Raw genomic sequence first — 57,671 nt, 5'->3', positions numbered from 1 at the left:
TGCCACGAGCAAAGAAATTCTATGAGGCAGTATTCGACACGCAGTTAGAAAAACTGGAAACCGAGGGCATGGAATACCTGATGTTCCCTTACCAGGAAGGGGGGGAAGGGTCTGGCGGCGCACTGGTTAAAATGGCTGGCGTGCCAGTTGGAACGGGCGGCACCATGGTTTATCTGTCATGTGAGGATTGCGCCGTAGAAGAAAGCCGCATTGTGCCAAACGGCGGTGAAATCCTGAAAGAAAAATTTGCCATCGGCGAACATGGTTTTATTTCCATCGCCAAAGACAGTGAAGGCAACGTGATTGGCCTGCATTCCATGAAATAATACCCCTCACCCTAACCCTCTCCCAAAGGGAGAGGGGATCAGATCGAGTTCGTTGATTGCTCTGTGTAATACCCTATCTTTCTCCTGATAGGGTTATGGAAATTCGGCGACATACTATGGATGAGGGACGATCGAGTTTTCTGAGATTATCTATTTACTTCTAAAAGAGCTGGGGCTATCAGCTCCCTCGCCCTGTGGGAGAGGGGATCAGATCGAGTTCATTGATTGCTCTGCGTAATACCCTATCTTTCTTCTTCTTACTCCCTGGTGTGGTTCTTAAAATTAGCAGACACACCATGGATGAGAGAGTATTGGAATATTCTGAGATTATCTATTTACTTCCAAAAGAGCTGGGGCTATCAGCTCCCTCTCCCTGTGGGAGAGGGTTGGGGTGAGGGGACAACCAAATAGCTACATTTATTACCCGCATCGTCCCCCCCCCTGTAGCTTATTAATAAATTTGACAAAAAGTCAGTTTTGTCATTTATTGAATGCCGCTGATCGCTCAGCCACACCCGCCGTCAAATCAGATAAAAAAACTGACTGAGGCCGATAAAAACTCTTTTTTATTTCACCAGGAAAGGAATATGCCGCTGCATTTACGCCATTTAGTCTTAATACCGCTATTAACGTTGGTGGCTTGCCATCAACCTGCTGCCACCAATCCCACTCATTCTCTTACCGCTACGGTTAAAAGTTCACCGGCGGCGGTGGTAAGCAATGCCCGGTTGGAAATCTCACAAAGCGCGCTGGAATATAACACCCACAAAATTCAGCAACTGTTGGGCGATAAAACTACCCTTTGCGCCATTCTGAAAGGCGATGCCTACGGGCACGACCTTTCGTTGGTGGCACCCGTGATGATCAAGAATCACGTGCAGTGCATTGGCGTGGCCAGTAACCAAGAGCTGCAAACCGTGCGCGAACTCGGCTTTAAAGGCCGCCTGATGCGCGTGCGCAATGCCACCGAAGCAGAGATGCGCCAGGCTACCGACTATGACACCGAAGAGCTGATCGGTAATCTGGAGATGGCGAAACGCCTGGATGCCATTGCCGCCCAACAGGGCAAAACCCTGCGCTTCCATTTGGCACTGAACTCTGGCGGTATGTCACGTAACGGCCTGGAAGTCAGCGAAGCTGCCGGATTGACTGAAGCCAAGGCTATCTCTGCATTACCCTATCTGAAAATGGTCGGCATCATGTCCCACTATCCTGAGGAAGATGCAGCGGCGGTGCGCAAGGATCTTGCCCGCTTTAAGGTGCAATCCCAGCAGGTGCTAGACATTACCGGGATCAAACGCAGCGACGTGACCTTACACGTTGCCAATACCTTTGCGACCCTCACCGTGCCGGAGTCCTGGCTTGATATGGTGCGCGTTGGCGGGGTGTTTTATGGCGATACCATTGCCAGTAACGACTATAAACGTGTGATGACCTTCAAGTCATCCATCGCGGCACTCAACCATTACCCTAAAGGCAATACCGTCGGTTACGATCGTACCTACACACTAAAGCGCGACTCGGTATTGGCGAACATCCCAGTGGGTTATGCAGACGGCTATCGCCGTGTGTTCAGCAATGCCGGTCATGTATTGATCCAGGGGCAGCGGGTGCCGGTGGTGGGTAAAACCTCGATGAATACCGTAATGGTGGATGTGACCGACGTGAAAGGCGTCACTCCTGGTGATGAGGTGGTGTTCTTCGGCAAGCAGGGTAATGCAGAGATCACCGCCACTGAAGTTGAAGACATCAGCGGTGCGCTGTTTACCGAGATGTCGATCCTTTGGGGCGCGACCAATAAGCGTGTTCTGGTGGATTAATTAACTCCCCCAGGCAAAGGCTTGCGCCGAGACCTGGGGGAAATCTATACCGTTTACTCGTCGAAGAACCAATACCCCTGATTAACCAGACCCGTTAACTCGGCAACGAACACCGGGTTTTGCAGCGCCTCACCTAACTCTTGCTTACCGACGATAGTGTAACGGCATAGGGCATCGGCGGCTTTAGGCTCGACGGTATCCAGACGCTCGCTGTTGATAAAGAAGCTGCCGCCAACCTCCAGCACCCTTAAGCCACTCAGGCGAGTCAGGACGGCACCGTCCATCAACGCTTCGATAACCTCATCTTGCTCGTAAGGCGGTTGCGCTGGGGCAATGTCCAACTCGTGGCGCGGCGTGGTCACGAAGCGGCCAAACCACTGTTTGAAATCTTCCGGCTGATTAATCATCTCGGTCATCATGCTGCGCAGGCGATCGAGCTCATACTCTTCAACCCGGCCCGGATGTTCCCGGCAGGTTAAATCAGGATCGCTGTAATGCTCGCCCCCGAGATCGTTTTCCAGCGCATAGTCCGCAAAGCTGCTGATTAAATCCCTGCCGTTAGGGCCACGGAAGCCAACGGAGTAGTTAAGCGCGGTTTGGTGGGTAAAGCCGTCGTGCGGGAAGCCCGGTGGAATATACAAGATATCGCCCGGTTCCAGATCTTCATCGATAATCGGCTCGAAAGGTTCCACGTGCAGCAGTGCCGGATGCGGACAAAACTGCTTCAGCGGCAGTTTGTCACCCACGCGCCAGCGGCGGCTCCCCATGCCCTGGATGATAAAGACGTCGTACTGATCGATATGTGGCCCTACGCCGCCGCCAGGGACCGAGAAGGAGATCATCAGATCGTCCAACCGCCAGTCCGGTAATACACGGAACGGGGTAACCAACTCCGCTGACGGAGCATGCCAGTGGTTAACCGCCTGGGCCAACAGTGACCAGCCGGTTTCCCCCAGATTATCAAAATGCTCGAACGGCCCGTGGCTCGCCTGCCATTGACCATGGGTTTGGCTGACCAGACGGCTGTCTACCTCAACCTCCATCGCCAGACCGGCCAACTCGTCCGGAGTAATCGGATCGACAAAGTTCGGGAAGGCATTTTTTAATACCACAGGTTGTTTTTGCCAGTATTTCTCTAAAAATTCGGGCCAGTTAAGATTCAGTTGATAAGCCATGGGTCCACACCAGTGAGAAGACAAACGGGCCTGATTATAAAGAGGCTGCCACTCACGCCGCCTTGTCATTGGTCAATGACTGGGCGTTAAACTGGGCAAAAAGAAGGTATTGGGGGATATTGGTGAATGGGCAGGGATGAACAGGTTCGCCCATGTCTAACATATTGAATATATTAACGGGCGCTGCATGCAGCGCCCGTTATTGCAAGTTCAGTGCACAGTGAAGAAACGATTAATGCACTTGCTTGTCATCGACAAAAATATGGTGCGCGGAGCGTGCACGCGGGTGGATAAAGAAGTGCCCTTCTGGCGCAGAATCCGTGCTTACAGGCACCAGCTTGAGGTTGGTCGCCTTCAAGCGTTTATCATGCAGCGCATAGATAATGAACGGGATAGCCACAACCACCAGGAAACACACCACCAGCATAGTCACATACATATGGTCGGCTTCAAGCCCGGCCAAACCTGAGGGCGGGAAGAATGAGACCACAAAGGCAACCGCAGAGGTGAGTAAACCAATCGTAGCCACGGTAAGCTTGACCACATTACCCCCCGGAATATTGAAGACACGTTCGTTTTCCGGCTGTTTGCGTACCAGTTTGATGTAGCCCAGGAACAGCAGGAAATAGCTGCACAGGTAGATCACCACGGTCAACGCCAGCGCAATCAGGAAGGACATGTTATTGCCGCCCCCGGTGTTGGTCAGGACAATCAGCGCAATCGACGTAATCACCAGTTGAGAAATCACCAGTGCAACCGGCACACCATTCTTGTTCATTTTGGCAAAGCGAGCAGGCAAGATCCCTTGTTGTGCGGTAACCAACATGCCGCGAGACGGCCCAACAATCCAGGCGGCGATTTCTGCCAATACCCCTAACAACAGCAGTGCAGCAATGACGCGAACAGCCCATTCAAACTGCGGACCAAAGTGCGAGATCAACACGCTGAAGGTTTGCATTACCCCCGCAGAAAGATTGATTTCACCATGAGGGATCACCGCTGCGATAGACAGACCGCCGACAGAGCTTAAACAAATGGCCGCCGCCATCAGTAACAGCATGGCAAGCGGGTAATCCCGGCCTGGGTTTTTCATCTCGTTGACGTGAGTCGCCGAGGCTTCAACGCCCATATAGCTCAGGATAAACGCTACGAACACCACCAGCGTGCCCATTTGGGTAAAGTCTGGGAAGAAGGTAGAGGCGTTCATTTCGATGGCCAGTGGCGCACCAGAATGCAGATAGCTGACGGCCAGGGCCACCAGAACAGCCGCAGGTAACAAGATACCGGCAAAGAAGCCAATCTTGGCAATGCGCGCTGTGTTTTTGGTGCCACCGAACTGGGTGAACGCCAGCCCCCACAAGATGACCAATGCCGCGACGGTTTTAACGACCGGGTCTTCGTTCAGTTCAGGCCACTTGAGGATATAAGACAGCGCCCCCAGCACAAAATAGAGCATAGGGATAAAACCTATGGCAATTTGCAGATAGCCAAAAGAGATGGCGGCAAAGCCCCATTTCTCACCCAGCGTTTTAGACACCCAGGTGAATACCCCACCTTCCTGCCATCCTTTTACCGTCGCCATCTCGGCGGCGCATAGGCCAACGGGAATAAACCATAGGAACCCGCCTAACAGCAGGAAGAAGATGAGAGAAAAACCCGAGGTTGCAAAGGTCGGATATTCATAAACCGCCATTACCATAGATGCGGTAATAGCAAAAAACCCTAACAACGTTAATTGCTTTGGAGCGGCGCTTTTTTCTGTGCTCGCCATAACGATTCTCCTGCAGGAAGAGGTTACTCTTCCCAACGAATATTGGTGGGGGAAAAAGCGGGGCTGGCATCGACGCCGCCCCGATATAATAAAGCTCTGGCCTTAGCCGTGATGGAATCCGCTACCTTGTTGCGCAGACACTGGGTTGGTGACAGGGTGATTCTCGAATTCAATCAGTGCCCTTTTGATATCGTCGATCAGCAGGCAACCGAGGTCGTAGCTCACGCCGTGACGCACCAGGATGCGTTGAATAACCAGATCTTCACGGTGTGTCGGCATCGAATAGGCCGGAACCTGCCAACCGCGAGCGCGCAGTTTTTCCGCCAGATCGTAAAGGGTATAACCACCGATCGCCGCGCCGTCTTTCAATTTCCACGCCAGCGCCGGGATGCCTTTATCGCTGTCACCATCAAACAGGATTTCAAACGGTCCTAACTTGCCAATCTCGGCCGCTAAATGCTGAGCCGTGGCGTAGCAAGCGTTGTGAATTTTGGCGTACCCTTCGCGGCCAAGGCGCAGGAAGTTGTAATACTGCGCAACGATCTGGCCACCGGGGCGTGAGAAGTTCAGTGCGAAGGTTGGCATGTTGCCACCGAGATAGTTGACGTTGAAAATCAGCTCTTCGGGCAAATCCGCCGCTTCACGCCATACCACCCAGCCAGCACCCAACGGCGCCAAACCAAATTTATGACCGGATGAATTAATGGATTTCACCCGTGGCAGGCGGAAGTCCCACTCCAGTTCTGGCGAGCAGAATGGAGCCAGGAAAGCGCCGCTGGCACCATCGATGTGCATCGGAATATCCAGGCCAGTTTCCTGTTGCAGGCGATCCAGCGCATCACTGACCTCTTTCACCGGCTCGTACTGGCAGGTGAAGGTCACGCCCAGGGTTGGCACGACACCAATGGTGTTTTCGTCAACGCGCTTGAGCACTTCTTCCGCATTCATGATCAGACGATCGCCTTCCAGCGGGATTTCACGCAGCTCTACGTCAAAGTAACGAGCAAACTTGTGCCAGCAGATCTGTACCGGGCCACAAATCAGGTTGGGTTTATCGCTAGGCAGCCCCTGCTCGGCACGCTTTTTGCGCCACTGCCATTTCAGCGCCAGCCCTCCCAACATGGCGGCTTCTGAGGAACCGATGGTTGAACAGCCAAGGGTGGTTTCCGGCGTTGGCGAATTCCACAGGTCGGCCAGCATTCTGACGCAGCGGGCTTCAATTTCGGCCGTTTGCGGATATTCATCTTTATCGATCATGTTCTTGTCGATAGACAGATCCATCAGTTCACGAATTTCGTCATCCACCCAGGTCTGGCAGAACGTCGCCAGGTTTTGGCGGGAATTACCGTCCAGCATCAGTTCATCGCGGATGGCATTAAAGACGTTACGTGGATTGCGCTCGGTAATTGGGAAGGTTGACTTAGGTAATTCACCCGCCAAATCTTGTGACGCGTAAACATCATCATTTTCATTATAAGCTGGGGTGTTATTTGCCTTGTTCATAATAATAACCTTTTAAGATAGACCTATTAATCAAGAATTAAATTCGCGATATCAGGTAGCATAAATAGCGTTATTATTTGAACGCTACGTTCGCCACAAAACTTGATAAGGATATTAAAACAGGACTCATAACGAAGATATCAGAGCGATTTGTAAATACTGTAGGCGCGGGACTACACCCGTAGGCTTGTATCAAGGGGCGCAGCATGTAGCGCCCCTTGTGAATATATCTATGGGTGGGAAAATGCCTCAATAGCTGCATTCAGCCCCTGCAGCAACTTTTCCAGCTCGCGCATGCCTTCTTCGATCACCGCCTCATGCTGTTGTGTCGCCAGCGCATTTTCCAGTTCTTCGCTAAGCAGATGTAACGACGTGGCCCCCAGCAGCTGAGCCGTACCATTAATGCGGTGTAAATGGGATTGCAGAGTCGGCCAGTCCTGAGAGTGGAGTGCCTTTCTCGCTGCCGCCAAATCTTGGTCATTTTCCAGGCGGGATTGTTCAAGCATCTGGCGCATCAGGGCGCTGTCACCCAGGCTGAGTGCCTGCAGCGTTGCCATATCGATAAACTCGCTGAGTGGATCGGCCTGCGAAGGGCCTGTCACACCTTGTAGCGCAGCTTCCAACTTCGGTAAATCTACCGGTTTAAACAGGCACAGGTTCATGCCCATCGCCAGGCAGCGCTCTTTCTCTTCGGCCTGTGCGTTGGCAGTTAACCCCCAGATAATAATGTCCCGATTGAATTCACGTACCCGGCGGGTCAGCGTTATGCCATCCATATTAGGCATATTGAGATCGGTGATGAGCAGATCGTACGGATTGGCCTCGATCAAGGCCAGAGCTGCCACACCATCAATGGCCTCATCGACCCGATAGCCAAGCGTAGCCAACTGACGACGCAACAGAAGCCGGTTGGTGGGGTGATCGTCCGCAATCACAATCCTCAGCGCTTTAGGGCCACTGACGGGCGATTTTGGTGTAAATGAAATGGCGGCAACCTTTTCCAGGTCCGTAACCGCGGTGGTGAGCGTCACCGTCATGGTGGTGCCCCTGCCCGGCTGGCTGGCCATGTCTATGGTACCATCCATGCGTTCAACCAACTCACGGCAGATCGTCAAACCCAATCCCGATCCGGTCTGTTGTTTACCCCACTTGGTCTGACTAAAGGGCTTGAACAGATGTTGCTGTTCCTGCGGGCTAATGCCCGCCCCGCTATCTTTCACGCTCAGCGTCAGGCAAGTGTGATCGGTGCCCTGCGCATGCGTTTGCGCTATCACTTCGATCCCGCCCTCAACGGTAAATTTGATGGCGTTACTGAGGAGATTGGCCAGCACCTGTTTCACCGCCTGCGGATCGAGCCACAGCGCCTGCGTTTTTTCCAGGCGGTAATCGACCGACAGCCGCAGGTTTTTCAGCGTGGCCACCCCTTCAAAACTACTGACCGTCGTAGCTAACAACGAGGCCAGATCTACCCATTCCGGCGCCAGCTCAAAGTTACCAGACTCAATTTTTTCCATATCCAGCACATCGCCAATCAGGCCCAGTAGTGACTGAGCGGTGGAATAAGCCAGCTGAATAGATTCCTTCTCTGCTGCCGGACTTTGGCTATGGGTGGTCAGTAGCTCCAGGAACCCCATGATCGCACTCACCGGCGTACGGATCTCATGGCTCATGCTAGCAAGGAAAGTGCTTTTGGCTCGATTGGCATCAATGGCCTTGTCTTTCTCCACCTGCAACGCCTCCATCAACTGCCTGGATTCGGTAATATCCTGCCAGCCGCAAATCAGCGTGGGCGGCGTGTTGGCCGGTAGTTGGCACAGCGTTAACCAGTGTAAAATCAGGCGTTCTTCCGTTCCATTACTCAGCACCAACTGATGAGGGATAACCTGGTTGACTTGCAGCCCTTGCTGGATATTGGGTTGAAGCGCTGCGAAAATGTCTGCCAGAGGATGACGGCGATCGAACAATGAATGATGCATCGCGGCATGTAACTCGGGGGTGAAGAAGGCCCCGAAGGCGCTGTTGTAGCTTTCGAGCTCACCTTCCACCGAAATAACGTACACCGGCACGGGGATCGAGTTGAATAAGGTCTGGCGGAAACCGAGCTGATACTCAAGCGCAGCCTGTGCCTCTTTGCTTTTACGGATGGCCCGCAGCAGATAGGCTCCCCACAGCAAGCTGCTGACAACCAGCAGCGTAGCCAGAACGATCACCAGGTAAAAAGGCCGGTTATAAAGGTTCCAGGTGTCAATTTTCACTTCGGGGGTTTTTACCCACTTCCCGGCCAAATTCATCAGCTCTTTGGGGGGAATATCGTCGATGGCCTTATTTAGAATGCTTTGTAATTCTTGCGAGCCACGTGGGATGACAAAGGCGATCTGGGCGGTGCGCTCGTCGGGGATACGGAAATAGCTCAGCCGATTGGGATAATAGTGATCGATGATGTAGCGCGAGGCGAGCTGTGTGGACACCACTGCGTCAATTTCCCTCCGATCCAGCATGCTCAGCGCCGCACCGGTGTTCTCTACCTCAACCCATTGCACACCCGGATATTTGGCTTTTAGTTTTTCCGATAACGTATGGTAGGCCGGAATAGCGACTTTCATGCCAGGCTTCATCGTTTCGGTCTGCTTGACCGCCGCGCGGGTGACGATCACAAAAGGAGTAGCCAAAAACGGATGAGTAAAGGCCGCCTGTTCTTCCCGCTCTGGGCTGTACGTGGCCGAGGACAGGATATCCCAATTGCCACTACGTATTATGCTGGCCATCTCTTCATTGGAATTGGCAATCACCGGTTCAAAGGTCAAACCGGTTTGCAGCTGGATCAGGTTAAGGATATCGCCAACTATCCCGCGTATTTCCTGGTTTTCATCCACCATGCTAAACGGGGCGTAATAGGGATTAATCACTATGCGCAATTTGCGGTTTTTTTCCAGCCAGCGCGTTTCCTGTGGGGTAAAAGCCAGGTCCCTGGTTAAAAAGGTGAGGTTACCCATATCAATCCAGGACTGAGCAATCTGGCTATGCTGAGGTTCGGTCAGTGAACTGATAAATCTGTCGACAATGTTGACCAATTGCCGCTGACTATCGAGCGCAATAAGCACGTCGCCGCTTTGCGGTGCTCGCCAGAACTTCACCATTCCCAGCGTCTGGTAGAAATCGCGCGCGATAATAAAACTGGCGGTGAGGTTATTGCCGAGAAAGTAGTCACTCTGATGACTGGCAACCGAGGCCAACGCCTGATATTCATCGGCAAAAGAAATGACGCTGGCGTTAGGAAATGCCTGTTTAATAAATGATTCTGGGGGATAATCCCGGGTGATCGCTATCTTGAGCTTATCGCTATTATCGTGAAACGGCTTCATCACCTCGGCAAGCCGCGTCACCAGGGTTGGATAGCCTTGCACCAGCGGCAAGCTGGCAATAAAGGGAGCCTTTTGCGGGCTAATCCTACCGGGCGTAGTGAGAACAAGATCGACGCGGCCCGCAAGCAGTGCCGCCAATGCCTGTTGCTCATCGGCGTAGAGTTTGACGTTTACATTGATATTCAGAGCCTTTCCAAACAGCGCAAGGTAATCCGCATTCATTCCCCAATAGCGTCCGGTGACGCTATTCATCGTCAACGGTTGGGATTCAACTCCATACACCGCAACGGTAAGACTGTGCTTTTGCGCCAGCCAGATAAAGTCGTCGTGGCCCAGGTAGATGGCAGGAGGCGTGACCAGGTGGTTACTCGCCAGCGCTAACGTGATCGGCCCGTTGATCACAGCCTGTGCAGGCAGCATCAGACACAGTAAAACCAGCCAAAACCCCAGTACCCGTTTTAGCATGCACTCACCCAATTTTATTACGGTTGGCGAAAGCAAACAGATCGGCCAACGAGCTACAGCCGAGCTTCTCCATTAAACGGCTTTTATAGGTGCTAACCGTTTTATTACTGATAAACATCGCCGCCGCAATCTGCATATTATCTGCACCGCCGAGGAGGGAACGCATCACTTTGATCTCCTGGCTGGAGAGCGACAGCAGCATTTCCTGTTCCGAAGAAAGACTGCCGACAAAGCCGTTCAGTGAAAAAGGAAAATAGCTGTAGCCATTCTGGGCAGCATGCACCGCGGCGATGATATTGGTCATGCCCTCTTTTTTACTGATAAAAGCATTAGCCCCGGCATCCGCGCTACGCTTGCCGTAGAACAGATCGTTTTTGGCGGAAACCACGATAATGATTTGGCTGAACTGCTGCTTTCTGAGTTTTTCAACCACCTCAATGCCGCTCATGATGGGAATATCGACGTCGACAATCACCACGTCTGGCTGCTGCTGCGCCACCTGCAGCAACGCCTCTGCCCCGTCCGCTGCCTCGCCAATGACGCTAATACCTTCACTTTCCAGCAGGTTCTTGATCGCCATACGAGCCAGAGGGTGGTCGTCAACAATTACGGCGCGCAAAGACTTGGTTTCACTCATTGTCGTTTCCTGGTGATATAAAAAACACGGGCAGCGTTGGTCAGCGATGTTTCTTCGCTCACGCTATATTTTAAGGATTTCAAGCTATCTACGAGCTTATAGCATAACCCTGTTTATAGTTCTAATTCGCTGTTGCCCCAGCTCCTGTAGTCACGGGGTGGACTTCACGTGTAGGACGCTGCCTGCAACGATTTCCGATGTCTCTGCTGGGTTACGGCAACGCCCGCTTTTATAATCACTACGAACTTTCAGCGTTTCCTCCCATAGGCCTATGCCGCTTTAAGCTGAAGGTGATTAACCAAGCCATTCAATGATTAAATTACGCGCTGTGCTTATTGCCCACAGCAGCGTAATGGTTTGCTATTGCTCATAAAACAGACAAGCAAGGGTTTTGCCATGCCACAATTACCGCAGCCAGACAGTAACCAGGTGAAAACACCATTAGAAAAAAGAAAGCAGTGGCTGCTCATTTTTCTAATGGTGATTATTATTGCGGCCATGGCCAGTGCAACCTGGTGGTATTTCAATTCGCGCAATGTGCAAAGCACCGATGATGCCTATGTGATGGGCAATCAGGTCACTATTTCATCACAGGTTAACGGCAGCGTGGTCAGCGTAAATTACACCAATACCGATTTAGTCCAGCAAGGGGATGTCTTGGTCAATTTAGATGATACCGATGCCAACCTCAACTTTAAAAAAGTCAAAAATAAGCTGGCGGAAACGGTGAGAAAAACCAAACAGATCTATATCAACGACGCCCAATATAACGCCAATATCGCCCAGGCTAAAATCGCTTACCAGCAAGCGCAGGCCGATTATCTACGCCGCACCAAGCTGATGGGAGCGGGGGCCTTTTCAAAAGAAGACCTGCAACATGCGCGTGATGCCGTTAACAGCAGCAAAGCGGCGCTGGACGTCGCTATCGAACAATATCGCGGCAATCGTATCCTGATCCAGAACTCCACGCTTGAACAGCAGCCGGCCATCCTGTTGGCGGCAGAACAAATGCGCGAAGCCTGGCTCGCGCTACAGCGCACCAAAATTCGCAGCCCGGTGACCGGCTATGTCGCTCAACGCAATGTGCAGGTGGGTGAAACACTCAGCGCTGGCCAGGCCTTATTATCCATCGTCCCGGCCGATCAGCTGTGGATTGACGCCAACTTCAAGGAAACCCAGCTCAGCGGCGTGCGCATTGGGCAAAAGGTGAGCGTGGTGAGCGATCTGTATGGCAGCAATGTGGTATTCGACGGCGTGGTTGAAGGGATCAATATGGGAACCGGCGGTGCGTTCTCGGTGCTGCCCGCGCAGAATGCCACCGGTAACTGGATCAAAGTGGTTCAACGCCTGCCGGTGCGTATTACCCTGGATGCGGAACAGCTCAAGGCATACCCATTGCGAATTGGCTTATCCACCACGGTGACCTTGCGCGAAAACAACACCAACGGCCCTGCGCTATCTACCACCCAACGCCTGAAACCGGCTTACCAAAGCCAGGCGCTGGTGCTCGATACCTCCAGTATCGACGCGGAAATCCAAGACATCATCAAAGCCAATGCGATGTGATTTATGAGCAATAACAACACACTGCTGCCGTTAAAAGGCTGGTCGTTGATCCTGGTGACGCTGTCGCTTTCGATGGCGACCTTTATGCAGATGTTGGACTCCACCATCTCCAATGTCGCCATTCCCACCATTTCCGGGTTTCTGGGGGCCTCTACGGACGAAGGAACCTGGGTGATCACCTCGTTTGGTGTCGCCAACGCGATCTCCATCCCGATAACCGGGCGTCTGGCGCAGCGGTTCGGCGAGCGTAAGCTGTTTTTAGCTTCGGTGACGTTGTTTGCACTGGCGTCGCTGTGCTGCGGGTTCTCCACCAATCTCGATATGCTGATCTTTTTCCGCGTCATTCAGGGATTGGTCGCAGGCCCGTTGATCCCACTATCGCAAAGCCTGCTGCTGCGTAACTACCCGCCAGAGAAGCGTAATATCGCGTTGGCGCTGTGGTCGATGACGGTGATTATCGCCCCGATCTTTGGCCCGATTATTGGCGGCTATATTTGCGATAACTACGACTGGGGCTGGATATTTTTAATCAACGTTCCGTTCGGCATCATCGTCGTTGCCATTACCGCATGGAAGCTGAGAGGAAGAGAAACGCCCACCGAGCCGGTAAAAATCAACCTGTTCGCCCTGAGCCTGCTGGTGCTCGGTGTGGGTAGCCTGCAAATCATGTTGGATAAAGGCAAAGACCTCGACTGGTTTAACTCTACCACCGTGATCGTGCTGGCCGTGATCGCCGTGGTCGCGCTGATTTTGCTGATTATCTGGGAAGCCACCAACGATAACCCGATCATCGATCTGAGCCTGTTCCGCTCACGTAACTTCAGCATCGGCATCCTGTGTATCAGTTGTGCGTATCTGATTTATGCCGGGGCGATTGTGCTGATGCCGCAACTGCTACAGACGGTGTTTGATTACACCTCGGTATGGGCAGGGCTGGCCTATGCCCCCATCGGGCTGATGCCGCTGCTGATCGCGCCATTGATTGGCCGCTACGGCGATCGTATAGATATGCGGGTATTGGTGACCTTTAGCTTTATCGTGTATGCCGGTTGCTATTACTGGCGTGCGATGACGTTTAATCCGGCGATTGATTTTACTGCCGTGGTGCTGCCGCAGCTGATGCAAGGCTTTGCCGTGGCTTGCTTCTTCCTACCGCTGACCACCATTTCATTGTCAGGGCTTGCACCAGAAAAATTCGCAGCGGCCACCAGCCTGAGCAACTTTTTCCGGACGTTATCTGGCTCGATCGGCACGTCACTCACCATGACCCTGTGGAGCCACCGGGAGTCATTTCATCATGCGCAGCTGACGCAGTCAGTGACGCAATTCAATCCGGCTGCGATCAGCCTGGATCACCAACTGCAACATCTGGGGTTCAATCAGCAGCAAGCCGCGACCTATATCAACGATCAAATTACCCAGCAGAGCCTGCTGATGTCGGCCAACGATATTTTCTATCTCTCTGCCGGGGTATTCCTGATGCTGACCTTGCTGGTGTGGTTCGCCAAGCCGCCGTTTAATACGGCCAAGGCCGGGTGATAAACGGGGAGTTAGAGAGGCGCTGCGCGCCTCCCGATTTACTTAATCCGTTTGCCGGCGCTATCAACAATCTTTTCGCCGTCCTCTTTGGCCAATGCACCAATTTGCGGATCGGGCAGGATATCAAGCACCGTTTCGGAGGGGCGGCATAGGCGGGTCCCCAGCGGCGTCACCACAATCGGCCGGTTAATCAGGATCGGGTGTTGCAACATAAAGTCGATCAGTTGCTCGTCAGTGAAGACGTCTGCTGCCAGCCCTAACTGCTCGTAGGGTTCCACGTTGTTGCGCAGTAAGGCCCGCACGCTGATCCCCATGTCTGCAATGAGCTTTACCAGTTCAGCGCGGCTGGGTGGTGTCTCCAGATAATGGACGATCGTTGGCTCTGTACCGCTGTTGCGAATCAGCGCCAGCGTATTACGCGAGGTGCCGCAGGCCGGGTTGTGGTAAATCGTAATCATGGGTGTTCCTCGCTACAAAGTGATGGATAGACGTAACGCCAAGGCCGTCAGCGTGACCAACAACACGGGTACGGTCATGATAATTCCGGTACGGAAGTAATATCCCCAGGTGATCGTCATGTTTTTCTGTGACAAGACATGCAGCCAGAGCAGCGTTGCCAAGCTGCCAATCGGCGTGATTTTGGGCCCCAGATCGCAGCCAATAACGTTGGCGTAAATCATGGCTTCCTTAATCACTCCTGACGCAGCACTTCCCTCAATGGACAGCGCGCCTATCAACACCGTTGGCATATTGTTCATAATGGATGACAGGAACGCAGTCAGGAAGCCGGTGCCAAGCGTGGCGGCCCATAAACCGTTCTCCGCCAGCAGGTTCAGCACGCTGGAGAGGTACTCCGTTAGCCCGGCATTGCGTAGGCCATAAACCACCAGATACATCCCCAACGAGAAAATGACGATCTGCCAAGGCGCACCGCGCAGCACCTTCCCGGTGTTGATGGCATGACCCCTTTTGGCCACCGCAAACAGGATCAGCGCCCCCACGGCAGCAATAGCGCTGACCGGAATGCCGAGCGGCTCCAGCACGAAGAAACCCACCAACAGCAGGACTAAGACCACCCAGCCAGTTTTGAACGTGGCCGGATCTTTAATGGCTTTCGCCGGCTGTTTCAGTCGTTCAAGATCATAGGTCGGCGGAATGTCCTTGCGAAAGAACAGGTGCAACATCACCAGCGTCGCAATAATCGCAGCGATATCGACAGGCACCATCACCGAAGCATATTGCGTGAACCCCAGATCGAAGAAGTCTGCCGAGACGATATTGACCAGATTGGACACAATCAGCGGCAGACTGGCGGTATCAGCAATAAACCCGGCAGCCATGACAAACGCCAACGTGGTGCCTTTACTGAACCCAAGCGCCAGCAGCATGGCGATCACTATGGGGGTAAGGATTAGTGCCGCTCCATCGTTGGCAAACAAAGCAGCCACGGCAGCACCTAGTAAGACAATGTAGGTAAACAGCAGGCGCCCCCGCCCGTTTCCCCAACGGGAGACATGCAGCGCAGCCCATTCGAAAAAGCCAGACTCATCGAGCAACAGGCTGATGATGATCACGGCGATAAAGGTCGCCGTAGCATTCCAGACAATATTCCATACCACCGGGATATCGACAATCTGCACCACTCCGGTAAGCAAGGCCAGCCCCGCGCCAAGTGTGGCACTCCACCCAATCCCTAACCCTTTCGGCTGCCAGATCACCAGCACGATGGTCAGGATAAATATCGCCCCAGCCAATAACATACTTACCACCTCAATTTTATATATGTATTTTCATATATGTTTGCGGAAAAATTTAGCTACACAGGGTTTTACCCTCGCGGGAGCCATTCGCCGCTGCCAGCTTACGTGCCATAGTGTGGAGCTCGTCCTGTTGACTCAACCAGGCTTGTTCAACAACCAGGGCTGCCCAGGCAGGAATATGCGGGGAAAGACGATAATGCACCCACTTGCCCTGCTTACGATCCAGCAGCAAACCGCACTCTCTAAGCATTGCCAAGTGGCGTGAGATCTTGGGTTGCGACTCTTCCAACCCGGTGCAAAGATCGCAAACGCACAGTTCACCCAGCTGTTTGAGCAGCAACACGATACCCAGGCGGGTTTCATCCGACAGGATTTTGAACAGCTGCAAGGAAGTCAGGGTCATGGGTCTCTCCACTACAATCGGTAGATAAATCATACCCACAGGCACTTTCAAGTCAATAACACATTTGAATTTTCATATATGTTTTCTCATCCCTTGTCCCAGAAAGCGGTCAACATGGTGTCGATACGTCCTTTCGGCAATATGGCTTTACATTTAAGCCCATTAAAAAGCCATAATACGGTAATATATTCACACCCCGGCAACAAATAATATTGCACCCAATAGTGTGAGCCTGTTCAAGACGAAAAACGCCCAATAATGCTATTTATTCTGCATGGTTTTCTCTAACGTGGATCTGCGTCATCATGAATCATTTAGAACTGCAGGCACTGCGTCAGCTTTTTTTTATGACGGTCGAAGAATGTGCGACCTATATTTCACCTGACAACAATTTAGCTACATGGCAGCAATGGGAGCGTGGTGAAAGTGAAATACCGGCCGCTATTATTGATACATTCACAAAAATGATTAAAAAAAAAAACCACATCAATGCCATCATCGACAAGATCAACAATCGCATTGGTAATAACACCATGCGCTTCTTCCCTGATTATGCGTCCTTTCTGGCTGTCTACGCCCAAGGTGATTATCTGGAATGGAAAATTTATCAGTCGGTCGCCGCACAACTTTATGCTTATGATCTCGAGCGGCTATGTTAACCCTGACTAATAGGACACATCGCGCTCATTAATCTGGATGGGATTTAATAAGGACGGCTTATCAACACCGCCTGCCCATAGTTTTGACTGACTATCACTCCTGACCGCAGTTTAACGCCTGTAACAATCTCGTGCCCAACCGTTTTTCCCGGCACGAATTATTTATTATGAACGAGTTTCAGAGCAACAACCTATGGAAAACAAGTATGTACCAACGGCCTTGGGGCTGTATCTGAATTATCTGGTGCACGGTATGGGGGTGATATTAATCAGCTTGAATATGCCTTATCTGGCAGAACAATGGCATACCGATGCCGCAGGCATTTCGATCGTCATCTCTTCTTTGGGCATTGGCAGGCTCAGTGTGTTATTAATCACCGGCATGTTATCCGATCGATTTGGCCGCAGACCCTTTATTTTTCTGGGGATAGTGTGCTATTTGGGCTTCTTTTTTGGCATTCTGCTTAGCCCCTCCATTATTGTCGCTTATGTATTTGGTTTTTTAGCTGGCGTTGCCAACAGTTTTCTCGACTCGGGCACCTACCCTACGCTGATGGAGGCGTTCCCCAAGTCGCCAGGTACCGCCAATATCTTGATCAAAGCCTTTGTCTCCGGCGGCCAGTTTATGTTGCCGATGGTCATCAGCCTGCTGGTCTGGGCTGAGGTCTGGTTTGGTTGGTCGTTCCTGATCGCTGCTGGCATTATGCTGCTCAATGGCCTGTTCCTGCTGCGCTGCCCATTCCCCGCTCATCCGGGGCGACGAGTGGCCACCGAACCCGATTTGAATGCGGATGACAACCCTCGCTGTTCCATCGTTGATCTCATCAGCTATACCCTATATGGCTATATCGCCATGGCCACCTTTTACCTGATCAGCCAGTGGCTGGCACAGTATGGCCAGTTTGTGGCGGGTATGAGCTATACGATGTCGATCAAGCTGCTGAGCATCTACACCATCGGCTCACTGATGTGCGTGTTCATCACCGCTGGGCTGGTAAAGAAAAGGTTTAAATCAACTACCTTTCTGATGCTGTATACCTTTATCTCCTTCATTACCTTACTCACCGTTTGCCTGTATCCCAACATGTACGTCGTGATGGTTTTCGCCTTTGTTATCGGCTTCTCTGCCGCAGGCGGGGTCATGCAGCTAGGGCTGACGCTGATGGCGACCCGCCTTCCCCACGCGAAAGGCAAAGCCACCGGCATCTATTACAGCGCCGGCAGCCTGGCAACGTTCACCATTCCTTTGATTACCGCCAAGATTTCCGAAACCAGTATCGCCAACATTATGTGGTTCGATACCGCTATCGCAGCCTGCGGCTTTCTGCTGGCGCTGTTTATTGGTTACCGTAGCCATAAAGAGGCCAATCGTCCCTTCAAGATGGCCCAAGTTATCAACTGATCCCACACTTTTACCTCCTCCTGAACACGCAGATAAACGGGCGCAGCATGCAGCGCCCCTACGTTATGAGCCAGTTGGAAAATGTGGCTTTATTCCTCCGTCCGGCACCACATACAATATTATTATGAACGCATGCAATATCAGACAGTATTCCGTCAGCAGCTGATCTCCAGACAAAGTAAATAGCTTGTTAATAACCATTCGCCTTCACCACGCCCAAACAGTAAACACCGTGCAGCAGCCTTCCATACCTGATTTAACCAGCGAAATATCGGCACAATTCGGCAACACCATCAAGCGCCACCTCAGCATCTTTCCCTGCAATAAAGTTGAAAACTAAAACGGCATATTACGTATTTATCACCTACTGCATTACCTATACTCAGCACACGTCAGGTTGCCGGTGTATTGGCGGTTATCCATGACCCAAGTTATTTACCACAGTGTGACTTATCGGGATGTTTTCACCCATTACTTTCCCGCAATGATTAATTAAAAAGAAAGGCCACCAGAACAACAGGTCCCTGGATCCAAAAACGTAAAAAATTAGCGACAAGCGGAGAACAGCATGAGCCAGAGCAAGGCCTTCAAAGCGCCATTTTTATTAGCGGTCATCAGTATCTATTTGAGTTATTTTCTCCATGGTGCCAGCGTCATTACGCTGGCACAAAACATGACGCCACTGGCCGAGAAGTTCGGCACCGACAACGCGGGCATTGCCTACCTGATATCTGGCATTGGGTTAGGTCGGCTAGTCAGCATTCTGTTCTTCGGCGTGATATCGGATAAGTTTGGCCGCCGCGCCGCCATTTTGATCGGCGTCGCCCTGTATATTCTGTTCTTCTTTGGCATCCCGGCCAGCCCTAATCTGATCGTCGCCTTTGGCCTGGCGGTGTGCGTTGGCGTTGCCAATGCGGCGCTTGACACCGGCGGCTATCCGGCCCTGATGGAGAGCTATCCCAAGACGTCCGGCTCGGCGGTGATCCTGGTGAAAGCCATGGTCTCTTTCGGCCAGATGTTCTATCCGATGCTGGTCAGCTACCTGCTGGTCAGCCACATCTGGTACGGCTACGCGATGGTCATCCCGGGGATCCTGTTCGTCCTGATCACCTTGCTGCTGCTTAAAAGCAAGTTCCCCAGCCAGCTGGTTGATGCCTCCGTGGCTAAAGAGTTGCCGCAGATGAACAGTAAGCCGCTAGCCTGGTTGGAGGGCGTCTCCTCCGTTATCTTCGGCGTAGCCGCATTCTCTACCTTCTACGTGATCGTGGTCTGGATGCCGAAATACGCAATGGCATTTGCCGGTATGGCGGAGGCCGACGCGCTGAAAACCATCTCCTGGTATAGCCTTGGCTCGCTGATGTGCGTGTTTATCTTCGCCCTGCTGTTAAAGAGCACCGTGCGCCCGGTATGGGCCAACGTGTTTAACGCCGGTGTCTCGGTGATCGCGGCAACCATTATCTATCTGTATCCCTCACCGCTGGTTTGTAACCTTGGTGCCTTTGCGATTGGTTTCTCCGCCGCCGGGGGGATATTGCAGCTTGGCGTCTCTGTCATGTCCGAGTTCTTTCCGAAAAGCAAAGCCAAGGTCACCAGCGTTTATATGATGATGGGCGGGTTAGCCAACTTCTTGATCCCATTGATCACCGGTTACCTCTCCAACATTGGTTTGCAATACATCATCCTGCTGGATATTGCCTTTGCCCTGCTGGCCTTTGTTACCGCCATCATCGTCTTCCTTCGCTATTACAGAGTATTCAAAGTCCCGCAAAGTGACCTGCGATTGGGCGAGCGCTTTTTCCAATAACGCAAAACAGCAATTACGCAGGTTTGCGTCCCACACGAACATGGTTAGACAAGGAGTTTAGAATGGATGTAACCGCAAAATATGAGCTTATCGGGCTGATGGCCTATCCGATCAGACACAGCTTATCGCCAGAGATGCAAAATAAAGCGTTGGATAAAGTCGGGCTACCTTTTACCTATATGGCTTTCGAAGTCGATACCACCACCTTCGCCAGCGCGATTGAAGGGCTGAAGGCGTTAAAAATGCGCGGCACCGGCGTCTCGATGCCTAACAAGCAGTTTGCCTGCCAGTATGTCGATGAGTTGACGCCAGCGGCCAAACTGGTTGGCGCTATCAACACCATCGTCAACGACGACGGCTATCTGCGCGGCTATAACACCGACGGTACCGGGCATATTCGGGCCATCAAGGAAACCGGTTTTGATATCAAGGGCAAAACCATGGTGCTGGTCGGTGCGGGTGGCGCTTCTACCGCTATCGGCGCACAGGCCGCCGTTGAAGGCATCAAAGAGATCAAGCTGTTTAATCGTAAGGACGAGTTCTTTGAACAGGCGCTCGACTTTGCCAAACGGGTCAACGACAACACCGACTGCAAGGTAACCGTGACCGATCTGGCAGACCAGCAAGCGTTTGCCAGCGCCATCGCCAGCGCGGATATCCTGACTAACGGCACCAAAGTCGGGATGAAGCCGCTGGAAAACGAGAGCATCGTTAGCGACATCGCCCTGCTGCGCCCGCAACTGCTGGTGACGGAGTGCGTGTATAATCCGCACATGACCAAGTTGCTGCAAATGGCCCAACAGGCAGGTTGCAAAACGGTGGACGGTTACGGCATGTTGTTATGGCAAGGCGCCGAACAGTTCAAACTGTGGACCGGCAAAGATTTCCCACTGGAATACGTTAAGCAAGTGATGGGATTCGAGGCGTAGCATTCCCGTAGCGCGTGGTGATGGGCTTAAATCACCACCTTATTGATTGCGGCAAAAGAGCATGCAAAAGGTAAAAATGAAAACCATAACCGTAAAAAACATTGTGTTCGGCGAAGGCGCGCCAAAAATCATTGTCTCGCTGATGGGCAAAGATATCCCTGCCGTGGTGGCTGAGGCGCAGGATTATCGTCACGCTGATTTCGATATTCTGGAGTGGCGCGTCGATCATTTTGCGGATGTCGCCACGCTCAGCAACGTGCTAGCCGCCGCCCGTCAGATCAAAGAGATCATTGCCGACAAGCCGCTGCTGTTTACCTTCCGCAGCGCGCAGGAAGGCGGTGAGCAGGCGTTGCCCCCACAGGCCTATATCGCGCTCAATCTGGCGGCGGTGGACAGCGGCCTGGTCGATATGATCGATCTGGAGCTGTTTACCGGCGACGAACTGCTCAAAGAGGCCGTGGCCCATGCCCACGCCAAGAACGTCTTGGTCATCATGTCGAATCATGATTTCCATAAAACGCCGCCGCAGGAGGAAATCGTCAAGCGCCTGTGCAAAATGCAGGAATTGGGAGCCGATATTCCGAAAATCGCCCTGATGCCGCAAAACAAAAGTGACGTATTGACGCTGCTGGCCGCGACGCTGGAAATGCACGAAAAGCATGCCAACGGGCCGATAATCACCATGTCGATGGCCAAAACCGGCATTGTATCCCGGTTAGCGGGCGAAACCTTTGGCTCTGCGGCCACCTTTGGCGCGGTCAAGAAAGCCTCCGCGCCGGGGCAAATCTCCGTCACGGATTTACGCACCATATTAACGATACTGCATTAATTCAGTGGCGTACTGATATTACTGTCGGCGGGAATAATCGTCTTTCCGCCGAATAAAACAAGTCACTAAAAAGAGCAATCAATTTTTCATGCAGCTTAATTGCGGCATCCGCGCGCCTGCGTGCGAGTTTGGTTGCCCCGCAAAATAAAATAAATGCATCGGTCATTAACAGGAGTAATTATGGAACTGGTAAAACCGAAAAGAATCAATGGCAGAGTCCCGGTATTATCGGCACAAGAGGCGGTAAATTATATTCCTGACGAAGCCACCTTATGCGTATTAGGGGCCGGTGGCGGTATTCTGGAGGCCACCACCTTAATTACCGCGCTGGCAGAGAAATATCAAACCTCGCAAACCCCGCGTGACCTGTCATTAATCAGCCCGACAGGGTTAGGCGACCGCGCCGATCGCGGTATCAGCCCACTGGCACAGGTTGGGCTGGTGAAATGGGCACTGTGCGGGCATTGGGGACAATCCCCACGCATCTCCGATCTGGCCGAGCAGAACAAGATTGCGGCCTACAACTATCCCCAAGGCGTGTTGACCCAGACCCTACGGGCCGCAGCGGCGCACCAACCGGGGATTTTAAGCGAGATCGGGATTGGTACCTTCGTCGACCCGCGCCAGCAAGGCGGCAAACTCAATGAGGTGACCAAAGAAGATCTCATCAAGCTGGTCGAGATCGATAACCAGGAATATCTCTACTACAAGGCTATTGCGCCCAACGTCGCCTTTATTCGCGCCACCACCTGCGACAGCGAAGGCTATGCCTCGTTCGAAGATGAGGTGATGTATCTGGACGCGCTGGTGATTGCCCAGGCGGTGCATAACAACGGCGGCATCGTGATGATGCAGGTGCAAAAAATGGTCAAGAAGGCGACGCTGCACCCTAAATCGGTGCGCATCCCTGGCTATCTGGTTGATATCGTAGTGGTCGATCCACAGCAGACGCAGCTGTATGGCGGCGCCCCGGTAAACCGCTTTATTTCCGGCGATTTCGTGCTCGATGACAGCACCCAAATCGCCCTGCCCCTTAACCAGCGCAAACTGGTGGCGCGACGTGCACTCTTTGAGATGCGTAAAGGAGCTGTGGGCAACGTTGGGGTGGGCATTGCCGATGGCATTGGGCTAGTCGCCCGCGAAGAGGGATGTGCCGATGATTTCGTGCTGACGGTCGAGACCGGCCCCATTGGCGGTATTACCTCGCAGGGCGTGGCCTTCGGCGCGAACGTCAACACCCGTGCCGTCCTGGATATGACCTCCCAGTTCGATTTCTACCACGGCGGTGGGCTAGATGTCTGTTACCTGAGCTTTGCCGAGGTGGATCAACAGGGCAACGTTGGCGTGCATAAATTCAACGGCAAAATCATGGGCACCGGTGGCTTTATCGATATCAGCGCGACGTCGAAAAAGATTGTGTTCTGCGGCACCCTCACCGCCGGCAGTTTAAAAACCGACATCACCGACGGCAAGCTGAATATTGTGCAGGAAGGGCGCGTCAACAAATTCATCAAACAATTACCAGAGATCACCTTTAGCGGCAAAATCGCGCTCGAACGGGGATTAGACGTGCGCTACATCACCGAACGCGCCGTCTTTACGCTCAAAGCCGATGGTCTGCACCTGGTTGAAATTGCCCCCGGCGTCGATTTGGAAAAAGACATTCTGGCAAAAATGGATTTCGCCCCGGTTATTTCCCCGCAGTTAAAACTGATGGACGAAAGACTGTTTATCGACGGCGTCATGGGTTTCACTTTACCTGAAGCGGTATATTAAAAGGAGTAAGGCTATGGACTTTTCTTTAACTGAAGAGCAGGAACTGCTGCTTGCCAGTATTCGGGAGCTGATCGGCAATAACTTTTCGGAAGAGTATTTCCGCACCTGCGATCAGACCTCAACCTACCCTACCGAGTTTATGCGCGCGCTCGCCGATAGCGGTATTTCTCTATTAGGAGTGCCGGAAGAGTTCGGCGGTATTCCGGCGGACTATGTCACCCAGATGCTGGCGCTGATGGAAGTCTCCAAATGTGGCGCACCGGCGTTCCTGATCACCAACGGCCAGTGTATTCACAGCATGCGCCGTTTTGGCTCAGCCGAACAGCTACGCAAGACAGCAGAAAGCACGCTGGCCACTGGCGATCCGGCCTATGCGCTGGCCCTGACCGAACCGGGCGCAGGTTCGGACAATAGCGCCGCGACCACCACCTACACCCGTAAAAACGGCAAGGTGTATCTGAACGGGCAAAAAACCTTTATCACCGGTGCCAAAGAATACCCGTATATGCTGGTTCTGGCGCGCGACCCCGAGCCCAAAGATCCGAAAAAGGCCTTCACCCTGTGGTGGATGGAATCCAACAAGCCGGGCATTAAGGTCAATCCGCTGCACAAGATCGGCTGGCATATGCTGAGCACCTGCGAAGTTTACCTTGATAACGTTGAGGTGGATGAGAGCGATAGGGTGGGTGAAGAAGGCATGGGCTTCCTCAATGTGATGTACAACTTTGAAATGGAGCGCCTGATCAACGCCGCACGCAGCGCCGGTTTCGCCGAGTGCGCGTTTGAAGATGCCGCCCGTTATGCCAACCAGCGTATCGCCTTCGGCAAGCCGATCGGCCATAACCAGATGATCCAGGAAAAGCTGGCGCTGATGGCGATCAAGGTCGACAACATGCGCAATATGGTGATGAAAGTGGCCTGGCAGGCGGATCAGAAACAGTCACTGCGCACCAGCGCCGCGCTGTGTAAGCTCCACTGCGCCCGTACGGCGATGGAAGTAATTGATGACGCCATCCAGATCATGGGCGGGCTGGGCTATACGGATGAGGCTCGGGTTTCCCGCTTCTGGCGTGACGTACGCTGCGAAAGGATTGGCGGTGGCACCGATGAAATCATGATTTATATTGCTGGCCGCCAGATCCTCAAAGACTACCAGAGCAAATAAGGCACTAAAACGCCAGGAGGTAGCCAATAAGCCAACCTCCTGGCGCATTATCAATAAGCCACCAGCAGATTCAACCCGGTAAACATGCCTGTTCCACCAAGTTATTATTGAACTGCTTACGATAATCACTTGGGGAACAACCGACATGACGCATAAATAATTTGGCAAAATGGTCGACGTTTTCGTACCCAACCCGCCAGGCGATCTCATTGAGGCTATTATCGGTATTGGTCAGCGTAAACTTGGCCTCGGTGATCCGGCGCTGAATAACGTAATTAATCGGTGATATATGATATTCACGAGCAAACTCATGGCAAATATAGCTGACACTGGCGCGGAATTTTTTAGCTAGCTGTTCGAGCGTGATCTTCTCACGATAGTTATTATTCAAATAAACCAGTACATCCTTCACCAGCACATCTTTTTTAATGTACCCCAACTCTGAACGGTAAGCGTTTTTAAAGTTTTCATAAAACAGCGCGGTGAGGGCATAACCATAAGCATCATAAATCGATGAGGTTAACTCGTTTTTCTGCTGGGGCAATCTCACGCCGAGTTCATTAAGGATCGCTTTTATCACCTCCCCCCCTTGCCCAACGGAAACTACCGGGCAGGAGTGAGGTTGTAAAATCTGATTCTCTTCCCAGTCCTGAAACTTGAAGCCATGGACGGCACAGGTATAGGTGGTAGCCGGAGAGGTGCAGTCTGATGCTACCGCATGGAGCCGACCAGGCTCAATAACCACGATATCACCAGCGTGTGCCACGTAGTAAGAGGAATCGATGACCAGCCTGGCCACCCCCTGCTTAACGTAAATCAGCTCGCTCTCATCATTATGCACATGATGCCCAGACTCCCAGTTGGGATCGTCACTGATGACGAACCGCGAGAGCTTTGGCGTCATCCCCTGCGCAAAAAGGGCTTCTTTTTTATTATCGAAACAGCGCTGAAACATGGCAACCTCCACACAAAAACGTTGGCTTTGGCAAAATGATCAGTGGCTAAAATAGAGCGACAGAAAACAATATACAATATGAGCCCAGACGACTAAAACAAGATAGTTTGCCCCACGTGCAAGATGGCACGAAAATAAAATCACCACGATCGCGCCGCCGGCTTACCTTACTCATTGGCAAACCATTTTCCCGCACAACAATCCATCCGTTATTAGCCGTTTTTTTGCAAGATTGTTAGCAACAAAAACAGATTATCCAGTCGTAAATCCCCCTGCGCACTCGCAATATATTGTCATGCTTTTTGTCCTTTCCGCTGATAGAACGCTCTCTGCCGCCAGCGAGCGACCCACAGGAGATACCATGAAAATAATAACCTGCTTTAAGCTGGTCCCCGAAGAGCAAGATATTGTGGTTACCGCACAACGTACGCTCGATTTCGATCACGCCGAAGCCAAAATCAGCCAGTTCGATTTAAATGCGATCGAGGCCGCCACCCAACTGGCAACAGAGAACGATCACATTACCGCACTCTGCGTGGGCGGCTCGATGCTGCAAAACTCCAAGGTGCGTAAGGACGTTCTGTCGCGCGGCCCTCATGAGCTTTATCTGGTGCAGGATGCGCAACTGGAAAATGCGCTGCCGATGGATACCGCACACGCGCTGGCTGCCGCCGCAGACAAAATCGGCTTTGATCTGATGCTGTTTGGTGAAGGTTCCGGGGATTTATATGCCCAGCAGGTGGGCCTGTTGGTTGGGGAAATCTTGCAGCTCCCTACCGTTAATGCCGTCAGCCAGATCCAATTTGCCGGTGATCGTGTACTGGTTGAGCGCACGCTCGAAGAAGAGGTCGAGGTGCTTGAACTACCACTTCCAGCAGTTATCTGCGTGACCTCAGATATTAACGTTCCCCGCATTCCGACGATGAAGGCGATCCTCGGCGCCGGCAAAAAGCCGATCAATCAGTGGCAAGCCAATGACATTGCCTGGAGCCAGACGCCGCCTTTGGCCGAGCTGGTCGAGATCACCGTACCGCCGCAGAAACAGCGCCAACGCATCATTCTGGAAAACGACTCGCCGGAAGCCATTGCCGAGCTGGCGGACCATCTGAAAAAAGCGCTGAACTAACCCACGACTGGAGAAAATCATCATGAGTAAACTGACAAACGTATGGGTGTTCAGCGACAACGTTGAGCGCTACGGCGAACTGATAGCAGGCGCACGCCAGTGGGGCGAGCATGTTTATGGCATCGTGCAGGACAGCGAACAGGTTGCCAGGCTCAAGTCTCTGGGTGCAGACGGCATCTACGTGCTGGAGAAAACCTCCGCACTGCAGCGCATTGAAAATTATGCTGAAACCCTGGCGGACATCTTGAAAGAGGTCAACGGCGAACAGACTCCGGCCCTGGTGCTGATGGCAGCCACCAAACGCGGTAAAGCACTCACCGCCCGCCTGGGTGTGTTACTGAACGCAGCGGTAGTGAACGATGTGACCGCCGTGCACGTCGACGGGGCTGATTTCATCGCCGAACACCGTATGTACGGCGGATTGGCCTTCGGTAAGGAAAAAATCAATACCACCACTGCCATCATCACCCTGGCTCCCGGCGTGATGGAGCCTGCCGCCGCCGACCCGGCTCATGACTGCCTGGTCACTCAACTCAGCTATGTTACCCCGCGCCAGGAAATCCTCTGCAAGGAGCGCCGTGCCAAAGCGCTGAGCAGCGTCGATCTCAGCAAGGCCAAACGCGTGGTTGGTGTCGGACGTGGGCTGGCTGCACAGGACGACCTGAAAATGGTCCATGAGTTGGCAGCCCTGTTAGGAGCAGAAGTTGGCTGCTCTCGCCCTATCGCCGAGGGCGAAAACTGGATGGAACGCGAGCGCTATATCGGGGTATCTGGCGTGCAGTTGAAATCCGATCTCTACCTGATGTTGGGCATTTCCGGGCAGATCCAGCATATGGTCGGCGGCAACGGCGCCAAGATCATTGTCGCGGTGAACAAGGACAAAAACGCCCCGATCTTCAACTATGCCGACTACGGCCTGGTGGGCGACATTTACAAAGTGGTCCCAGCCCTGATCGACCAGTTAGGTCGTTAACCCTTTGATTCACTGCACGCATCTCGCCGCACACCCGCGGCGAGATAGGGAGCATAAGCATGTCGGACGATAAATTTGATGCCATCGTGGTCGGTGCTGGCGTCGCTGGTGCCGTAGCCAGCTACGTGATGGCGCAGGCCGGGTTGGATGTGCTGGTCATCGAGCGTGGCAACAGCGCTGGCAGTAAGAATATGACCGGAGGCCGCCTGTATGCCCATAGCCTGGAACGCATCATGCCTGGGTTCGCACAGGAGGCGCCAGTAGAGCGCAAGGTCACCCGCGAGAAGATCTCATTCATGACGGAGGAAAGCGCCGTCACGCTCGATTTTCACAGCGAGAAACCGGATATTGCCGCCCAGGCGTCTTACACCGTGCTGCGCAACCGCTTCGATCCCTGGTTGATGGAAAAAGCCGAACAGGCGGGAGCACAGTTTATCTCGGGCGTCCGCGTCGACGCGCTGATACGGGAAGGTAATCAGGTCACCGGCGTGCAGGCGGGCGACGATATCCTGAAGGCTGACATAGTGATCCTGGCTGACGGCGTGAATTCCATGCTCGGCCGCTCGATTAACCTGTTGCCCCCTTCTTCGCCACATCACTATGCCGTAGGCGTCAAAGAGCTTATCGGTTTATCCCCCTCGGTGATCGAAGATCGCTTTAACCTCTCTGGCAATGACGGGGCCGCCTGGCTGTTTGCCGGTTCCCCGTCCAACGGCCTGATGGGGGGAGGATTTCTCTATACCAATCGGGACTCCCTCTCTCTAGGGCTGGTATGCGGCCTGGGAGAGATTGGCCACGCGGGGAAAAGCGTGCCCCAGATGCTGGAGGACTTTAAGCAGCACCCATCCATTCGCCCGCTGATCCAGGGGGGAAAGCTGCTGGAGTACGGTGCTCACCTGGTTCCGGAAGGTGGCAAGGCGATGATACCCACGCTGGCTGACGGCGGCGTAATGATCGTCGGCGATGCGGCAGGATTCTGCCTGAACCTGGGCTTTACCATACGCGGCATGGATCTGGCCATTGCATCGGCACAGGCGGCTGCCAATACGGCCATCGCGGCCAAGCAGCGGCAGAACTTTTCCGCCAGCAGCCTAGGGGAATATAAGCACGCCTTGGAGCAAAACTGTGTGATGCATGAGGTGCACTACTTCCGCAAAATCCCTGCGCTGATGGAAAACCCGCGCCTGTTTACGCAGTACCCGCGCATGGTCGCGGACATCATGGGGGATATGTTCACTATCGATGGCAGCCCTACCCAGCCCGTGCGTAAGGCTCTGATGAAAAGAGTGAAACAGATTGGGCTGATGAATTTATTGAAAGACGGCATCAAGGGGGCGACAGCGCTATGAGCAGCGAAAATCCGGTCAACGTAGACGTCAAACTGGGCATCAACAAGTTCCATGTTAATGAAGGCCATCCACACATCATTCTGGTGGATAACCCCAACATGGAGGAGTTCCGTAAGCTGATGCTGGCTTGCCCTGCCGGGCTGTATAAGCAAGACAGCACAGGCAATATCCATTTCGATTCTGCCGGTTGTCTGGAATGCGGAACCTGCCGCGTGCTGTGCGGCGACACCATTCTTGAGCAGTGGGAATATCCTTTGGGGACGTTTGGCGTCGAGTTTCGCTACGGCTGAGCCCCTCACCCTAACCCTCTCCCACAGGGAGAGGGAGCTGATAGCCCTTGCACTTTTGGCAGTAAAGAGACCATCTCAGCAAACCGCTCGTCACTCATCAAAGGTGAGTCACTACAATTTCAAACACGCTCGATCGGTCCCCTCTCTCTACGGGAGAGGGTTAGGGTGAGGGGCAATGTTTACCGGACCAGAACAGTTCACCCCCCCAGAAATAATGAATAGAGATAAACCAATGAGTGTCACGATAAAACTCAATCCTGAGCGCCGGGCCAAATACCGGCAACAAGGTTTTTGGGGCGATGCCTCGCTTGCCGATTACTGGCATCAAACCCAGCAGGCCATGCCGGAAAAGATTGCCGTGATCGACAATCGAGGAACTTCCTATACCTATGCCGCCCTCGACCGCGCGGCAAGTAGCTTGGCAGCATGGCTGATCTCCTGCGGTATTCAACCGGGTGACCGCATCGCCTTTCAGCTTCCCGGCTGGTGTGAGTTTACCGTGATCTACCTGGCCTGCCTGAAAACGGGGGCGGTTTCCGTTCCCCTGCTTCCCTCCTGGCGAGAGGCAGAGCTGGTCTGGGTGCTGAACAAATGCCAGGCCAAGGTGCTGTTCGCGCCAACCTCGTTCAGAAATACCCGGCCAATTGAGCTCATCTTGCCGCTATGCGATCAAATACCTGGCCTGCTTGAGGTGGTGGCCGTTGATAAGCTTTCCCCCGCAACAACCGTCCCCGCACTTAGCCAGTTGCTACGGGATGTTCCACCACTGATTACACCGGTCAGCGTGCATGGCGATGAGCTGGCCGCCGTGCTGTTCACCTCCGGTACCGAAGGCAAACCCAAAGGCGTGATGCTGACGCACAATAATATTCTGGCCAGCGAGCGTGCCTACTGCGCGCGGCTTAATCTCACCTGGCTGGATACCTTCCTGATGCCCGCACCGCTGGGGCATGCGACCGGTTTCTTGCACGGCGTGACGGCCCCCTTTCTGATTGGCGCACGCAGCGTTCTGCTGGATATCTTTAATCCGCTCGATTGCCTTGCCCTGCTGCAACAAGAGCGCTGTACTTGCGTGCTCGGAGCAACGCCTTTTGTCTATGACCTGTTATGCACCCTGCAACAACAGCCGCACGACATCTCATCGTTACGCTTCTTCCTGTGCGGCGGCACCACCATCCCGAAAAAAATTGCCCAGGATTGCCTGCAAATGGGCATTAAACTACTCAGCGTCTACGGCTCGACGGAAAGTTCGCCACACGCGGTGGTCAACCTGGACGATCCCCTTTCCCGCGTGATCAACACCGACGGTTTTGCCGCACCTGGGATAGAAATCAAAGTGGTGGATAAAGAGCGTAACCCACTCCCCAACGGTGAAGAAGGCGAAGAAGCCTCACGTGGCCCCAACGTATTTATGGGATATCTGGATGAGCCCGAGCTGACTGCCCGATCGCTGGATGAGGATGGCTGGTACTACAGCGGTGACCTGTGCCGCATGGATGCCGACGGCTACATTAACATTACCGGCCGCAAGAAGGATATTATCGTGCGCGGCGGGGAGAATATCAGCAGCCGCGAAGTGGAGGATATCCTGATGCAACATCCACGTATCCATGATGCCGCGATTGTCGCCATGCCGGATGAACGATTAGGGGAAAGATCCTGCGCCTACGTGGTGCTGAAGGCCGCTTACGGCTCACTCACCCTGGAGGAGGTCATCGCGTTCTTTGGCCGCAAGCGGGTCGCCAAATACAAATACCCTGAACACCTGGTGGTGGTGGACAACCTGCCGCGTAACGCCTCAGGCAAGATACAAAAATTCCTGCTACGTCAGGATATTATCCAGCGTCTTGGCAAAGAGGTTAAACAGGCAGCCATGGGAAGAAGAGACGATGTTCGCGTTACGGAACAAGCAAAATGAAAGGCTCTGGCAACAGGGCTCGAACCTGTGTCCAGTCGGATGGAGAGCCGACTGCTCTACCACTGAGCTATACCAGAGTTAGGGCTATTATCTACGAGCCGTCAGCCCGGTCAAGCGGGCTAACCGCCTTTACCGGAAAAATAGCCCGCCTTGCGCAGTATCAGGGCGATCTCCGGCTTATCCACCACCACGCCATGAACCAGCTCCGGCGTTGGCACAAAAGGCACTGCCTGCCGATTGCGGCGTGGGCCGATCCAACCCTTGTTATAAGGATCGACGCCAAACTGCGCGCAGACCCGCTGCACATCGGCTTTGGTACAACTGCTGGCACCAGAAAACACTTCCCAAGGCAACGGCAGATGCGCCCACACCTGAGTATCCGGCTCCAACCCACCGCCAGTCTGATAGTGCCAGGCGGCGACGTCCCCAGCCATAAGGCGTAGCACTTTACCTAGGCACATCTGTTCGACCATCTCCTCCATGCCTAATACGACAGCCAGCGCAAGCCAACCTTGCCTGGCGCTGTTCCAGGCTCCAGCCAGGGCATTCCAGGTAGAGGAGTCATCGCCACGCTTTACTATCATGGTCTGGCGATTGAAGGTATTGCGTTGCCAGATCAATTGCAGCAATCCGGCCAGCTCGTTGAGCTGTGCCAGATAGAGAGTGAACAAGCTCAGCTTTTGCCGATCGTCGAGGTACTTTACGATGTCACGATCCGGCATGATATGGGCAATGGCGTACCAGCCCGCCGATGTCGGCGCCTGTTGTACCCGCGCCAGCAGCATCTCGCCAATCTGGTCAAAAGCACGATCCTGAGCCTGGTTGGTAAACACGCTGCGGCGGTTCATGCGGGCGGAAAGCCAGGCAATAAAGCAGGCAACGTCCGGCGTGGAAGCAAAATCCTCATAGCGGATCATCATTGCCAGCCCCGATTTGGCCATCCGGGTCGCCTGGTATTTTTGCGTTTCCAGTTGGTAGGTCGCCAGCTTGCTCTCAAAGCGCTGCAGAAAACGGAACAGCTTGTTATAGCGCCGTTTGGAGATATCCATGCCCGCCTGTCGCCGCTGCGCACGGCTGAAACGGTCGACGATAAAATTATTACTGCCTGGAGCTTTCTGGATCTCCACCGACAGTTGCTCAATCAGTTGGCGAACCTGTTGAATATCGCTGCAATCAACGCTGTCCAACACCGGGGCACCAGCAAATAACTCTCCTGCCTTCGCCACCTGTTTCTCTGGAGCGACCGGTTGACGAAATTCCTGCATCATCGAGGTCATCTGTACCAGGCCGGACTTCAGTGACCCAGTCGCTACCTGCCGTAGCTGAGCCGTTTCCACTGGAGTCAGGGAGTCTCCCAACTGCGTGAGGATCAGTTCAGCCACGTCTTCCGGCCGTAAGCGTTTTTGCAGGGAGGAGAACAGCTGAGCAAGGTTATCCATCAGGCTTAATCCGTTAAAAAGTTAAAATCTTGTGAGGTCAGGTGACGCTGGCTTCAGCCTAAGCATCTTCCAGATGACATATTGTTGACTATTTTGATAGAGGTCAATTGATCAACCCGTTTAGTCGTGAAATGTCCCCTGCGACCAAGTTAAACTCAGCGAACCTGGCCGCTTTGTTATTCCTACCGCGTTCACCGTGGAGCACAAAATTGTTTAAATACCGGATCAATTGGCTAGCACTGATCGCTGTCGTCGCCTTGCCCACCGCTGCCAATGCGGCCTCACACGTGCAAGTGGGATTTTCGCCAGAAGGCTCGGCGCGGGCGTTGGTGCTGAATATTATCGGCCACGCACATCAGTCCATCCAAATGATCGGTTATTCTTTCCAGGCACCCGATATCACCCAGGCGCTGGTAGCGGCGCACAATCGTGGAGTGGAGGTGCGCGTGGTAGTCGATAAACGCCGGAATCAGGGCAAAGCCAGCCAGGCTGCAATTAACTACGCGGCCACTCACGGCTTACAGATGCGCATCGATGGGCATTATCATATTCAGCACGACAAGACGATTATTGTCGATGGCAAGACGGTGGAAACCGGCTCGTTTAACTATGCTCCCTCAGCTGAAACACAAAATAGCGAAAACGTGGTGGTACTGCACCATATGCCCGACGTTACCAGGCAGTTCATTGCGCACTGGCAAAGCCGCTGGGATTTGGGCCTGCCTTACAAAGTGAGGCTTGAAGCCACGAAACTGCCATAATAAGTTCATCTGCAAGCGTTGCCACTTCGGGCAAGATACAAAAATTTCTGTTACGTCAGAATACTATTCTGCGCCCTGGTGAAGATGTATGCTCTGAACTCACCCACTGATAGTCAAAGCGGGCACAGCATGCAGCGCCCCTACGGTCGAATATGTGAGACCCTACCATTCAGTTAAGGCTGGCATGCCTGGACCCGATTAACGCGCCCCAAAAACGCCATATTCCACGCTCGCCAGGTAAAAACAGAAGGCCTCTCTGACCATATCGATAAAACGGGGTTTAAGCTCAATGGTCTTGCCATCTTGCCTCAAGTTCAATAAATCTAACCGCTCGGCTGCCTGAAAACATCGCTTGATATGTGAGCGGGATACCGAAAACTCCGTCGATACTTTTAAGTAATTATATTGCACCGTTAACGTTCTTTGCCTGAGACTTTCCATATACAGGTGAAACATCATCATATGCCCCCCATCCTTGGTCAAAAATGCACGGCTATCTGGCACAACGTCATACACAAACATTTCTTTCCCTATGACTTGTATATAATTTTTGAAAAAATCCGCCATGAAATCATCGTGATCAAACCTCTGTGCAAGAGCGAACTCAGGGTAGATCATCGCGTAAGCCAGCAGCAGGGTATCAATCAACTCACGAACCTCATTTACCCCTTTGGCTGTCGGTTGGTAAGTTAATTTGCGTTTATCCTGTTCATCACGCCTGATCGCCAAGCGCCCTCCTACCTGCAAGAAAGAGATGAATGAATCCAAGGCATTAGCACTTAACAATTCATGGTTAATGCAAAGCTTCTTAACCCCTTTAAAAGAAGGGTTTTTAAAGGTGTAATAACCACCTAACATGGACCAAAAAATAATATTCCGATTGGCTTTAAACATCACTTTAAAATAGAGAGGATGAGTCATATAAATTTTATGAATCGCATTATAATAAATCTCCACTGCAGCATCCAAATCCTCACTTAGACCAATCTCACGCCTCCTACCATTGATTATTGAAACGACCACACAACAAACTCCACTCTCAGTTTATTTATCGCTAAAAATACGCAAAAAATCAAAAAACACATAACCTACCGATAATACAAAATAATGTCAATGATTGTAAAAATTATTAAAAATTATAACATAAAAAACAAACTAACAGATTGAATTAAAAGGGTTTAATAAATATTGCCACTATAATTATAATTCCTCTAATTTATAATTAATAATAATTATTACATATACCAAAATTAACAACAAAAATGGACAGTGAGTAATCCAGGATACTGTGTAAGTCTGCCTATCCTCAAGGGAAGACAAGCTAAAAAGGACACCTGGCTAATGATTTACGGTGTTTAAGAGATCTCACACCTGGCAACAAGATAAGGCGCTATGTGTGAGGTCTTTTATATAAGTAACCTCAAGGAAAGGTATAGCCGATTTATACCAAAGACAGCATGTAAATATGGAGATTAAAAATGACTATCAAGAAAACCCTGCTAGCCGCTACCGTATTAGCCTCTTTAGCGCTGAGCGGTACCGTTCTGGCTGAGGTTCCCCCTGGTTCCCAAGGCAATGGCCAGATCCTGTTCAAAGGTTCGGTGTTAAAAGCCCCTTGCGGTTTAGCTCCAGGTATTGATGGCGACAACCAATCGATCAACTTGGGACAGGTTGCCGACTCCCAGTTGACCACTATCGGTTACAGCACCCCTATCGAGTTTAAAATCAAACTTATCGGCTGCACATTTGATCCCAAGGCTGCCGCCGAAACCAAAGTCAACGTCCGCTTCGATGGCATGTCTGTCGGTGGTGCCAATGGTTTCCTGGGGGTCACCGGTGATGCCAAGGGTTTGGCCATCCGTCTGTTAGATGCCGCCAACAAGCAGGTTAAGATTGCGACAAAATCCGAGCCTTATAGCTTGCGCACCGGAGACAACACCCTGCAATTCTCCGCTCAGGTCGTTGCCTTGGATGGGGAAGCGGTTATTGCCGGTCACTATGACGCATTGACCAGCTTCTCTCTGACCTATCTCTAAAACCCCCAAATCCAGTAGTAATTATCACCTAGCAGGTATGGCTTGGCCAAGCCTGCTACTTACCGACGTTCAGAAACTATTATCATGAACAATAAGAAAAATTACTCACCCGCTTCATCCCTATTGTTTTTTATCATTGTTGCACACTCAGCCTATGCAAAAAACAATGATATTGAGTTTGAGACCAGAGCCTTGGACATCCTCGATAAACAGAGTATCAGCTTGAGTAATTTTTCACGTCCTGATTATATTCCAGCGGGAAACTACCTGCTGTCGTTAAAGTTGAATAATAGAACTGTTGGCACCCTCCAGTTCCAGTTAATCGACATCGAGGGGGACAGCAAGGTTTGCTTTACCCCGGAACTGTTGCAGAAATTTGATTTAAAAAGTAGTGCCTTGCAGGGAATAATGGAACACCACGCACCAGGGGATAGCACCTGCATTATCGTTGAGGATTATGCAGGCAGCACGGTGAGAATCGATCGTAAAAAGAGCGAACTGCTGCTGACGATCCCGCAGGCAGCGTTAAAGTATAACGATCCCAACTGGATACCACCGGCGCAATGGGATGAAGGCATTCCCGGCATCCTGCTTGATTATAACGCCAGTGGCAACGTCTATCAGAATAAGCAGGGTTCAAACTACCTGTCATTATCTGGCTACGGGACTGCCGGTGTGAACTACGGTTCCTGGCGCCTGAGAAGTCACCATCAGGCATTTTTATATAAAGGCCGGCAGGGCGAAAAGCAATCGCGCTTCAGCACGCCAACGGCTTACCTGGCGCGCTCACTCAATGATGCCGGTGCTCATTTAACTCTCGGCAGAAACTATCTTTCATCCGATGTTTTCGACGCCATTGACTATACCGGGGTTGCCATTGTCAGCGACGATCGCATGCTGCCACCGGCATTGCGTGGCTATGCGCCGGTCATCGAAGGAGTTGCCAACAGCAACGCCAAAATTATCATCACCCGGGGTGATAATAACGTTATCTATGAAAAGTTGGTGCCGCCCGGCAACTTTATCATCAACGATCTCACCGACATGACCTCTGGCGAGTTAAAAATAACCATCCGCGAGGAAAATGGTGAGGAGAGAACGTCAACCATTCAAACCTCCAACGTTCCTTTCCTGACGCGTTCCGGTCATGTCAGATATAAAGTCATGATGGGGCAATCAAATAACAATGGAAGTTTCAATCCGTATCTCGCCACCGGTGAAGCCTCTCTCGGCATCTTTTCAGGAACGTCACTGTTTGGCGGCTTTATCCTTACCGATAAACAGTACTACGCTATCAACGGGGGTATTGGTTACGATATGGGCATACTGGGTGCCCTATCCTTCGACTTGACCCACACCGATGCACAGCTGACAGACTCCCGCCCGCGGGGCCAAAGCTACCGTTTCAACTACTCGAAAATGTTCGACAGCATTGATAGCCAAATTACCTTTGCGGGCTACCGTTTCTCAGAGGAAAGCTTCCTGACGCTCAATGATTTTATCACACTGAAAACTAGCCCGGATTATATCAGCACCAGCAAGGAAAGTTACAATATCGTCGCCAGCAAGAGCTTTAGCGATCTCGGGTTCTCACTGAACGCCATTTATACCAAGCAAACCTACTGGCAGGACGTTTCCGACAGTAATACCTACGGGTTAAGCGTGTCAAAATCCTTTGACTTCGCCGGCCTGAAAAATATCAATACCTATCTCTCGGTAAACCGCACAGAGTATAAGAAAAGCTTTTATTCACAGAGCCAGAAAAACAACAACTCAATCTACCTGAGTTTTAATATCCCATTAGGTGCCAAAAGCTATATGAATACCGCTATGCGTACCAATAACGGTAAATTATCACCGAGCCTGTCCTATACCAATAATGTTGACCCCAATAATACCTGGTCCGTTGGCGCCAACGCCTATGAGGGCTTGCGGCAAGGTAAGATCAATGCCAACTCCTCGCAAAAAATGGCCAAGGTCGCCACCACCTTAAACGCATCGATGAGTGACGACGATTACTATCTGGGCGGCAGCATCAAGTCCGGGTTCACGACCACCGCTCATGGCACCGTTATGCACCGTGACGGCTACGCCGGAAACTCAAGATTGCTGCTCGACACTAAGGGTATTGCCGGTGTTTACGTTGGCAATGGAGACCGCAACGAGCCCACCAACGCCCAAGGCTTGGCCATCATCAACGACGTCCCGGAATATTACCGCACCGATTACTCGATTGATACTAAACGACTCCCCGATGATGTTGATGGTTCAGTCGCCAACATCCAAACGGTGCTAACCAAAGGGGCGATTGGCTATCGCAGACTCAAGGTTTACCGGGGGATCAAAGCCTTTATTCGGTTAACCGATCCCCAGGGCCGACCGATCCCGTTTGGCACCACCGTTGAAGACGCTGCCGAGAAGAGAAGCGTTGGCATGGTGGGTGAAAATGGCGAGGTCTATATTTCCGGAGTCAGCAGTGATTCCCCCCTAAAAGCGATGGATGCGGCTGGCCGACACTGTTTCTTCAGCCTGCAGGGCCAGAATGTATCGCTGTCTTTCACCTCTTCTACGGTATGTAAAACCCAATAATCTCACAAGGATATTCCCATGTTCCCACAGGCTACCAAGCTATTTTTTATCCTGATGCTCGCAGGTTTTAGCGTCTCCCAGGCCAACGCGGCGATCTCTATTGATAGAACTCGCGTGATTATGATGGGTGATGAAAAATCGGCACCGGTTAATATTATTAACCACAGTAAAAAATTACCTTATCTGGCACAAAGCTGGCTAGAAAATGAAAATGAAGAAAAAATAAACTCCCCCCTTACCGTGCTGCCACCGCTACAACGGCTGGAACAAGACACTACAGTGCAGGTAAACATTACCCCGTTGCCGGCTGCGGCTCAATTACCTCAGGATAGAGAGTCATTGTTCTTCTATAACCTGCAGGAGATCCCGCCAAAATCTGAAAAGAGCAACGTCGTGCAGTTAGCTTTACGGATTAAAATAAAGGTCTTCTACCGCCCTGCGAGCCTGAAAAAAATGGCCATGGAGGTTTGGCAAGAGAAGTTAGTGCTTACCCCCGTCAATAATGGCGTGAAGATCGTCAATCCTACGCCTTTTTATATCGTTATCCCGAGCCTCAGCGTAGCGAGCAAACCGCTATCACTGGCGGATGAGGCTATAACGCTTAAGCCGCTGAGTGACGTCACTGTGCCAAACGCGCGGGTAAAAAACCAGGCCATCCAACTACAGTACATTAATGATTATGGCTCTTATAACGCAATAAATTATCATTGCACAGCGAGCCAGTGCGATGTGGTAAAAGACGATAAAAGTCGCCCTTGATATTGAGGCTATTGTTATGATCAAGTTTATCCTGAGCTTCTGTATAGGGCTTTTCTCTGTTAACACCGCCTGGGCTGAGTCAGTTATTGCCTGCGATTGGACGCCAAGCCCTAGCCTCATTCCTGACGTAAGCCTCGGTAACCTGATCAAGGGAAGGATCCAAAGGGGTACTGAAGATATTAATTGTTATCAAGACGAAGAGGGTATTAAGCATTGTGACAAAAAAGATATCTGGAAAATTCCCAACGGCATCTACTCCACCAGCCAAACCGCCAGGGTAATCTGCATCAACTTTGGCGATAAAGCAGAGATGATCACCTATAAGTTTTCCAAGGCCAGTGATCTGGATATTCCCATCCCTGCCAATTCTAACGTATGGAAAAACCTGACCTTAACGATCTCCGGTGCCGGTTCGCAGAGAACCTTTAGCAATATTGAAAACATGGAACACGATAAGCAGTTTACCTGGAACGATACCACTTTGGCACCATGCCAAAAAACTTGCTGGGATCTGGAACTCGCCACACCACGCTATACCAAGAGTTTAACGTTTAATTTTCGCGTACAACCCAAAGTATTTAAAACCGATTATAACGTTAACCCTTTCTATGACCTGCAAGACTCGGTCGGCGCCCTGTGGATAATTTCTGGCTCGGATACCGATATGGCCTGGTCAACAACCAGCACCCCCTACTTGATCATCTGCGGCCTAAACGGAAATGACGGATCGACTTCCTGCGGTACTAACAGCAGCATCGGTAGCGGAGGCGGGGGCGGTTCGATGAGACCACCGATCAAGCAGTGTACCTTGACCGTTGTCACCCCGGATGTGGTGGCATTCCAGCCGATCTCCTCTGACGATCTCAGCCGTGGCAGAGTCCGTAGTGAGGACTTCACCATGACCGTGATAAAAGGACCAAACCAATCCACCACCTGTATGGGTAGCGCCTATAATCTGCCCGGTGAAATCAAAACCCAAGGCGGTTACCCAATCAGCTCGACCTTTTGGGGGATTAGCCATAGCTCAGGAGCGCCACAGGGTATCGGCCTCAAGCTGTTTGATTTAGGTAAAGGTGCATACTTGAAATTCAACCAAAAATACTCCAGCTTTATTAGTGATATCAGCAGCATCAGCGAATCAAAAAGGATGCGGGCTGAAATATCCGCCACCACCAAGGATCTAAAAAAAATCAAGGATGGTGAATACAGCCAGGTGCTGACCTTCGAAGTTGCCATGCCGTGAATGTTATTGGGAAGGAAAGCAATGATGAACAGCAAATGTTTACTTCTATTTGCCGCAACGCTGTTGCCCACCGCTGCTCATGCGGAAATCAAGGCGAGCAGTAGCACTCAGTTTGTGGGCAGGATTACTGTCGCCACCTGCAATATCGTGGTCGGTGATGATAATCAAACGATCAACATGGGCGAAATATCCAGCGCCGAGCTTGATGCCAAAGGGAAATCTACACCGGTGCCCTTCCTCATCAATTTATACGGCTGCGATACAGAAAATAAGAACGTCAAGATTGCGTTCGACAGAACGGGGACCGGCGCATCTGGCAGTTTGATTCCGGTTGATGGCATGAGTGGTATCGCGTTAGGGCTGCTGGACAGTGATGGCAGCCCGCTGTATTTTGGCAAAAAGAATAGCGGCCAAAAAATTAAAAAAGGCGATAACACCCTGCTTTTCTCGGCTTACATCGCTAAAACGGGGCCGATTAATTCAGGGTCATTTAGCCGCTTGCTGCACTATACGCTGTACTATGATTAACCTTATGTGTGCAGTCTTTGCCTTGCTCAGTTGAGCTTGGGCCAATTCGCCTGCCAGGCTAAGATTGCCGACCAGGTCAGCCACAAAAAATCCGCAGTACCAGCACAAACAGCAGGGTTCATTCGCTTATTAATGAATCCTGCTAATTAACCCTAGCGAATTACTCCCTCTAATCAATTAAATCACGCCGAGTAAAACTTTTCACACACCACAGATCGGCCGATCGATACCGCGACCAGCGCTTTCTTCTCGCATCGCGATCCGGCCAGGGTGGAATAGCTAGCCAGCCGCAAACTCGACGTTTAACGATAAAATAGGAGGAACTCCCGAATGCAAACACGTTATCTCGGTAAGTCCGGGCTGGAAGTGTCAGCGCTCGGCCTGGGCTGCATGGGGTTGAGCTTCGGCAACGGATACGCGTCAGGCCGTTGAACTGATCCGCGCAGCCGTTGAGCGTGGCGGGCACCGTGATAGCAGGCTGCGCACCGCATGTTCGCCCGCCGCTTTGGTAAAAACTCTCTCCCTCGCCACGGCGAGAAAAACCTGTAGCTCATTGAAGTTTTCTTTCAGCATGCGTATTTCCTTGGTTGACGTAAACCTTGCCAGTTCGCACAGAACTTATGAAATGGGTTCATAGACACTACCATTTTAGCCCCGTTAACGACAAAGGTTGCTGATAAATCGCCAACAAAAATGTTCTCATACCGCCAGATTTTTTGGATGGTGCTATATTTTATGAACTGACCTCTCCCCACCGAGAGGATATATGAAAAGACATCCTTTTAGCATTGCCTTAGGTGTTTTATCTACCGACATGTCATTGTCGGCGTGCACTGCCAAAGTAGATGAAAAATATCACTATTCATAAATTATTATCCACTACAGTCAATGATAACCCACTACTACACGCCTAACAGACAAGGTGGCGCAACCCATAGCGCACGTACCTAATCCGTCGGGTGAGTTTACTTAGCCGAGGCCACCATGTTCTTAAATTACTTTGCGTTAGGCGTACTCATTGTTGTCTTCCTCGTTATTTTTTACGGGATCATTATTCTCCATGACATTCCTTATCTGATCGCAAAATCCCGTAATCATCCGCATGCAGACGCGATCCATGTTGCGGGTTGGGTCAGTTTGTTTACTCTGCATGTGATGTGGCCTTTTTTATGGATATGGGCCACGTTGTATCGCCCAGAGCGCGGTTGGGGCATGCAAGGCCAGCAAGATCCCTTTGCCCGCTTAGAGCAAAGAATAACCGAGCTGGAACAGAGCATCTGCGAAACCAAAACACCTTCTGCGGAGTAACTCCATGGACTTGCTCATTATTCTTACCTATGTCGCGTTGGCCTATGGCATATTCAAAATATTTAAAATCCCGGTAAACAAATGGACGGTCCCCACCGCAGCATTGGGTGGCGTTGTTTTAGTCGGCGCCCTGATTTTATTAATGAATTATAACCACCCTTATACTTTTCAAGCACAAAAGGCCGTGGTTTCCATTCCCATTACTCCGCAAGTTACCGGCATTGTCAGTGAGGTCACTGATAAGCAGAATACCTTTATAAAAAAAGGGGACGTACTTTTTAAAATAGAGCCCACCCGATACCAGGCACGTGTCGATAGATTACAGGCCGATTTAATGACGGCAATCCATAGCATCCAGGTGCTCCAAGGGCAATTAGATGAAGCCGTCGCCCATACCTCGGGGGTGATTGCCGAACGCGATCGTTTATATAAAGACTACCAGCGCTATCTTAGAGGAAGCCGGGCCAGGGTAAACCCGTTCTCCGAAAGCGACATTGATAACGCCAGGCAAAATTTTCTGGCGCAGGATGCGCTGGTGAAAAGTTCATTGGCTGAACAGGCACAGATAAAAAGCCAGTTAAGCAGCGTCGTCAACGGAGAACAGTCGCAGATAGTCAGCCTCCGTGCCCAGTTAACAGAAGCCAAATACAATCTCGACCAAACCGTGGTTCGCGCCCCCAGTAATGGCTATGTAACCCAGGTGCTTATCCGCCCAGGAACCTACGCGGCAGCGCTGCCACTGCGCCCGGTGATGGTGTTTATCCCGCAGCAAAAACGGCAAATCGTCGCGCAATTCAGACAAAATTCGCTGTTACGCCTGAAATCGGGCGATCAAGCCGAGATCGTCTTCAATGCGCTACCTGGCCAGGTGTTTCAGGGGAGACTGACCAGCATACTTCCCGTCGTTCCCAGCGGGACGTACCAGGCGCAGGGAACCCTGCAATCATTGAGCATGATACCCGGCTCCGATGGCGTGCTGGCGGTGATTGAGTTAGAGCCGAATGCGGATGTTGATGCTTTGCCAGATGGGATATTTGCCCAGGTGGCGGTGTATTCCGACCACTTTACCCATGTTTCCGTAATGCGTAAGGTGCTGCTGCGCATGACAAGCTGGATGCACTATCTCTATCTTGATCATTGATCGTAACAACGCGGCCGGATGAATGGATAGCGATAGTCCAATTTATGACGCTGATCTGGCGCATCATCTCGTAGAAAGACGATGGGCTTTGGGGAAGTCATTGTATCGACAAAGGCGTAAACTGATTTCCGGTAGACAAACGTGTATTTTTTGCCCCTGGGAGGCCTGATGCTTGATTCCTTTTACTGGATTAATGAACCTGAACAATGGCAGTGCGATCACGGTAAGTTAAGCGTTGTCACAAATGACAAAACCGACTTCTGGCAAAAAACCTGGTACGGGTTTGAGCGTTTTTCAGGGCACATCTTCGCCACCGACGTCAGTGAAGATTTCACTTTTCAGGTAAAGGTCTGCGCGGACTTCACCACGCTGTATGACCAGGCCGGGATCATGTTCATGACCGATGACCAGCACTGGCTTAAAGCCGGTATTGAGTTTAACGACGGTGCCCCCGCAATAGGCAGTGTGCTGACGCTGGAGAACTCAGACTGGGCAACCGGCACCTTTGCGGGGGATCCACGTGAGTTCTGGCTTCGCTTGACCCGCAAAGGCAACAGCCTGCGATTACAGTACTCAATGGAGGGTCATCACTGGCCGCTGCTACGCTTATGTTACTTTCCGCAAGGCGCAGCGAAAATCGGTGTGATGTGCTGCACGCCTGAACGTCGTGGGTTATCGGTGGACTTCCTGAATATCACGCTGACTCCACCGGTGGATAAAGCCTTGCATGACCTGAGTTAATCGTTCGAGTCTATGCGATTCAGTATGCTGGACCGCCTTCACTGCCCGCGCGACAACATTAACGCTGATGTATCAAAGATCACACTTTTCAGTGCCAGCTTATTCCCATACAAATAATGTGTGTTACTATTCCCGCCGTAAAACCCTTTCAACTCATACCGAGGCTTTGATGCTGGAGAATGTAATCATCCGATAATCAGCTGCCCGACCTTTCCAGGCCGGACTGATTATCAATGCGCCGAAATCGAATGCGGACACCGCTGGGTGTTTGCACGTTTTGCACATGATGATTAACAGGTTTTTCAGCATGAATTTATCCCGTCAGGAACAACGTACCTTACACGTTCTCGCCAAAGGTGGACGTATTGCGCACGTCCGAGATGCCTCCGGCCGCGTCACTTCCGTTGAATGTTACAGCCGCGAAGGGCTGTTGCTCAGCGACTGCACGCTAGCCGTATTCAAAAAACTCAAAACCAAAAAGCTGATCAAGTCCGTCAATGGTCAGCCATATCGCATCAATACCAGCGGGCTGAACAATGTTCGCGCCCAGTTGGACAACCGCTAAGGAGAGTGTCATGGATATCCCACGTATTTTCACTATCAGCGAAAGTGCTCACCGCATCCATAATCCGTTCACACCCGAGAAGTACGCGACTCTCGGCGCGGTGTTACGTATGGAACCAGGTACGCGAGTGCTCGACCTCGGCAGCGGTTCGGGGGAGATGCTCTGCACCTGGGCACGCGATTACAACATCACCGGTACGGGTATCGACATGAGCCCGTTATTCAGTGCACAAGCCAGGCTGCGAGCAGAGGAGCTCGGTGTAGCCGAACGCGTTGAGTTTATCCATAACGACGCTACCGGTTACGTAGCCGATCAAAAATGTGAAGTAGCGGCCTGCGTCGGTGCTACCTGGATAGCCGGAGGTGTCGCCGGGACTATCGAACTGCTGAGTAAAAGCCTCAAGCCTGGCGGGATCATCCTTATCGGTGAACCTTATTGGCGTCTGTTGCCACCGACGGAAGAGATCGCCAAAGAGTGTGGCGCTACTGCCCTTGCCGACTTTCTCCCCCTGGCAGAGCTTGTCACCTCTTTTGACACGCTCGGTTATGACGTCGTAGAAATGGTGTTGGCAGATCAGGAAGGTTGGGACAGGTACGTAGCGGCCATGTGGCTGACGATGCGCCGATGGTTGGAGGCAAACCCCGATGATGAGCTCGCAGAGGAAGTTCGGACGCAGTTGACGAGCGCGCCTAAACGCCACGTGGCGTACACGCGTGAATACCTTGGCTGGGGAGTTTTTGCGTTGATGGCTCGATGATCAAAAGCTGCGAGTGAGCCAATAGCCAGAAACAATAAGGGCGCAGTATCTACACACTGCGCCCTTTAACATCATTTAAACCTGAACCTAGCTGCGCACCAAATCGTCGCCGTAGCCAATCCACTTATAGGTGGTCAGCGCATCCAGCCCCATCGGGCCGCGGGCGTGTAGTTTCTGGGTGCTGACCGCAACTTCTGCGCCCAAACCAAACTGGCCGCCGTCGGTAAAGCGGGTGCTGGCGTTGACGTATACCGCAGAAGAATCCACCGCACGGACAAAATACTCGGCGTTGCTCAGCGAGCGCGTCAAAATGGCATCGGAATGGCTGGTGCCGTGGGTGCGAATATGATCGATGGCCTGATCGATATCATCCACCAGCGTCACGTTCAAATCCAACGATAGCCATTCGTCATCGTAATCTTCTGTGGCCACTGCAACCACCTTCGCTGGCCCTTCCTGCAACAACGGCATGGCGTTATCGCTGGCGTGCAACGTTACCCCAACGGTGGCCATACGCGCGCTCAACGCAGGTAGGAAGCTGTTAGCGATAGTCCGATTAACCAGCAGGGTTTCGACCGAGTTACAGGCGCTTGGCCGCTGTATCTTGGCGTTTTCGATGACCGTCAGCGCCTTGTCGTAGTCTACGCTGTCGTCTACATAGATATGGCACACGCCGATACCGCCGGTGATCACCGGAATGGTCGATTGCTCGCGGCACAGCTTATGCAGCCCGGCACCGCCGCGTGGGATCAGCATGTCTACATAGCGATCCATTCGCAGCAGTTCATTCACCAGTTCACGATCCGGGCTTTCGATCGCCTGCACCGCCGCCGCTGGCAGGCCGCACTGTTCCAGCGCCTGCTGGATCACTTTCACCGTCGCCTGATTGGTGTGGTGAGTTTCTTTACCGCCGCGCAAGATCACCGCATTACCGGTTTTCAAGCACAGGCTGGCGACGTCAATGGTGACGTTGGGGCGCGCTTCATAGATCACGCCAATCACCCCGAGCGGCACACGACGGCGCTCCAGCTTCAGGCCGCTGTCCAGCAGATTGCCGTCCAGCACGTGGCCAACCGGATCGCTCAGGCGGCAGACCTGGCGCACATCGTTGGCGATCGCCGCCAGACGCGCTGGAGTCAACAACAGACGATCCAACAGGGCTTCAGTCATCCCGGTGGCACGCGCCTGCGCCATATCCTGCTCATTCGCCTGTAGAATTTCCTCGCTGCGGGCTTCCAACATGTCGGCCATCACCGCCAACACCTGGTTCTTTTTCGCCGTGCTCAGTACCGCCAACTGCCAGGAAGCCTGTTTGGCGGCTTTCCCCATCTGCTCGAGCATGTTCACTCCTTAACTTACGATCATATCGTCGCGATGCACGGCCACCGGGCCATATTCATAGCCCAGGATTTCGCTGATTTGCTGCGAGTGGTGCCCGGCAATCATGCGCATGGCATCGCTGTTATAACGGCTGACGCCATGAGCCAGATCGCGCCCCGCCAGATTGCGGATGCGGATCACCTCACCACGTGAGAAATCACCTTTAACATCGCGGATACCCTTCGGCAGCAGTGAACTGCCACGAGCCATCATGGCTTCTACCGCCCCATCGTCAACGGTGATCTCACCCGCAGGCGGTGCACCAAAGATCCAGCGTTTACGGTTCTCCAACGGGGTTTCCAGCGCATGGAAGCGGGTGCCCACCGGGTTGCCTTCAATCACATCTGCCACTACGCCCGGCTTGCTACCAGCAGCGATAATCACATCAATGCCAGCACGGCAGGCCACATCGGCGGCCTGTAGCTTGGTACCCATGCCGCCGGTACCCAAACCGGAAACGCTGTCGCCCGCAATGGCTCTCAGCGCATCGTCAACGCCATGCACTTCGCGGATCAGCTCAGCTTCCGGGTTATTGCGCGGGTCAGCGGTATATAAGCCCTGCTGATCGGTCAGCAGCAGCAGTTTATCGGCCCCAGCCAAAATGGCAGCCAGTGCAGACAGGTTATCGTTGTCGCCGACTTTGATTTCTGCGGTGGCAACCGCGTCGTTCTCATTAATCACCGGGACAATGCGGTTGTCCAGCAGCGCGGTCATGGTGTCACGCGCGTTGAGGAAGCGCTCGCGGTCTTCCAGATCGGCACGTGTCAGCAGCATCTGCCCGATATGAATGCCATAGATCGAGAAAAGTTGTTCCCACAGCTGGATCAGCCGGCTTTGCCCCACCGCCGCCAGCAACTGCTTGGAAGCGATGGTAGCGGGCAATTCGGGGTAGCCCAGGTGTTCACGCCCGGCAGCAATCGCCCCGGAAGTAACAATAACAATGCGGTGGCCCGCTGCATGTTGCTGGGCGCATTGGCGCACCAGTTCGACAATATGGGCACGGTTCAGACGCAGCGAACCGCCGGTCAACACGCTGGTACCCAATTTCACAACCAATGTCTGGCTGCCGTTCATAATAGTTCTGCCGTTGGAGTTAAAAGGAATGCATGACGTTGTAACAGGAGAGACGCGTTATGCCAACAGGCACAACGCGATTTCGGCGTAAATTTGCGGGGGAATTGATTTAGGCGGAGAGTTTTATCGGCTGTTCAATGAAATCATCGGCGGGTTCAAGCTTCAGCTCCATGGTGGCAAGCAGTTCACCCAGGCGACGATGGAACACGCGCAGCGTGGTTTCCAGCTTCTCTTTCACTTCAGCGTCTTTAATCTTTTCCTCGTTCCAACGCCCTTCCTTGTCAAACAGACCAAAGTGGTAGCTATAGGTGAAACGGGAATTATCGGCCTGCAGTTCGATCCACCAGCCCCAGAACTCGCGTTTTTCCGGTACTGGCTTGACGTTGACGCAGACCGCCAGGCAGTCAAAGAAAAAGCGGTCGTTCTCACATTGCCCTTCGCGCAGGTACGGCCCCAGGCTGGCAAAGCGTTTCATTAGTCGGCTTTTAGGGTGGCCACTCGGTAGCGTCATTTTTCAACCTCCACAATGTAGTCCACCCTTTTTAACAAACTGTTAAAAATTAGCAACTAGTTAGCGCATTTTATCTCTTAGCCAATCACAAATTTGCAGTAAGGATTGATGGAAACTCTGATAAACCGGCGTACGCGGGATGGCGATCAGTTTGCCGCTCAGCGAAGAAGACGCGATCAGCTGCGACTCTTCTTTGGGGCTAAGCGGATCCTCATCCCAATAGGCGGCCAGCATCGGCGTTGGGCAGCGGCGGCCCAACAGCCCCTGGGTTTTCAGGGAATAACGGTTCAACTCGGTTTTCAGCACGCTGTCAGAAGCGTTGGCCATACCCATGCGGCTAGCCAGCACGTCCATATACATATCCGGCACGTGGTCCTGGCATTTCAACTCACAGAGCAGGCTATGCACCACCGGCCCAACGCAGGCCACACCGCGCAAACGCTGCGACTCCAGATAGGCCAGGCGTACCGCCACGTTGGCACCAAAGCGGAAGCCGAAGGCGCTGACACGCGTATGGTCAACCCAGGGCACGGAAGGCAGTTGAGCCAACACCTGCTGATGCAGGAAGCTGGAGTCTTGCGTCAGCTTCCACTTATAGGATGAACCGATGGACGGCATATCGATGGTCAGCATCGCAATGCCGTGCGGCGCCAGATAATCACGGAACAGGCGGTGGTAATCGGTCTGCAAGGTATCCAGGCTACCGCACATCAGTACCGTTGGATACGGCGCCTGGCCGTTATCTGGCATATGCAGGAAGCCGGTGATGGAACTGCCGCCCTCAATGGCGAACTCCAGCTCTTTTAGCTGGTACGGCAGCAGCAATGCGGCTTCTTCATAGGCGCGATTGGAGAGCACCTCTGCCTGTTCGGCCAGCTCATCCCCTTTCAGATGCGGATAACCGGCAATGCTGTAGAGATTGGCGGCATTCAGCCAATACTGCCCGCCGACCAGCGGATCTTGTTGCTCTAATGCCCGCTGCTGCCACAGCATCCCCTGGCGCACCCATTCGTAGATCCAGTTGCCGTTTCGGTAACCGACCACGGTATCCAGCAGGTGATCGTCGCTATGCTCTGCGTTAGAGGCCGCAATGCGCGCCAACACTTCGCTGATCTCCAACGGATCGGTGCCGCGCCAGGTCCACAGCAGATGGTTGAGCATGCGATACCAGTTGCCATCGGTGTCCCCCTCCAAGGCGGAGTGCATATCAGCACCTACCGCATGATGGGCACGGGTGACTAACGTCGAGGTTTCGACATGTTTAAATGAAGGTTTGAACAGAACTTCGGAAAGGTTGGCCTGTGCCATGGTAACAACAGCCTCCTGAGACTTACATCAAGGCTTGAATAGCCGGGATATCTAGGTGCTAGTGTACCTAACTCTGGAGGTAGAAGGCGGGGAATTTACCGAATTTGACGAAACCGCTGGATAAACAACAACGCCCGGTATTGCCGGGCGTTTGAAGCAGAAGCTGATTAACGGCCGCCGATTGGTGGCACGAAGGTCACCGCCATATCCCAAGGCTGCTCGATCCAGGTGTCCTGCGGGATATCAACCACGTAATCGTCAACCAGCGGGCGGCCAGCAGGCTTGGCGAAGATGGTCACGAAATGGGCTTTCGGGTACATGTCGCGGATCGCTTTGGCGGTGCCGCCGGTATCCACTAAATCGTCAACTACGATAAAGCCTTCACCATCGCCCTCGGCGCGCTTGAGCACCTTCATTTCGCGTTGGTTGTCATGGTCATAGCTGGAGATGCAGACGGTATCCACATAACGGATGCTCAACTCACGTGCCAGCAGTGAAGCAGGCACCAGGCCGCCACGGCTTACGGCAATGATGCCTTTCCATTGATCGGCAGGCAGCAGGCGGTGAGCCAGTTTGCGCGCTTGCATTTGCAACATATCCCAGGTAACAACGTATTTTTCGCTCATAGAATGGTGTCCCAGCCAGCAATGATGTGGCTTACTCAGTAGTTCAGGGGGAAAAAAGGTTGCGCGAGATTATAGAGACTGCGCGCCACGAATACCAGTTGAACCGAGGCGTTGATGCGTTTTTCCTGTGAATATCCTTGTGACGAGCCGCGTGGCTTATCGGCGCAACCGCCCGTAAAACGGGGAACCCAAGCCGATAAACAGCGTCATACGGGGCGCGCACAGCCGCGAATAAAATGATATTCTCAGGCTCACGTGCCTGAAGCACAGATAGCTACTCACCCTAACCGCACAGCATTCACTCCTTGCTGAAAATGCTGTCACAGGAGACTTATAGTGTCTGAATTGTCTCAACTTTCGCCACAGCCGCTGTGGGATATTTTTGCCAAGATCTGCTCAATCCCACACCCTTCTTACCATGAAGAAGCGTTAGCGCAGCACATCCTCGACTGGGCCAAAGAAAAGAACCTGCATGCCGAGCGCGACCAGGTCGGCAATATTCTGCTGCGCAAGCCTGCCACCAAAGGCATGGAAAACCGCAAGCCGGTAGCGCTGCAAGCGCATCTGGATATGGTGCCGCAGAAGAACAACGATACGGTTCACGATTTCACCAAAGACCCGATCCAGCCTTATATCGACGGCGAATGGATCAAGGCTCGTGGTACCACGCTGGGTGCCGATAACGGCATCGGTATGGCGTCTGCGCTGGCGGTGCTGGCCGATGACAGCGTAGAGCATGGCCCACTGGAAGTCCTGCTGACCATGACGGAAGAAGCCGGTATGGACGGTGCCTTTGGCCTGCAGCCAAACTGGTTACAAGCCGACATCCTGATCAACACCGACTCCGAAGAAGAAGGCGAAATCTACATGGGCTGCGCCGGGGGGATTGATTTCATCACCACCCTGCCGCTGCAACGTGAAGCACTGCCAGCCGGTTACCAAACGCTGAAGCTGACCCTGAAAGGGTTGAAAGGCGGCCACTCCGGTGCCGATATCCATCACGGTCTGGGCAACGCCAACAAGCTGCTGGCCCGTTTCCTGTTTGCCCATACGCCTGAGCTGAACCTGCGTCTGCTGGAGCTGAACGGCGGTACGCTGCGTAATGCCATCCCACGTGAAGCCTCTGCCGTAGTAGCCGTTCCGGCTGCCAAAGCGGATGCGCTGAAAGCCCTGAGCCAGCAATTCCTGGCTACGCTGCAAAACGAACTGTCTGCCAAAGAGAAGAATATTACCGTTCTGCTCGAGCCAGCCACCACCGCTTTGCAGGCACTCACCACAGACTGTCAGAGCCGCTTGGTGGCACTGCTCAACGGCACCCCTAACGGCGTGATCCGCATGAGCGACGAAGTGAAAGGCGTGGTAGAAACTTCGCTGAACGTTGGCGTGGTGACCACCAGCGAGCATGAAGCCGAAATCATTTGCCTGATCCGCTCCCTGATCGACAGCGGTAAAGACTATGTGGTGGATATGCTGACCGCCTTGGGCCAACTGGCCAACGCCAAAGTGGCCCCGAAAGGCGGCTATCCGGGCTGGCAGCCAGATGCCAAATCTCCGGTGATGCAACTGGTACGCGAAACCTACCAGAAGCTGTTCAACAAGACGCCAAACATCATGGTGATCCACGCCGGGCTGGAGTGTGGTTTGTTCAAGAAGCCTTACCCACAGATGGATATGGTGTCGATTGGGCCGACCATCACCGGGCCGCACTCGCCGGATGAGCAGGTGCATATCGCCAGCGTTGGCCAATACTGGACGCTGCTGACCGCCTTGCTGAAAGCGATTCCTGAGCGCGGATAAGATATTGGGCCCAGTTTAACGCTGGGCCCAATAACTCAGTTGAAAAAACTATCGGCCCTACCTGTCAGGATTGCGTTTCCTTGTTAGCCAGATTGCCGCTAATTTCATTCATCTGCGACTGTATCAGCGCTGCGCTAACCGGTGGCAGCAGGAAAGCAAACAGGATTATCAGCCAGGTCTTATACCTTGCTTGTTGCCCATGGCTTTCAATTATCGCCCGAAGAGTATCGTTTAGCGTGGAGAAAATTGCTGGCGTGACAATAGGCACAACAAAAGCCGACCACCCAGCCCCTCTAGGGGTTAGTAGTGTCGCAGATTGGCTATAGTTTCTGATTTCCGCATGTATTTTTACCAACCAATAAATATTGTAAAACGGCACAAAATACAGCAGGAAGGTCATTCCAGGTTCGCGGTATGTCGGCGTAAGAGGAGCAGCCTGCCGTATCGGCGGCGCCACATTAAATAACTGTGGTTTCATCGGCATCAACAACAATGTGCCAATGATCGCCGGTGTCGCTAATACTGCAAAAAAGTTTGTTGGATTGCCAAGCAACAGATCCATATCAAAAACCCATCCTGCCAGAGGCGCAATGGATAAATTATTCAACAACTTCAATGTTGCCATCAACCCAAATGCCAAGACATAAGTTTCTGTACTGCCGACTGCACCAGCAATAAATGCAGGGATGATCAGTATGATAGCCCCTATCCCCAGCCCTATCAGCATCTCTCCGGCCATCAGCGCAACAACGTTTTCCACATTGAAACAGAATAATGCTATACCCAGTAAATAGAAGGCACTAAACAGGTACAGTAAATAGTAGCTTTTCATCCGGCTGGCTATCCAGGCCAGAATCACACCAAATAAAAAACCGGCCTGTTGGAATGAAAAAGCGACGCCAATCGTTGAATAGGATAAACCTGAACTTTGCTTCATATAAAGCGCCGAATATATGCTCAAGATATATTGACTCGAAGCAATAAAAACAAAATAAAAAACCAGTCCCCAAAATCGATAGCTACAGTGTAAATCGGCCCACGTCCATTTTGTTGCGGACGCCTGGTGAGTCTTTTCCATTGTTCCTGCTTCCCTGTAAGGATATAACCAAAAAAATAAGCGTTGATTGTACCTAGGCTAGTGCTTTAAACATACTCGTTTTTCACCTCACCACGTCAGTACCAACTGCCGCTCCAACTGAGGATCGAGCAGCGTTACGTGTAGGCCAACCAGGCGCACACCTCGCCCTTCCCTCCGCTCCTGCCATGCCTGGCGGGCCACGTTGAGCAAGTCCTCAATATTGAGCACCGGCCAAACGTGCTCCTGGGTGGTTTGCTGGAAATCCTGGAACTTCAGCTTTACCCCTTGGCGGGCGATATGCAGATCTGGTTTGACCTTGCGCAGCCGCATTTCCAGCTCGGGGTAGAGCTTTTCAACGATCAACGCCTCGCAATCTTCCCACTCATGAATATCGGCCACCAACGTTCGCTCAACCCCTACCGATTTGCGTAAACGATCGGGAGACACCTCACGCTCATCGATACCCTGGCAGCGTTCCCACAGCACCCGGCCAAACTTGCCGAAGCGCTTTAACAAATCGGCCAGATTATAGTTCTGCACATCGGCGCAGGTGATTAGCCCCACCTCTTCCAACCGTTTGGCGGTGACCTTGCCCACGCCGGGGATTTTACTTAGCGGCAGCTGCTGCAAGAAAGCGGGTACCTGCGCCGGTGTGATGACATATTGGCCGTTTGGCTTGTTCAACTCGGAGGCTATCTTGGCGAGGAATTTGATCGGGGCAATGCCTGCCGAGGCGGTCAGGTTCAATTCAGCAGCAATTTCCTGGCGGATCTGTTGGGCAATCAGGGTGGCGGAGCCGTTGCATTGGGTGCTGTTGGTCACGTCCAGATAGGCTTCATCCAGAGAGAGCGGTTCTATCAGCGGGGTATAGCGGGCAAAGATTTCACGGATATGCAGCGAGGCTTCTTTATAGGCCGCCATGCGGCCCGGTAATAGCGTCAAGTGCGGGCATAGCTTGAGCGCCGTGGCGGTGGGCATAGCGCTATGCACGCCATAACGGCGCGCCGGGTAGTTGGCGGTGCTGATCACACCACGCCGATCGGCGCTGGCACCGATAGCCAGCGGGATATCGCGCAGGCTGGGGTTGTCGCGCATTTCTACCGCTGCGAAGAAGCAGTCCATATCGACATGAATGATTTTACGCATCGCGCCTCCAATAACACTGTATAAGTATACAGCCAATTATTAAAAGCTCAATATGGAGAGTGTAGACTAGTGACGCCCCTCACCCTAACCCTCTCCCACATGGTGAGGGGACCGAACGTGCCACAAATTAGCTCCCGCACCTGACCGCAACTCCGCACTAGCCCCCCTCCCCCCAAACAAGTGTTCATGAGGTACTCGGTATGTACATTGGGAGAGGGGACCGAACGTGCCACAAATTAGTTCCGGCACCTGACCGCAACTCCGCACTAGCCCCCCTCCCCCCAAACAAGTGTTCATGAGGTACTCGGTATGTACATTGGGAGAGGGGACCGAACGTGCCACAAATTAGTTCCGGCACCTGACCGCAACTCCGCACTAGCCCCCTCTCCCCAAACAAGTGTTCATGAGGTACTCGGTATGTACATTGGGAGAGGGTTGGGGTGAGGGGCTGTGCAGCGCCCCTACATGGAAAACCAGTGTGGCTAGAGAATTCGGTGTTTTTCCAGCATCTCGCGGCGTTGCGCTTCCTTCGCCATACGCTTTTTGCGCACATCGCAGGGCTCCGGGCAGTCGCAGACCTTCTCCACCCCCAGCGCGGTAATGCCGCCACAGCTGCCCTGCAAGGTTTTGCGCTTGAACACATAGCCCAACGACATTCCGCCAACCACCAGCAGAAACAGCACAAAGGATGCTGCGAACATCGTCAACATAACGTCTACCCTTTCTTCAGATAGGGTTTGAACGCGTCGGAATAGCGCTCCTCAAACCCCTTGGCGGTTTTCACGATCATAAACACCGGGATCCCCAGCAGGTTGGCCAGTGCCATACCCCGCTCCGGCCCCATCACGTTTAACCCGGTAGAAAGCCCGTCCGCCGTCATACACAGCGGGCTGATCACCGTGATCGACACTAAGTTGTGGCGGATCGGTTTACCGGTGAGCGGGTCGATAGTATGAGAATAGCGCACTCCGTCCTGCTCGAAGTAGTTTCGGTAATCCCCGGAGGTCGCCATCGCCATCTCACCCGGTTCGATCACCAGTTGCGCCTGCTGCTCCCCCCCGGCGGTTGGCCGTTCGATAGCAATGCGCCAAGGCTTCTTCTCACCGTTATGGCCACGGGTACGAACCTCCCCGCCAATATCAACCATGTAGTTTTTGACGTGCTGCGATTGCAGGTACTGGGCAATCACATCAACGCCGTAGCCTTTGGCAATGGAAGAGAGGTCGACATAAAGTTCAGGAATGCGCTTGACCAGCGCATTACCTTCCACCGCCAGCTTGTCGATCCCCGTCCAGTTGCGGCGCTGATCCAACTCGGTGGCGCTCGGCACTTTATCCGACCGCCCTTCCGGGCCAAAACCCCACAGGTTCACCAGCGGCCCGACTGTCACGTCCAGCGCGCCGTCGGTCACACGGTTGATGCGCAGCGCTTCCAGCACCACTTCCGTGGTGGCAGCAGAAACCGGGAAAGGCTTGTCCACTTCCCGGCTGGCGTTAAAGCGGCTCAGCTCGGAATCAGGTTGATAGGTCGACATCTGATCGTTAACCTGCACCAGCCGTTTGTCGATCTCCGCTTGCAGCGTTGCCACCGAAGGCGTTCCGTCCCCAGGGAGATAACTGATCGAGTACGACGTCCCCATGGTTTTGCCACGCAGGTTTTCCTGCTGCGGTTTACAACCGGTCAGCAATACTGCGGTGGCCAGGGCCACCACCATCATCCAAGCCTTCATTCCATCGCCGCCTACAGCTCGCATTTAACCACCAAAGTCATCGAGCATGATGTTTTCATCTTCCACGCCCAAGTCCTTCAGCATCTTGATCACCGCCGCGTTCATCATCGGCGGCCCACACATATAGAATTCACAATCTTCCGGCGCTGGATGGTTACGCAGATAATTTTCCAGCAGGACATTATGAATAAAGCCGGTGTAGCCCGTCCAGTTATCCTCTGGCTGTGGATCGGAGAGCGCCACATGCCAGGTGAAGTTTTCATTCTCTTCTTGCAGGTGGTTGAAGTCGTCCTCATAGAACATCTCGCGCAAGGAGCGCGCACCGTACCAGAAGGTGATCTTGCGCTTCGATTTCAGGCGCTTCAACTGATCGAAGATGTGTGAACGCATCGGCGCCATACCGGCCCCGCCGCCGATAAAGACCATCTCGGCGTCGGTGTCTTTGGCAAAGAACTCGCCAAACGGCCCGGAGATGGTCACCTTATCCCCCGCCTTCAGCGACCAGATATAGGAAGACATAATGCCCGGCGGCACGTCCGGGTTGCTCGGCGGTGGCGTAGCGATACGCACGTTGAGCATGATGATGCCTTTCTCATCGGGATAGTTGGCCATTGAATAGGCGCGCACCGTCGGCTCTTTGACTACCGAACGGTAACGGAACAGATTGAATTTATCCCAGTCGCCACGGTATTCCTGCGGCACGTCGAAATCGGCATAGCTGACTTCATGCTCGGGCGCTTCGATCTGGATAAAGCCGCCAGCGCGGAAAGGTACATCTTCCCCATCCGGAATGCGCAGTTTCAGCTCTTTGATAAAGGTGGCTTTGTTATCGTTGGAGATCACCTCGCAGTCCCATTTCTTCACGCCGAAGATCTCTTCCGGCAGCTCGATTTTCAGGTTCTGCTTCACGTTAACCTGGCACGCCAGGCGGCAGCCCTCTTTGGCTTCACGCTTGCTGATATGGGAAAGTTCGGTTGGCAGAATATCGCCGCCGCCCTCTTTGATCACCACCCGGCACTGGCCGCAGGAGCCGCCGCCACCACAGGCCGAGGAAACAAAAATCCCCTGGCTGGACAGCATGTTCAGCAGCTTGTCCCCCGCTGGGGCGGTAAAACTCTTGTCTTGATCGCCGTTAACCTCAACGGCAATGTCACCGGTGTTCACCAACTTGGATTTGGCAAACAGGATCAGTAACGCCAGCACCATCACGATGCAGGTAAACATCACCACGCCTAAAATAATTTCCATAAATGCTTCCTGCCTTTACAACTGGACGCCGGAGAACGACATAAAGCCCAATGCCATCAATCCGGTGGTAATAAAGGTAATGCCCAGGCCACGCAACCCGGCTGGCACATCGGCATACTTCAGTTTTTCACGGATCCCCGCCATGGCAACAATCGCCAACATCCAGCCAGTGCCGGAGCCAAAGCCGTACACCACGGATTCCATAAAGTTGTAATCACGCTGGACCATGAACGACACGCCGCCGAAAATGGCACAGTTCACCGTGATCAACGGCAGGAAGATCCCCAAGGCGTTGTAGAGCGCCGGGAAGAAGCGATCGAGGATCATCTCCAGGATCTGCACCAGCGCCGCAATCACGCCGATAAAGGTAATGAAGTTGAGGAAGCTCAGATCGACGCCTTCCAC

Annotated in this window: 50 protein-coding genes, 1 tRNA gene and 2 pseudogenes (2 of these 53 only partly in view); 29 read left to right on the top strand and 24 right to left on the bottom strand. The window is 52.7% G+C overall.

Translation table 11 applies throughout. The features are described 5' to 3' along the window. Together KGP26_RS06005 and alr are read left to right on the top strand one after the other, a co-directional pair. Positions 1–326, top strand: partial view of a VOC family protein gene (locus tag KGP26_RS06005; RefSeq protein WP_021805546.1) — the 3' portion only. 46 nt of this gene lie to the left of the window's left edge; the window shows 326 of its 372 coding nt (coding positions 47–372); its start codon lies off the left edge, out of view; it ends in the stop codon at positions 324–326. A gap of 587 nt (positions 327–913) precedes the next feature. Continuing rightward, positions 914–2,146 (top strand): alanine racemase, encoded by a 1,233-nt coding sequence (alr, locus tag KGP26_RS06000; RefSeq protein ID WP_223665152.1) that lies wholly within the window; start codon positions 914–916, stop codon positions 2,144–2,146. Positions 2,147–2,199: 53 nt separating this feature from the next. Here the strand turns inward: alr and KGP26_RS05995 are convergent, their stop codons facing one another. The 5 genes from KGP26_RS05995 to evgA all read right to left on the bottom strand — a co-directional run bounded on the left by KGP26_RS05995 (position 2,200) and on the right by evgA (position 11,041). Next, positions 2,200–3,321 (bottom strand): cupin domain-containing protein, encoded by a 1,122-nt coding sequence (locus tag KGP26_RS05995; protein ID WP_223665151.1) that lies wholly within the window; start codon positions 3,319–3,321, stop codon positions 2,200–2,202. A gap of 232 nt (positions 3,322–3,553) precedes the next feature. Beyond that, a complete protein-coding gene (gene gadC / locus KGP26_RS05990) occupies positions 3,554–5,092 on the bottom strand; it encodes a glutamate:gamma-aminobutyrate antiporter (RefSeq protein WP_059199968.1) in 1,539 nt (512 codons plus the stop codon). Positions 5,093–5,194: 102 nt separating this feature from the next. After that, positions 5,195–6,595: a glutamate decarboxylase gene (locus tag KGP26_RS05985; RefSeq protein ID WP_059199967.1), complete on the bottom strand. Its 1,401-nt coding sequence runs from the start codon at positions 6,593–6,595 to the stop codon at positions 5,195–5,197. 230 nt (positions 6,596–6,825) lie between these two features. Further along, the gene (locus KGP26_RS05980; protein ID WP_223665150.1) at positions 6,826–10,422 is read right to left on the bottom strand and encodes a response regulator; all 3,597 of its coding nucleotides are present in this window, start codon (positions 10,420–10,422) and stop codon (positions 6,826–6,828) included. 4 nt (positions 10,423–10,426) lie between these two features. Next, complete coding sequence (gene evgA / locus KGP26_RS05975) at positions 10,427–11,041, bottom strand: acid-sensing system DNA-binding response regulator EvgA (RefSeq protein ID WP_037375334.1); 615 nt, start codon at positions 11,039–11,041, stop codon at positions 10,427–10,429. 414 nt (positions 11,042–11,455) lie between these two features. Between evgA and KGP26_RS05970 the strand changes: the two genes are divergently transcribed. Beyond that, positions 11,456–12,625 carry an EmrA/EmrK family multidrug efflux transporter periplasmic adaptor subunit gene (locus tag KGP26_RS05970; protein ID WP_021805554.1) on the top strand — a complete coding sequence of 390 codons (1,170 nt, stop codon included), beginning with the start codon at positions 11,456–11,458 and terminating at the stop codon, positions 12,623–12,625. Between the two features lie 3 nt (positions 12,626–12,628). Then, positions 12,629–14,164: a DHA2 family efflux MFS transporter permease subunit gene (locus KGP26_RS05965; protein ID WP_021805555.1), complete on the top strand. Its 1,536-nt coding sequence runs from the start codon at positions 12,629–12,631 to the stop codon at positions 14,162–14,164. A 38-nt stretch (positions 14,165–14,202) separates the two neighbouring features. On the opposite strand, the gene arsC is transcribed toward KGP26_RS05965, so the two are convergent. Genes arsC through KGP26_RS05950 form a run of 3 tightly spaced genes read right to left on the bottom strand, consistent with a single transcriptional unit; the run spans position 14,203 to position 16,327 of the window. Beyond that, positions 14,203–14,622, bottom strand: a complete 420-nt coding sequence (arsC, locus tag KGP26_RS05960; RefSeq protein ID WP_209528291.1) for a glutaredoxin-dependent arsenate reductase — start codon at positions 14,620–14,622, stop codon at positions 14,203–14,205. Positions 14,623–14,634: 12 nt separating this feature from the next. Continuing rightward, positions 14,635–15,924, bottom strand: a complete 1,290-nt coding sequence (locus tag KGP26_RS05955; protein ID WP_209528288.1) for an arsenic transporter — start codon at positions 15,922–15,924, stop codon at positions 14,635–14,637. Between the two features lie 52 nt (positions 15,925–15,976). Then, the gene (locus KGP26_RS05950; RefSeq protein WP_218519794.1) at positions 15,977–16,327 is read right to left on the bottom strand and encodes a transcriptional regulator; all 351 of its coding nucleotides are present in this window, start codon (positions 16,325–16,327) and stop codon (positions 15,977–15,979) included. Between the two features lie 305 nt (positions 16,328–16,632). On the opposite strand from KGP26_RS05950, the gene KGP26_RS05945 reads away from it, so the two are divergent. From KGP26_RS05945 to KGP26_RS05915, 7 genes are all read left to right on the top strand, one after another. Continuing rightward, positions 16,633–16,986, top strand: a complete 354-nt coding sequence (locus KGP26_RS05945; protein ID WP_223665149.1) for a YdiL family protein — start codon at positions 16,633–16,635, stop codon at positions 16,984–16,986. A gap of 193 nt (positions 16,987–17,179) precedes the next feature. Beyond that, entirely contained in the window at positions 17,180–18,388 is a 1,209-nt protein-coding gene (locus KGP26_RS05940) for an MFS transporter (RefSeq protein WP_094983039.1), read from the top strand. A 568-nt stretch (positions 18,389–18,956) separates the two neighbouring features. Further along, positions 18,957–20,192, top strand: a complete 1,236-nt coding sequence (locus KGP26_RS05935) for an MFS transporter (protein ID WP_223665148.1) — start codon at positions 18,957–18,959, stop codon at positions 20,190–20,192. 62 nt (positions 20,193–20,254) lie between these two features. Continuing rightward, a complete protein-coding gene (ydiB, locus tag KGP26_RS05930; RefSeq protein WP_021805559.1) occupies positions 20,255–21,121 on the top strand; it encodes a quinate/shikimate dehydrogenase in 867 nt (288 codons plus the stop codon). A gap of 76 nt (positions 21,122–21,197) precedes the next feature. Beyond that, a complete protein-coding gene (aroD, locus tag KGP26_RS05925; protein WP_115158787.1) occupies positions 21,198–21,950 on the top strand; it encodes a type I 3-dehydroquinate dehydratase in 753 nt (250 codons plus the stop codon). A gap of 180 nt (positions 21,951–22,130) precedes the next feature. Beyond that, positions 22,131–23,726: an acetyl-CoA--acetoacetyl-CoA transferase subunit alpha gene (locus tag KGP26_RS05920; protein ID WP_021805561.1), complete on the top strand. Its 1,596-nt coding sequence runs from the start codon at positions 22,131–22,133 to the stop codon at positions 23,724–23,726. A gap of 13 nt (positions 23,727–23,739) precedes the next feature. Next, entirely contained in the window at positions 23,740–24,891 is a 1,152-nt protein-coding gene (locus KGP26_RS05915) for an acyl-CoA dehydrogenase (RefSeq protein WP_021805562.1), read from the top strand. 70 nt (positions 24,892–24,961) lie between these two features. Here the strand turns inward: KGP26_RS05915 and KGP26_RS05910 are convergent, their stop codons facing one another. Next, positions 24,962–25,846 carry an AraC family transcriptional regulator gene (locus KGP26_RS05910; RefSeq protein WP_218519795.1) on the bottom strand — a complete coding sequence of 295 codons (885 nt, stop codon included), beginning with the start codon at positions 25,844–25,846 and terminating at the stop codon, positions 24,962–24,964. A 361-nt stretch (positions 25,847–26,207) separates the two neighbouring features. On the opposite strand from KGP26_RS05910, the gene KGP26_RS05905 reads away from it, so the two are divergent. The 5 genes from KGP26_RS05905 (at position 26,208) to fadK (ending at position 31,502) form a co-directional block, all read left to right on the top strand. Then, the gene (locus KGP26_RS05905; protein WP_218519796.1) at positions 26,208–26,972 is read left to right on the top strand and encodes an electron transfer flavoprotein; all 765 of its coding nucleotides are present in this window, start codon (positions 26,208–26,210) and stop codon (positions 26,970–26,972) included. Positions 26,973–26,994: 22 nt separating this feature from the next. After that, positions 26,995–27,945: an electron transfer flavoprotein subunit alpha gene (locus tag KGP26_RS05900; RefSeq protein ID WP_115158579.1), complete on the top strand. Its 951-nt coding sequence runs from the start codon at positions 26,995–26,997 to the stop codon at positions 27,943–27,945. A 59-nt stretch (positions 27,946–28,004) separates the two neighbouring features. Further along, positions 28,005–29,294 (top strand): FAD-dependent oxidoreductase, encoded by a 1,290-nt coding sequence (locus KGP26_RS05895; protein ID WP_021805566.1) that lies wholly within the window; start codon positions 28,005–28,007, stop codon positions 29,292–29,294. Beyond that, positions 29,291–29,584 (top strand): ferredoxin family protein, encoded by a 294-nt coding sequence (locus KGP26_RS05890; protein ID WP_071681226.1) that lies wholly within the window; start codon positions 29,291–29,293, stop codon positions 29,582–29,584. The genes KGP26_RS05895 and KGP26_RS05890 overlap by 4 nt, the downstream gene beginning before the upstream one ends. Positions 29,585–29,816: 232 nt before the next feature. Then, positions 29,817–31,502 (top strand): medium-chain fatty-acid--CoA ligase, encoded by a 1,686-nt coding sequence (gene fadK / locus KGP26_RS05885; protein WP_223665147.1) that lies wholly within the window; start codon positions 29,817–29,819, stop codon positions 31,500–31,502. 4 nt (positions 31,503–31,506) lie between these two features. On the opposite strand, the gene KGP26_RS05880 is transcribed toward fadK, so the two are convergent. Together KGP26_RS05880 and KGP26_RS05875 are read right to left on the bottom strand one after the other, a co-directional pair. Next, positions 31,507–31,579: transfer RNA gene (locus KGP26_RS05880), tRNA-Glu, on the bottom strand. 42 nt (positions 31,580–31,621) lie between these two features. Then, positions 31,622–32,941: a hypothetical protein gene (locus KGP26_RS05875; protein ID WP_223665146.1), complete on the bottom strand. Its 1,320-nt coding sequence runs from the start codon at positions 32,939–32,941 to the stop codon at positions 31,622–31,624. A gap of 209 nt (positions 32,942–33,150) precedes the next feature. Between KGP26_RS05875 and KGP26_RS05870 the strand changes: the two genes are divergently transcribed. Continuing rightward, a complete protein-coding gene (locus KGP26_RS05870) occupies positions 33,151–33,702 on the top strand; it encodes a phospholipase D family protein (protein WP_371824937.1) in 552 nt (183 codons plus the stop codon). Between the two features lie 198 nt (positions 33,703–33,900). Here the strand turns inward: KGP26_RS05870 and KGP26_RS05865 are convergent, their stop codons facing one another. Next, positions 33,901–34,725 carry a hypothetical protein gene (locus KGP26_RS05865; RefSeq protein WP_021805571.1) on the bottom strand — a complete coding sequence of 275 codons (825 nt, stop codon included), beginning with the start codon at positions 34,723–34,725 and terminating at the stop codon, positions 33,901–33,903. A gap of 455 nt (positions 34,726–35,180) precedes the next feature. Here KGP26_RS05865 and KGP26_RS05860 point away from each other — a divergent pair, with 455 nt between their 5' ends. From KGP26_RS05860 to KGP26_RS05835, 6 genes and pseudogenes are all read left to right on the top strand, one after another. Beyond that, positions 35,181–35,738, top strand: a complete 558-nt coding sequence (locus KGP26_RS05860; RefSeq protein WP_115158575.1) for a fimbrial protein — start codon at positions 35,181–35,183, stop codon at positions 35,736–35,738. A 222-nt stretch (positions 35,739–35,960) separates the two neighbouring features. Continuing rightward, positions 35,961–38,327 carry a fimbria/pilus outer membrane usher protein gene (locus KGP26_RS05855; protein ID WP_245399447.1) on the top strand — a complete coding sequence of 789 codons (2,367 nt, stop codon included), beginning with the start codon at positions 35,961–35,963 and terminating at the stop codon, positions 38,325–38,327. A gap of 18 nt (positions 38,328–38,345) precedes the next feature. Further along, positions 38,346–39,086 (top strand): molecular chaperone, encoded by a 741-nt coding sequence (locus KGP26_RS05850; RefSeq protein WP_218519800.1) that lies wholly within the window; start codon positions 38,346–38,348, stop codon positions 39,084–39,086. 16 nt (positions 39,087–39,102) lie between these two features. Further along, positions 39,103–40,329 carry a hypothetical protein gene (locus tag KGP26_RS05845; RefSeq protein ID WP_223665144.1) on the top strand — a complete coding sequence of 409 codons (1,227 nt, stop codon included), beginning with the start codon at positions 39,103–39,105 and terminating at the stop codon, positions 40,327–40,329. A 21-nt stretch (positions 40,330–40,350) separates the two neighbouring features. Next, a complete protein-coding gene (locus KGP26_RS05840) occupies positions 40,351–40,857 on the top strand; it encodes a fimbrial protein (protein WP_179249113.1) in 507 nt (168 codons plus the stop codon). Between the two features lie 330 nt (positions 40,858–41,187). Then, positions 41,188–41,317, top strand: a pseudogene (locus KGP26_RS05835) (aldo/keto reductase); the annotation flags it as partial. A 5-nt stretch (positions 41,318–41,322) separates the two neighbouring features. Here KGP26_RS05835 and KGP26_RS05830 read toward each other — a convergent pair. After that, a pseudogene (locus KGP26_RS05830) lies at positions 41,323–41,430 on the bottom strand (LysR family transcriptional regulator); the annotation flags it as partial. A 411-nt stretch (positions 41,431–41,841) separates the two neighbouring features. On the opposite strand from KGP26_RS05830, the gene KGP26_RS05825 reads away from it, so the two are divergent. The 5 genes from KGP26_RS05825 (at position 41,842) to KGP26_RS05805 (ending at position 45,369) form a co-directional block, all read left to right on the top strand. Then, positions 41,842–42,165 (top strand): DUF3302 domain-containing protein, encoded by a 324-nt coding sequence (locus KGP26_RS05825; protein WP_021805578.1) that lies wholly within the window; start codon positions 41,842–41,844, stop codon positions 42,163–42,165. 4 nt (positions 42,166–42,169) lie between these two features. After that, positions 42,170–43,306 carry an HlyD family secretion protein gene (locus KGP26_RS05820; RefSeq protein WP_021805579.1) on the top strand — a complete coding sequence of 379 codons (1,137 nt, stop codon included), beginning with the start codon at positions 42,170–42,172 and terminating at the stop codon, positions 43,304–43,306. Positions 43,307–43,474: 168 nt separating this feature from the next. After that, positions 43,475–44,047, top strand: coding sequence for a DUF1349 domain-containing protein (locus KGP26_RS05815; protein WP_094983028.1), 573 nt, complete (start codon positions 43,475–43,477; stop codon positions 44,045–44,047). A gap of 307 nt (positions 44,048–44,354) precedes the next feature. After that, positions 44,355–44,612, top strand: coding sequence for a YjhX family toxin (locus KGP26_RS05810; protein ID WP_021805582.1), 258 nt, complete (start codon positions 44,355–44,357; stop codon positions 44,610–44,612). Between the two features lie 10 nt (positions 44,613–44,622). Continuing rightward, positions 44,623–45,369 (top strand): cyclopropane-fatty-acyl-phospholipid synthase family protein, encoded by a 747-nt coding sequence (locus tag KGP26_RS05805; RefSeq protein ID WP_223665143.1) that lies wholly within the window; start codon positions 44,623–44,625, stop codon positions 45,367–45,369. Between the two features lie 87 nt (positions 45,370–45,456). Here KGP26_RS05805 and proA read toward each other — a convergent pair whose 3' ends face one another. The 5 genes from proA to gpt all read right to left on the bottom strand — a co-directional run bounded on the left by proA (position 45,457) and on the right by gpt (position 50,268). After that, a complete protein-coding gene (proA, locus tag KGP26_RS05800) occupies positions 45,457–46,710 on the bottom strand; it encodes a glutamate-5-semialdehyde dehydrogenase (RefSeq protein WP_223665142.1) in 1,254 nt (417 codons plus the stop codon). Between the two features lie 9 nt (positions 46,711–46,719). Then, a complete protein-coding gene (proB, locus tag KGP26_RS05795; protein ID WP_024483654.1) occupies positions 46,720–47,823 on the bottom strand; it encodes a glutamate 5-kinase in 1,104 nt (367 codons plus the stop codon). Between the two features lie 109 nt (positions 47,824–47,932). Next, positions 47,933–48,334 (bottom strand): sigma factor-binding protein Crl, encoded by a 402-nt coding sequence (gene crl, locus KGP26_RS05790; protein ID WP_021805586.1) that lies wholly within the window; start codon positions 48,332–48,334, stop codon positions 47,933–47,935. Between the two features lie 60 nt (positions 48,335–48,394). After that, entirely contained in the window at positions 48,395–49,642 is a 1,248-nt protein-coding gene (frsA, locus tag KGP26_RS05785) for an esterase FrsA (protein WP_021805587.1), read from the bottom strand. A 167-nt stretch (positions 49,643–49,809) separates the two neighbouring features. Next, positions 49,810–50,268 carry a xanthine phosphoribosyltransferase gene (gene gpt / locus KGP26_RS05780; protein WP_021805588.1) on the bottom strand — a complete coding sequence of 153 codons (459 nt, stop codon included), beginning with the start codon at positions 50,266–50,268 and terminating at the stop codon, positions 49,810–49,812. A 336-nt stretch (positions 50,269–50,604) separates the two neighbouring features. Here gpt and pepD point away from each other — a divergent pair, with 336 nt between their 5' ends. Then, a complete protein-coding gene (gene pepD, locus KGP26_RS05775; protein ID WP_021805589.1) occupies positions 50,605–52,065 on the top strand; it encodes a beta-Ala-His dipeptidase in 1,461 nt (486 codons plus the stop codon). A 64-nt stretch (positions 52,066–52,129) separates the two neighbouring features. On the opposite strand, the gene KGP26_RS05770 is transcribed toward pepD, so the two are convergent. The 6 genes from KGP26_RS05770 to nqrE form a co-directional block, all read right to left on the bottom strand. Further along, positions 52,130–53,143 (bottom strand): hypothetical protein, encoded by a 1,014-nt coding sequence (locus tag KGP26_RS05770; RefSeq protein WP_223665141.1) that lies wholly within the window; start codon positions 53,141–53,143, stop codon positions 52,130–52,132. Between the two features lie 87 nt (positions 53,144–53,230). Then, the gene (gene dinB, locus KGP26_RS05765) at positions 53,231–54,289 is read right to left on the bottom strand and encodes a DNA polymerase IV (protein WP_021805591.1); all 1,059 of its coding nucleotides are present in this window, start codon (positions 54,287–54,289) and stop codon (positions 53,231–53,233) included. A gap of 482 nt (positions 54,290–54,771) precedes the next feature. Continuing rightward, positions 54,772–54,999 carry a (Na+)-NQR maturation NqrM gene (gene nqrM / locus KGP26_RS05760; RefSeq protein WP_223500932.1) on the bottom strand — a complete coding sequence of 76 codons (228 nt, stop codon included), beginning with the start codon at positions 54,997–54,999 and terminating at the stop codon, positions 54,772–54,774. A 5-nt stretch (positions 55,000–55,004) separates the two neighbouring features. After that, a complete protein-coding gene (locus KGP26_RS05755; RefSeq protein WP_371824936.1) occupies positions 55,005–56,018 on the bottom strand; it encodes an FAD:protein FMN transferase in 1,014 nt (337 codons plus the stop codon). 24 nt (positions 56,019–56,042) lie between these two features. Then, entirely contained in the window at positions 56,043–57,266 is a 1,224-nt protein-coding gene (nqrF, locus tag KGP26_RS05750; RefSeq protein ID WP_021805594.1) for an NADH:ubiquinone reductase (Na(+)-transporting) subunit F, read from the bottom strand. A gap of 15 nt (positions 57,267–57,281) precedes the next feature. Next, positions 57,282–57,671, bottom strand: partial view of an NADH:ubiquinone reductase (Na(+)-transporting) subunit E gene (gene nqrE, locus KGP26_RS05745; RefSeq protein WP_021181925.1) — the 3' portion only. The gene runs 207 nt beyond the window's last position; only the last 390 of its 597 coding nucleotides appear in the window; its start codon lies beyond the right edge, outside the window; it ends in the stop codon at positions 57,282–57,284.

It is taken from the genome of Serratia sp. JSRIV002 (genome assembly GCF_019968725.1).
GTDB classification, from domain to species: domain Bacteria; phylum Pseudomonadota; class Gammaproteobacteria; order Enterobacterales; family Enterobacteriaceae; genus Chania; species Chania fonticola_B.
Note: the sequence above shows the minus strand (reverse complement) of the source record. Positions and strands in the feature narration are given on the sequence as shown.

Bases quoted from the DNA above. Each gene is read 5' to 3' on its own strand.
- frsA (WP_021805587.1), bottom strand. From the start codon at position 49,642: ATGGCACAGGCCAACCTTTCCGAAGTTCTGTTCAAACCTTCATTTAAA.
- proB (WP_024483654.1), bottom strand. From the start codon at position 47,823: ATGAACGGCAGCCAGACATTGGTTGTGAAATTGGGTACCAGCGTGTTG.
- KGP26_RS05945 (WP_223665149.1), top strand. From the start codon at position 16,633: ATGAATCATTTAGAACTGCAGGCACTGCGTCAGCTTTTTTTTATGACG.
- aroD (WP_115158787.1), top strand. From the start codon at position 21,198: ATGAAAACCATAACCGTAAAAAACATTGTGTTCGGCGAAGGCGCGCCA.
- KGP26_RS05875 (WP_223665146.1), bottom strand. From the start codon at position 32,941: ATGGATAACCTTGCTCAGCTGTTCTCCTCCCTGCAAAAACGCTTACGG.
- KGP26_RS05935 (WP_223665148.1), top strand. From the start codon at position 18,957: ATGAGCCAGAGCAAGGCCTTCAAAGCGCCATTTTTATTAGCGGTCATC.
- KGP26_RS05955 (WP_209528288.1), bottom strand. From the start codon at position 15,924: ATGTTATTGGCTGGGGCGATATTTATCCTGACCATCGTGCTGGTGATC.
- KGP26_RS05860 (WP_115158575.1), top strand. From the start codon at position 35,181: ATGACTATCAAGAAAACCCTGCTAGCCGCTACCGTATTAGCCTCTTTA.
- dinB (WP_021805591.1), bottom strand. From the start codon at position 54,289: ATGCGTAAAATCATTCATGTCGATATGGACTGCTTCTTCGCAGCGGTA.
- KGP26_RS05910 (WP_218519795.1), bottom strand. From the start codon at position 25,846: ATGTTTCAGCGCTGTTTCGATAATAAAAAAGAAGCCCTTTTTGCGCAG.
- KGP26_RS05965 (WP_021805555.1), top strand. From the start codon at position 12,629: ATGAGCAATAACAACACACTGCTGCCGTTAAAAGGCTGGTCGTTGATC.
- fadK (WP_223665147.1), top strand. From the start codon at position 29,817: ATGAGTGTCACGATAAAACTCAATCCTGAGCGCCGGGCCAAATACCGG.
- nqrM (WP_223500932.1), bottom strand. From the start codon at position 54,999: ATGTTGACGATGTTCGCAGCATCCTTTGTGCTGTTTCTGCTGGTGGTT.
- KGP26_RS05840 (WP_179249113.1), top strand. From the start codon at position 40,351: ATGATGAACAGCAAATGTTTACTTCTATTTGCCGCAACGCTGTTGCCC.
- KGP26_RS05845 (WP_223665144.1), top strand. From the start codon at position 39,103: ATGATCAAGTTTATCCTGAGCTTCTGTATAGGGCTTTTCTCTGTTAAC.
- alr (WP_223665152.1), top strand. From the start codon at position 914: ATGCCGCTGCATTTACGCCATTTAGTCTTAATACCGCTATTAACGTTG.
- KGP26_RS05850 (WP_218519800.1), top strand. From the start codon at position 38,346: ATGTTCCCACAGGCTACCAAGCTATTTTTTATCCTGATGCTCGCAGGT.
- nqrF (WP_021805594.1), bottom strand. From the start codon at position 57,266: ATGGAAATTATTTTAGGCGTGGTGATGTTTACCTGCATCGTGATGGTG.
- KGP26_RS05810 (WP_021805582.1), top strand. From the start codon at position 44,355: ATGAATTTATCCCGTCAGGAACAACGTACCTTACACGTTCTCGCCAAA.
- KGP26_RS05970 (WP_021805554.1), top strand. From the start codon at position 11,456: ATGCCACAATTACCGCAGCCAGACAGTAACCAGGTGAAAACACCATTA.
- ydiB (WP_021805559.1), top strand. From the start codon at position 20,255: ATGGATGTAACCGCAAAATATGAGCTTATCGGGCTGATGGCCTATCCG.
- KGP26_RS05920 (WP_021805561.1), top strand. From the start codon at position 22,131: ATGGAACTGGTAAAACCGAAAAGAATCAATGGCAGAGTCCCGGTATTA.
- KGP26_RS05895 (WP_021805566.1), top strand. From the start codon at position 28,005: ATGTCGGACGATAAATTTGATGCCATCGTGGTCGGTGCTGGCGTCGCT.
- KGP26_RS05755 (WP_371824936.1), bottom strand. From the start codon at position 56,018: ATGAAGGCTTGGATGATGGTGGTGGCCCTGGCCACCGCAGTATTGCTG.
- KGP26_RS05915 (WP_021805562.1), top strand. From the start codon at position 23,740: ATGGACTTTTCTTTAACTGAAGAGCAGGAACTGCTGCTTGCCAGTATT.
- KGP26_RS05995 (WP_223665151.1), bottom strand. From the start codon at position 3,321: ATGGCTTATCAACTGAATCTTAACTGGCCCGAATTTTTAGAGAAATAC.
- proA (WP_223665142.1), bottom strand. From the start codon at position 46,710: ATGCTCGAGCAGATGGGGAAAGCCGCCAAACAGGCTTCCTGGCAGTTG.
- crl (WP_021805586.1), bottom strand. From the start codon at position 48,334: ATGACGCTACCGAGTGGCCACCCTAAAAGCCGACTAATGAAACGCTTT.
- KGP26_RS05825 (WP_021805578.1), top strand. From the start codon at position 41,842: ATGTTCTTAAATTACTTTGCGTTAGGCGTACTCATTGTTGTCTTCCTC.
- gadC (WP_059199968.1), bottom strand. From the start codon at position 5,092: ATGGCGAGCACAGAAAAAAGCGCCGCTCCAAAGCAATTAACGTTGTTA.
- gpt (WP_021805588.1), bottom strand. From the start codon at position 50,268: ATGAGCGAAAAATACGTTGTTACCTGGGATATGTTGCAAATGCAAGCG.
- KGP26_RS05980 (WP_223665150.1), bottom strand. From the start codon at position 10,422: ATGCTAAAACGGGTACTGGGGTTTTGGCTGGTTTTACTGTGTCTGATG.
- KGP26_RS05900 (WP_115158579.1), top strand. From the start codon at position 26,995: ATGAGTAAACTGACAAACGTATGGGTGTTCAGCGACAACGTTGAGCGC.
- KGP26_RS05940 (WP_094983039.1), top strand. From the start codon at position 17,180: ATGGAAAACAAGTATGTACCAACGGCCTTGGGGCTGTATCTGAATTAT.
- KGP26_RS05985 (WP_059199967.1), bottom strand. From the start codon at position 6,595: ATGAACAAGGCAAATAACACCCCAGCTTATAATGAAAATGATGATGTT.
- KGP26_RS05890 (WP_071681226.1), top strand. From the start codon at position 29,291: ATGAGCAGCGAAAATCCGGTCAACGTAGACGTCAAACTGGGCATCAAC.
- KGP26_RS05815 (WP_094983028.1), top strand. From the start codon at position 43,475: ATGCTTGATTCCTTTTACTGGATTAATGAACCTGAACAATGGCAGTGC.
- KGP26_RS05950 (WP_218519794.1), bottom strand. From the start codon at position 16,327: ATGACCCTGACTTCCTTGCAGCTGTTCAAAATCCTGTCGGATGAAACC.
- KGP26_RS05905 (WP_218519796.1), top strand. From the start codon at position 26,208: ATGAAAATAATAACCTGCTTTAAGCTGGTCCCCGAAGAGCAAGATATT.
- KGP26_RS05770 (WP_223665141.1), bottom strand. From the start codon at position 53,143: ATGGAAAAGACTCACCAGGCGTCCGCAACAAAATGGACGTGGGCCGAT.
- arsC (WP_209528291.1), bottom strand. From the start codon at position 14,622: ATGATTACGATTTACCACAACCCGGCCTGCGGCACCTCGCGTAATACG.
- KGP26_RS05805 (WP_223665143.1), top strand. From the start codon at position 44,623: ATGGATATCCCACGTATTTTCACTATCAGCGAAAGTGCTCACCGCATC.
- KGP26_RS05820 (WP_021805579.1), top strand. From the start codon at position 42,170: ATGGACTTGCTCATTATTCTTACCTATGTCGCGTTGGCCTATGGCATA.